The 40,550-nt window shown below is 51.2% G+C and carries 56 protein-coding genes, 1 tRNA gene and 1 pseudogene (1 of these 58 running past the window's edge); 51 read left to right on the forward strand and 7 right to left on the reverse strand.

Features of this window, described 5'->3' with window-relative positions; genetic code table 11:
- The 9 genes from CAFE_RS09280 to CAFE_RS09320 form a co-directional block, all read left to right on the forward strand.
- Nucleotides 1-400 carry the 3' portion of an EAL domain-containing protein gene (locus CAFE_RS09280; protein ID WP_156990458.1) on the forward strand. 455 nt of this gene lie to the left of the window's left edge, so 400 of the gene's 855 nt are visible here — the last part of the coding sequence; its start codon lies off the left edge, out of view; the stop codon is at nucleotides 398-400.
- Entirely contained in the window at nucleotides 382-624 is a 243-nt protein-coding gene (locus tag CAFE_RS09285; protein ID WP_156990459.1) for a hypothetical protein, read from the forward strand. The genes CAFE_RS09280 and CAFE_RS09285 overlap by 19 nt, the downstream gene beginning before the upstream one ends.
- A 2-nt stretch (nucleotides 625-626) precedes the next feature.
- On the forward strand, nucleotides 627-2,015 hold the full coding sequence (gene murD, locus CAFE_RS09290) for a UDP-N-acetylmuramoyl-L-alanine--D-glutamate ligase (protein ID WP_156990460.1): 1,389 nt from the start codon (nucleotides 627-629) through the stop codon (nucleotides 2,013-2,015).
- Nucleotides 2,016-2,041: 26 nt separating this feature from the next.
- Nucleotides 2,042-3,058, forward strand: coding sequence for a M20/M25/M40 family metallo-hydrolase (locus CAFE_RS09295; RefSeq protein WP_156990461.1), 1,017 nt, complete (start codon nucleotides 2,042-2,044; stop codon nucleotides 3,056-3,058).
- On the forward strand, nucleotides 3,058-4,089 hold the full coding sequence (locus tag CAFE_RS09300) for a M42 family metallopeptidase (RefSeq protein ID WP_156990462.1): 1,032 nt from the start codon (nucleotides 3,058-3,060) through the stop codon (nucleotides 4,087-4,089). The genes CAFE_RS09295 and CAFE_RS09300 overlap by 1 nt, the downstream gene beginning before the upstream one ends.
- On the forward strand, nucleotides 4,086-4,817 hold the full coding sequence (locus tag CAFE_RS09305) for a GNAT family N-acetyltransferase (protein ID WP_066645838.1): 732 nt from the start codon (nucleotides 4,086-4,088) through the stop codon (nucleotides 4,815-4,817). The genes CAFE_RS09300 and CAFE_RS09305 overlap by 4 nt, the downstream gene beginning before the upstream one ends.
- 9 nt (nucleotides 4,818-4,826) lie before the next feature.
- The gene (locus tag CAFE_RS09310; protein ID WP_156990463.1) at nucleotides 4,827-5,015 is read left to right on the forward strand and encodes a DUF6440 family protein; all 189 of its coding nucleotides are present in this window, start codon (nucleotides 4,827-4,829) and stop codon (nucleotides 5,013-5,015) included.
- Nucleotides 5,016-5,065: 50 nt separating this feature from the next.
- Nucleotides 5,066-6,334 carry a methionine gamma-lyase family protein gene (locus CAFE_RS09315; protein WP_156990464.1) on the forward strand — a complete coding sequence of 423 codons (1,269 nt, stop codon included), beginning with the start codon at nucleotides 5,066-5,068 and terminating at the stop codon, nucleotides 6,332-6,334.
- Between the two features lie 63 nt (nucleotides 6,335-6,397).
- Nucleotides 6,398-6,482 (forward strand) — tRNA-Leu (locus CAFE_RS09320).
- Here the strand turns inward: CAFE_RS09320 and CAFE_RS09325 are convergent.
- The 3 genes from CAFE_RS09325 to CAFE_RS09335 all read right to left on the reverse strand — a co-directional run bounded on the left by CAFE_RS09325 (nucleotide 6,461) and on the right by CAFE_RS09335 (nucleotide 8,958).
- A complete protein-coding gene (locus CAFE_RS09325; RefSeq protein ID WP_166525106.1) occupies nucleotides 6,461-7,975 on the reverse strand; it encodes a recombinase family protein in 1,515 nt (504 codons plus the stop codon). The genes CAFE_RS09320 and CAFE_RS09325 overlap by 22 nt on opposite strands.
- A 119-nt stretch (nucleotides 7,976-8,094) precedes the next feature.
- Nucleotides 8,095-8,529, reverse strand: a complete 435-nt coding sequence (locus tag CAFE_RS09330) for an ImmA/IrrE family metallo-endopeptidase (protein ID WP_156990466.1) — start codon at nucleotides 8,527-8,529, stop codon at nucleotides 8,095-8,097.
- The gene (locus CAFE_RS09335) at nucleotides 8,530-8,958 is read right to left on the reverse strand and encodes a helix-turn-helix domain-containing protein (protein ID WP_156990467.1); all 429 of its coding nucleotides are present in this window, start codon (nucleotides 8,956-8,958) and stop codon (nucleotides 8,530-8,532) included. It lies immediately after the preceding gene.
- A 214-nt stretch (nucleotides 8,959-9,172) separates the two neighbouring features.
- Between CAFE_RS09335 and CAFE_RS09340 the strand changes: the two genes are divergently transcribed.
- Nucleotides 9,173-9,343 carry a helix-turn-helix domain-containing protein gene (locus CAFE_RS09340; protein ID WP_156990468.1) on the forward strand — a complete coding sequence of 57 codons (171 nt, stop codon included), beginning with the start codon at nucleotides 9,173-9,175 and terminating at the stop codon, nucleotides 9,341-9,343.
- A gap of 217 nt (nucleotides 9,344-9,560) precedes the next feature.
- Here CAFE_RS09340 and CAFE_RS09345 read toward each other — a convergent pair whose 3' ends face one another.
- The gene (locus CAFE_RS09345) at nucleotides 9,561-9,749 is read right to left on the reverse strand and encodes a hypothetical protein (protein WP_156990469.1); all 189 of its coding nucleotides are present in this window, start codon (nucleotides 9,747-9,749) and stop codon (nucleotides 9,561-9,563) included.
- A 67-nt stretch (nucleotides 9,750-9,816) separates the two neighbouring features.
- Here CAFE_RS09345 and CAFE_RS20055 point away from each other — a divergent pair, with 67 nt between their 5' ends.
- Both CAFE_RS20055 and CAFE_RS09355 read left to right on the forward strand, forming a co-directional pair.
- Nucleotides 9,817-10,575, forward strand: coding sequence for an antA/AntB antirepressor family protein (locus CAFE_RS20055; protein ID WP_166525107.1), 759 nt, complete (start codon nucleotides 9,817-9,819; stop codon nucleotides 10,573-10,575).
- Between the two features lie 70 nt (nucleotides 10,576-10,645).
- Nucleotides 10,646-10,897: a hypothetical protein gene (locus tag CAFE_RS09355; protein ID WP_156990471.1), complete on the forward strand. Its 252-nt coding sequence runs from the start codon at nucleotides 10,646-10,648 to the stop codon at nucleotides 10,895-10,897.
- Here the strand turns inward: CAFE_RS09355 and CAFE_RS09360 are convergent.
- Nucleotides 10,894-11,040, reverse strand: coding sequence for a zinc ribbon-containing protein (locus CAFE_RS09360; RefSeq protein WP_413814426.1), 147 nt, complete (start codon nucleotides 11,038-11,040; stop codon nucleotides 10,894-10,896). The two genes, CAFE_RS09355 and CAFE_RS09360, sit on opposite strands and share 4 nt — an antisense overlap.
- Nucleotides 11,041-11,108: 68 nt before the next feature.
- Between CAFE_RS09360 and CAFE_RS09365 the strand changes: the two genes are divergently transcribed.
- The 21 genes from CAFE_RS09365 to CAFE_RS09460 all read left to right on the forward strand — a co-directional run bounded on the left by CAFE_RS09365 (nucleotide 11,109) and on the right by CAFE_RS09460 (nucleotide 24,308).
- A complete protein-coding gene (locus tag CAFE_RS09365; protein WP_156990473.1) occupies nucleotides 11,109-11,273 on the forward strand; it encodes a hypothetical protein in 165 nt (54 codons plus the stop codon).
- Nucleotides 11,273-11,473, forward strand: a complete 201-nt coding sequence (locus tag CAFE_RS09370; protein WP_156990474.1) for a hypothetical protein — start codon at nucleotides 11,273-11,275, stop codon at nucleotides 11,471-11,473. Before CAFE_RS09365 ends, CAFE_RS09370 begins: the two co-directional genes overlap by 1 nt.
- Nucleotides 11,473-11,877, forward strand: coding sequence for a hypothetical protein (locus CAFE_RS09375; RefSeq protein ID WP_156990475.1), 405 nt, complete (start codon nucleotides 11,473-11,475; stop codon nucleotides 11,875-11,877). Before CAFE_RS09370 ends, CAFE_RS09375 begins: the two co-directional genes overlap by 1 nt.
- Complete coding sequence (locus CAFE_RS09380; protein WP_156990476.1) at nucleotides 11,874-12,491, forward strand: DNA cytosine methyltransferase; 618 nt, start codon at nucleotides 11,874-11,876, stop codon at nucleotides 12,489-12,491. The genes CAFE_RS09375 and CAFE_RS09380 overlap by 4 nt, the downstream gene beginning before the upstream one ends.
- 397 nt (nucleotides 12,492-12,888) lie before the next feature.
- Nucleotides 12,889-13,122 (forward strand): hypothetical protein, encoded by a 234-nt coding sequence (locus CAFE_RS09385; RefSeq protein WP_156990477.1) that lies wholly within the window; start codon nucleotides 12,889-12,891, stop codon nucleotides 13,120-13,122.
- Entirely contained in the window at nucleotides 13,119-13,310 is a 192-nt protein-coding gene (locus tag CAFE_RS09390; protein ID WP_156990478.1) for a hypothetical protein, read from the forward strand. Before CAFE_RS09385 ends, CAFE_RS09390 begins: the two co-directional genes overlap by 4 nt.
- Entirely contained in the window at nucleotides 13,307-15,196 is a 1,890-nt protein-coding gene (locus CAFE_RS09395; protein WP_156990479.1) for an AAA family ATPase, read from the forward strand. Before CAFE_RS09390 ends, CAFE_RS09395 begins: the two co-directional genes overlap by 4 nt.
- Nucleotides 15,193-15,480, forward strand: a complete 288-nt coding sequence (locus CAFE_RS09400) for a hypothetical protein (RefSeq protein WP_156990480.1) — start codon at nucleotides 15,193-15,195, stop codon at nucleotides 15,478-15,480. Before CAFE_RS09395 ends, CAFE_RS09400 begins: the two co-directional genes overlap by 4 nt.
- The gene (locus CAFE_RS09405; RefSeq protein ID WP_156990481.1) at nucleotides 15,477-16,010 is read left to right on the forward strand and encodes an HD domain-containing protein; all 534 of its coding nucleotides are present in this window, start codon (nucleotides 15,477-15,479) and stop codon (nucleotides 16,008-16,010) included. Before CAFE_RS09400 ends, CAFE_RS09405 begins: the two co-directional genes overlap by 4 nt.
- 1 nt (nucleotide 16,011) lies before the next feature.
- Nucleotides 16,012-16,869, forward strand: coding sequence for a RecT family recombinase (locus CAFE_RS09410; RefSeq protein ID WP_166525108.1), 858 nt, complete (start codon nucleotides 16,012-16,014; stop codon nucleotides 16,867-16,869).
- Complete coding sequence (locus CAFE_RS09415; RefSeq protein WP_156990483.1) at nucleotides 16,866-17,582, forward strand: MBL fold metallo-hydrolase; 717 nt, start codon at nucleotides 16,866-16,868, stop codon at nucleotides 17,580-17,582. The genes CAFE_RS09410 and CAFE_RS09415 overlap by 4 nt, the downstream gene beginning before the upstream one ends.
- Nucleotides 17,572-18,891, forward strand: coding sequence for a DEAD/DEAH box helicase (locus CAFE_RS09420; RefSeq protein ID WP_156990484.1), 1,320 nt, complete (start codon nucleotides 17,572-17,574; stop codon nucleotides 18,889-18,891). The genes CAFE_RS09415 and CAFE_RS09420 overlap by 11 nt, the downstream gene beginning before the upstream one ends.
- Nucleotides 18,888-19,241, forward strand: coding sequence for a VRR-NUC domain-containing protein (locus CAFE_RS09425; protein ID WP_156990485.1), 354 nt, complete (start codon nucleotides 18,888-18,890; stop codon nucleotides 19,239-19,241). The genes CAFE_RS09420 and CAFE_RS09425 overlap by 4 nt, the downstream gene beginning before the upstream one ends.
- A gap of 14 nt (nucleotides 19,242-19,255) precedes the next feature.
- Nucleotides 19,256-19,792, forward strand: coding sequence for a DUF669 domain-containing protein (locus tag CAFE_RS09430; RefSeq protein ID WP_156990486.1), 537 nt, complete (start codon nucleotides 19,256-19,258; stop codon nucleotides 19,790-19,792).
- A gap of 18 nt (nucleotides 19,793-19,810) precedes the next feature.
- On the forward strand, nucleotides 19,811-22,132 hold the full coding sequence (locus CAFE_RS09435; RefSeq protein ID WP_156990487.1) for a phage/plasmid primase, P4 family: 2,322 nt from the start codon (nucleotides 19,811-19,813) through the stop codon (nucleotides 22,130-22,132).
- Between the two features lie 239 nt (nucleotides 22,133-22,371).
- On the forward strand, nucleotides 22,372-22,506 hold the full coding sequence (locus CAFE_RS20325) for a hypothetical protein (RefSeq protein WP_267901538.1): 135 nt from the start codon (nucleotides 22,372-22,374) through the stop codon (nucleotides 22,504-22,506).
- The gene (locus CAFE_RS09440) at nucleotides 22,496-23,122 is read left to right on the forward strand and encodes a hypothetical protein (RefSeq protein WP_156990488.1); all 627 of its coding nucleotides are present in this window, start codon (nucleotides 22,496-22,498) and stop codon (nucleotides 23,120-23,122) included. The genes CAFE_RS20325 and CAFE_RS09440 overlap by 11 nt, the downstream gene beginning before the upstream one ends.
- Nucleotides 23,119-23,349 (forward strand): hypothetical protein, encoded by a 231-nt coding sequence (locus tag CAFE_RS09445; protein WP_156990489.1) that lies wholly within the window; start codon nucleotides 23,119-23,121, stop codon nucleotides 23,347-23,349. The genes CAFE_RS09440 and CAFE_RS09445 overlap by 4 nt, the downstream gene beginning before the upstream one ends.
- A complete protein-coding gene (locus CAFE_RS09450; protein WP_156990490.1) occupies nucleotides 23,339-23,719 on the forward strand; it encodes a hypothetical protein in 381 nt (126 codons plus the stop codon). The genes CAFE_RS09445 and CAFE_RS09450 overlap by 11 nt, the downstream gene beginning before the upstream one ends.
- Nucleotides 23,716-23,931: a helix-turn-helix domain-containing protein gene (locus tag CAFE_RS09455; protein ID WP_156990491.1), complete on the forward strand. Its 216-nt coding sequence runs from the start codon at nucleotides 23,716-23,718 to the stop codon at nucleotides 23,929-23,931. The genes CAFE_RS09450 and CAFE_RS09455 overlap by 4 nt, the downstream gene beginning before the upstream one ends.
- Complete coding sequence (locus CAFE_RS09460; RefSeq protein WP_156990492.1) at nucleotides 23,928-24,308, forward strand: hypothetical protein; 381 nt, start codon at nucleotides 23,928-23,930, stop codon at nucleotides 24,306-24,308. Before CAFE_RS09455 ends, CAFE_RS09460 begins: the two co-directional genes overlap by 4 nt.
- A gap of 1,091 nt (nucleotides 24,309-25,399) precedes the next feature.
- On the opposite strand, the gene CAFE_RS09465 is transcribed toward CAFE_RS09460, so the two are convergent.
- A complete protein-coding gene (locus CAFE_RS09465) occupies nucleotides 25,400-25,582 on the reverse strand; it encodes a hypothetical protein (RefSeq protein WP_156990493.1) in 183 nt (60 codons plus the stop codon).
- 169 nt (nucleotides 25,583-25,751) lie between these two features.
- On the opposite strand from CAFE_RS09465, the gene CAFE_RS09470 reads away from it, so the two are divergent.
- The 14 genes from CAFE_RS09470 to CAFE_RS09535 all read left to right on the forward strand — a co-directional run bounded on the left by CAFE_RS09470 (nucleotide 25,752) and on the right by CAFE_RS09535 (nucleotide 34,514).
- Complete coding sequence (locus CAFE_RS09470; RefSeq protein ID WP_156990494.1) at nucleotides 25,752-26,063, forward strand: hypothetical protein; 312 nt, start codon at nucleotides 25,752-25,754, stop codon at nucleotides 26,061-26,063.
- A gap of 105 nt (nucleotides 26,064-26,168) precedes the next feature.
- Nucleotides 26,169-26,495 carry a P27 family phage terminase small subunit gene (locus tag CAFE_RS09475; RefSeq protein ID WP_330593913.1) on the forward strand — a complete coding sequence of 109 codons (327 nt, stop codon included), beginning with the start codon at nucleotides 26,169-26,171 and terminating at the stop codon, nucleotides 26,493-26,495.
- Nucleotides 26,482-28,140 carry a terminase large subunit domain-containing protein gene (locus tag CAFE_RS09480; protein WP_233452760.1) on the forward strand — a complete coding sequence of 553 codons (1,659 nt, stop codon included), beginning with the start codon at nucleotides 26,482-26,484 and terminating at the stop codon, nucleotides 28,138-28,140. The genes CAFE_RS09475 and CAFE_RS09480 overlap by 14 nt, the downstream gene beginning before the upstream one ends.
- Nucleotides 28,141-28,153: 13 nt before the next feature.
- Entirely contained in the window at nucleotides 28,154-29,338 is a 1,185-nt protein-coding gene (locus tag CAFE_RS09485) for a phage portal protein (RefSeq protein WP_156990495.1), read from the forward strand.
- A gap of 22 nt (nucleotides 29,339-29,360) precedes the next feature.
- Nucleotides 29,361-30,146, forward strand: coding sequence for a head maturation protease, ClpP-related (locus CAFE_RS09490; RefSeq protein ID WP_156990496.1), 786 nt, complete (start codon nucleotides 29,361-29,363; stop codon nucleotides 30,144-30,146).
- A gap of 4 nt (nucleotides 30,147-30,150) precedes the next feature.
- Nucleotides 30,151-31,359: a phage major capsid protein gene (locus tag CAFE_RS09495; protein ID WP_156990497.1), complete on the forward strand. Its 1,209-nt coding sequence runs from the start codon at nucleotides 30,151-30,153 to the stop codon at nucleotides 31,357-31,359.
- A 3-nt stretch (nucleotides 31,360-31,362) separates the two neighbouring features.
- On the forward strand, nucleotides 31,363-31,539 hold the full coding sequence (locus CAFE_RS09500; protein WP_156990498.1) for a hypothetical protein: 177 nt from the start codon (nucleotides 31,363-31,365) through the stop codon (nucleotides 31,537-31,539).
- 5 nt (nucleotides 31,540-31,544) lie between these two features.
- Nucleotides 31,545-31,856 carry a hypothetical protein gene (locus CAFE_RS09505; RefSeq protein ID WP_156990499.1) on the forward strand — a complete coding sequence of 104 codons (312 nt, stop codon included), beginning with the start codon at nucleotides 31,545-31,547 and terminating at the stop codon, nucleotides 31,854-31,856.
- Nucleotides 31,825-32,178, forward strand: a complete 354-nt coding sequence (locus tag CAFE_RS09510; RefSeq protein ID WP_156990500.1) for a phage head closure protein — start codon at nucleotides 31,825-31,827, stop codon at nucleotides 32,176-32,178. The genes CAFE_RS09505 and CAFE_RS09510 overlap by 32 nt, the downstream gene beginning before the upstream one ends.
- The gene (locus CAFE_RS09515; protein WP_156990501.1) at nucleotides 32,165-32,485 is read left to right on the forward strand and encodes a hypothetical protein; all 321 of its coding nucleotides are present in this window, start codon (nucleotides 32,165-32,167) and stop codon (nucleotides 32,483-32,485) included. Before CAFE_RS09510 ends, CAFE_RS09515 begins: the two co-directional genes overlap by 14 nt.
- Nucleotides 32,485-32,973: an HK97 gp10 family phage protein gene (locus CAFE_RS09520; protein WP_156990502.1), complete on the forward strand. Its 489-nt coding sequence runs from the start codon at nucleotides 32,485-32,487 to the stop codon at nucleotides 32,971-32,973. The genes CAFE_RS09515 and CAFE_RS09520 overlap by 1 nt, the downstream gene beginning before the upstream one ends.
- Before the next feature lie 10 nt (nucleotides 32,974-32,983).
- Nucleotides 32,984-33,889, forward strand: coding sequence for a major tail protein (locus tag CAFE_RS09525; protein ID WP_156990503.1), 906 nt, complete (start codon nucleotides 32,984-32,986; stop codon nucleotides 33,887-33,889).
- Nucleotides 33,890-33,966: 77 nt separating this feature from the next.
- Nucleotides 33,967-34,296 carry a phage tail assembly chaperone G gene (gene gpG / locus CAFE_RS09530; protein ID WP_156990504.1) on the forward strand — a complete coding sequence of 110 codons (330 nt, stop codon included), beginning with the start codon at nucleotides 33,967-33,969 and terminating at the stop codon, nucleotides 34,294-34,296.
- A gap of 41 nt (nucleotides 34,297-34,337) precedes the next feature.
- Nucleotides 34,338-34,514, forward strand: a complete 177-nt coding sequence (locus CAFE_RS09535; protein WP_156990505.1) for a Smr/MutS family protein — start codon at nucleotides 34,338-34,340, stop codon at nucleotides 34,512-34,514.
- On the opposite strand, the gene CAFE_RS09540 is transcribed toward CAFE_RS09535, so the two are convergent.
- Complete coding sequence (locus CAFE_RS09540) at nucleotides 34,511-35,017, reverse strand: hypothetical protein (RefSeq protein ID WP_156990506.1); 507 nt, start codon at nucleotides 35,015-35,017, stop codon at nucleotides 34,511-34,513. The genes CAFE_RS09535 and CAFE_RS09540 overlap by 4 nt on opposite strands.
- 100 nt (nucleotides 35,018-35,117) lie before the next feature.
- Between CAFE_RS09540 and CAFE_RS09545 the strand changes: the two genes are divergently transcribed.
- The 4 genes and pseudogenes from CAFE_RS09545 to CAFE_RS09560 all read left to right on the forward strand — a co-directional run.
- On the forward strand, nucleotides 35,118-38,264 hold the full coding sequence (locus CAFE_RS09545) for a phage tail tape measure protein (protein ID WP_156990507.1): 3,147 nt from the start codon (nucleotides 35,118-35,120) through the stop codon (nucleotides 38,262-38,264).
- Nucleotides 38,261-39,103, forward strand: coding sequence for a phage tail family protein (locus CAFE_RS09550; protein ID WP_156990508.1), 843 nt, complete (start codon nucleotides 38,261-38,263; stop codon nucleotides 39,101-39,103). The genes CAFE_RS09545 and CAFE_RS09550 overlap by 4 nt, the downstream gene beginning before the upstream one ends.
- 1 nt (nucleotide 39,104) lies before the next feature.
- Entirely contained in the window at nucleotides 39,105-40,136 is a 1,032-nt protein-coding gene (locus tag CAFE_RS09555) for a siphovirus ReqiPepy6 Gp37-like family protein (protein ID WP_156990509.1), read from the forward strand.
- Nucleotides 40,136-40,550 (forward strand): annotated as a pseudogene (locus CAFE_RS09560) (glycine-rich domain-containing protein); the annotation flags it as partial. The gene CAFE_RS09555 and the pseudogene CAFE_RS09560, both read left to right, overlap by 1 nt.

Below are 40,550 nucleotides of genomic sequence, written 5' to 3' on the forward strand. Positions count from 1 at the left end.
TGAAATCACGGAAAGCATCCTCATCAGCAACTACACGCTGATTGCCGAGAAGATCCGCGAGCTGAACCGCTCCGGCATCCAGTTTGCGCTGGACGATTTCGGCACCGGGTATTCCAATATTACAAACGTGATCGACCTGCCGTTCGACGTGGTCAAGATCGACAAGAGCCTGATCTGGGATTCGATGAAAAACCGTCGCTGCAATATCATGATTCGCGAACTGACCCGCACGTTCCGCAACATCAATCTCATCGTGACCGCGGAGGGCGTGGAGACCGAGGAGCACGACCGGTTTGCCCGCCAGTGCGGCTGCGACAAGATTCAGGGCTTCCGCTATGCGAAGCCGATGCCGGTCAGCCGCGCCGCGGATTATTTCGGCCGATGCGCCGTGTCTTACTGAAAATCAATGAAAAACGGGCCGTTCCTGTCACAGGGGACGGCTTTCTTTATGATTTGCGCCCGGGGCGGGGCGCTTCGGCAGCCCGATTCCCGAGGGCGGAACACGGCGGGAAAAAACCGGCGGGTTTTCCCCGCCGTCGCCCGTTTTCCCTTGATATTTCCAACATCGGCAAGTATAATAAGGACAATTACAAGACCCAATACACGGAAGAAGAGGAATCGTAAAAATGGATATTCAAAAATTTTATCAGATGATAAAGGGGAAGAGCGTCTCGTTCTGCGGCATCGGGGGCAGCAACCTTCCGCTGGCGGTTTCGTTCGCGAAAAAGGGCGCCGCCGTCACGGCGCGCGACAAGCGGCCGGAGGAAAAGCTGGGGGAATCCGCCGAACAGCTGAAAAGCGCGGGGGTGAAACTGCGGTGCGGCGAGGACTACCTCAAGAATCTTGACGAGGAAATTATTTTCCGCACGCCCGCGATGCGCTATACTCTTCCGGAGCTGGACGCGGCCCGCGCGCGGGGAGCGGTCGTTACCTCCGAAATGGAGATGTTTTTTGAAACCTGTCCGTGCAGGATTTTCGCCGTAACCGGCAGCGACGGCAAGACCACCACGACGACCGTGATTTCAAAAATTCTGGAAAGCGCCGGAAAAAAAGTTCACCTCGGCGGAAATATCGGCGAACCGCTGCTGCCCCGCGTGGAGCAGGTCGGCCCGGAGGACGCCGCGGTCGCGGAGCTTTCCAGCTTCCAGCTGATTTCGATGCGGCGCAGCCCGGATGTGGCGGTCGTAACGAACGTGACGCCGAACCATCTCGACGTGCACAAGGATATGCAGGAGTATATCGACGCCAAAAGGAACATCATTCTGCATCAGAATGCGTTCGGGCGCGCGGTTTTGAACGCGGACAATGAGGTGACCGCCTCTTTCGCGCGGGATGTGCGCGGGCAGTGCCTGCTGTTCAGCCGCAGGCATCCGGTGGAGCACGGCGCTTATATGGACAAAAACGGGCAGATTTATTTTGTCAACGGCCCGGACAAAACGCGTGTCATGCACGCTTCCGATATCCGCATTCCGGGAAAACATAACATTGAAAATTACCTGGCCGCGATCTGCGCCGTCTGGGGATACGCGAAAATTGACGAGATCGTCGGGGTCGCGAAAAGCTTTGCCGGCGTCGAACACCGCAACGAGCTGGTGCGGGAATTCGAGGGAGTGCAGTACTTTAACGATTCCATCGGCACGACGCCGAGCCGCACGATCAGCGGGGCGCTTTCGCTGTTCGACAAGCGCATTCTGCTCATCGCCGGAGGCTACGACAAGAATATTCCGTTCGACCCGCTGGGGCCCGTCATCGCGGACAAGGTCAAAACGCTGGTGCTCATCGGCCAGACGGCGGACAAGATCGAACAGTCGGTTGTCTCTTCGCCGAACTACAAACCGGAAAATCTGAAGATTTTCCACGCGCAGTCGCTGGAGGAAGCGGTGGACCTCTGCCGCAGGGAAGCCGTGAGCGGTGACGTCGTCTCCCTTTCCCCGGCCTGCGCCAGCTTCGGCATGTTCCCGAATTATGAAACGCGCGGCGAACGCTTCCGCGAAATTGTCAACGCGCTGAAATAGAAATGAAAAACCAGGAGGGAATTTTTTTGGAGGAATTGGAACAGCTTATCTTCCGCCTTTGTTCCGCCCCGGGCACCCCGGGCGGGGAGTCGCCCGCGGCCGAGGCCGCGGCGGCGGAGCTCTCCGGTCTGGCTAAGGTGCAAACGGACCGGATGGGAAATCTGACGGCGGAGTTTGGCAATCCGGATGCGCGGGAGCATGTCCTTCTCGACGCGCATCTGGATCAAATCGGACTGATCGTTACCGGAATCGACGAAAACGGTTTTTTGAAGATCGGACGCTGCGGCGGGACCGACGCGCGCGTGCTGCCCGGCGGGGCGGTCACGGTTTACGGCGCGGAAACGCTCTGCGGCGTCGTCTGCTGCACGCCCCCGCATTTACAGGAGGGCGGAGAGGACAAGGTCGAGCCGGTTGATAAAATGGCTGTGGACGTCGGTCTTTCGCACGACGAGGCGGAAAAGCTGGTGCGTCCCGGCGACCGCGTCCTGTTTCGCACGAATCCGAAGCGCCTGCTGGGGACGCGCGTCTCCGCGGCGGGGCTGGACAACCGCGCCGGCGTTGCGGTCTTCTGCCGCTGCGCGCAGATTTTGAAACAGGAAAAGCTGAACTGCAAAGTAACGGTTCTGTTCAGCGCGCAGGAGGAGACCGGAGGGGCGGGCGCGAAAACGGGGGCGTTCGCGGCGCGGCCGACGCAGGCCATCGCGGTCGACGTCAGCTTTGCCAAACAGCCGGGGGTTCCGGACGTGAACCTCGGTTCGCTCGGCGGCGGTCCGATGATCGGAATCGCGCCGGTGCTCAGCAGAAGCATGACGGACAGGCTGATCGGGCTTGCGGAAGAGAAAAAGATGCCGTGGACGCGTGAAATCATGGGCGGCGGAACCGGCACCAACTCCGACGAAATCGCGACGACGGGGTCCGGCGTGCCGACCGCGCTCATTTCGGTGCCGCTGCGGTACATGCACACCCCGGCGGAGGTCATCGACCTTAAAGACATTGAAAACACGGCGCAGCTGATCGCCGCGTATCTGCGGGAGGTGGGCTGATGGGCCGGTTTGAACTGCTTCGCGAGCTTTGCGGGGCGCACGGGATTTCCGGGCGCGAGGACGCGGTGAGGAAAATCATTTTACGGGAAATCGAACCCGTTGCCGATTCGGTGGAGCTGACGCCGCTCGGGAACATCATCGCGGTGAAAAAAGGATTAAAACGGCCGAAAACCAGCCTGATGCTCGACGCGCATATGGATGAGGTCGGGCTGATCGTCACGGATATCACGGACGGCGGACTGCTGAAATTTGCGTCCGTCGGCGGAATCGACCGCCGCGTCCTGCCGGGCAAGACCGTCTGGATTGAGGAAAAAATCCCGGGAGTGGTCGGCGCGAAGCCGATTCATCTTCTGGAAGAGGACGAAAAAGGGAAAAGCGTCCCGATGAAGGATTTGTATCTCGACATCGGCGCGGGCAGCCGCGCCGAAGCGCAACAATGCGTCCGCCCCGGCGACGCGGTTGTGTTTGACTCGGTGTTCGACCTGTCGCACGGCATGGTGAAAAGCAAGGCGCTGGACGACCGCGCCGGCTGCGCGCTGCTGATCGAGCTGATGAAGGACGGCCTCCCGTACGACACGACGTTTGTGTTTTCCGTTCAGGAGGAAGTGGGCCTGAACGGTGCGAAAACAGCCGCGTTCGCGGTGAACCCGCAGGCGGCCATTGCCGTGGAATGCACCACGGCGGCCGATGTGGCGGGAGTTGACCGCGAGAAAGACGTATGCCGCGTGGGCGAAGGCCCGGTGCTTTCGTTTATGGACCGGCGGACCGTGTACGACCGGGATTATTACAATCTGGCTTTTGAAGCGGCGAAAAGCGCGAAAATCAAGTGCCAGCCCAAGCGCGCCGTTGCCGGGGGCAACAACGCGGGCGCGATTTTTTCCTCGCGTTCCGGCGTCCGCACGGCCGCGGTCTCGCTGCCGTGCCGGTACCTGCATTCCCCGGTCGGGGTCATCTCTCAGGACGACTATGCCGAGGCGAAAAAGCTGCTTGCCGTTCTGGCTGAAAGGATCGCTGAAACAGACTCAGTATGATAAAACTCATAGAATCTAAAAATGACATCATCGCTTCGGAGGACAACCCGTTCGGCGTCAGAATCCGCTCGATGGCTCAGGTTTACGGCGCGGGGGAACCGTTCGCCCGGTTCTGGGTTCAGGACGGCGGCTCTTCGCTGGCAAAGCTGGACGACGCGGTTGTTTTGGAAAGCCGTGAAGCCGACTGGGAGGAGCTGGCCGGGTTTCTGCGCATGCTGGATGCAAAAACCGTCTCCTGCCCGGAAGAAGCCGCCGGGCATCTGGGGCTGCCCGTCTCCGGCCGCGGCGAAATCATGCGTCTGAGCGGTGCGGCGGAAAGTCCGTTCCACGCGGACGTGGAACAAAACCCCGGCCTGCGCGAAATCTACGCTCTGCTGTGCGAGGCGAAAAGCGAGACGTTTGTTCCTCCGGAATTCGAATCGTTTTACATGGATATGTCCTACCGGACGCGGCATGGGGCGGCGGTATCCGTCGGAATCCATACCGAAGGAAGGCTGGCGGCGTGCGCCCTGTGTTCCTCCATGACGGAGCGTGCCGCGGTCTTATCCGCCGTGGCCGTGCTGCCGGATGATCGCCGCAAAGGACTGGGACGCTGTGCGGTCGCCGCGCTGACGGCGCTGCTGAACCGCGAGGCGGTCTATCTCCTGCGGGCGGACGGCGAGAATGAAGAGTTTTACCGTTCCATGGGCTTTGTACCGGACGGCAGATGGGCTCAAATCCGGTTTTAGGAGGACAAAATGAAAGAGAAACGCTTTGAAGCGGTCTATTCTCAGGGAACGCTGGACGTTGTGAAAATACTTGTCGATACGGAAACCGGCGTGCAGTATCTGGCGATGCAGTCGGGTTACGCCGGCGGCCTGACGCCGCTTCCGGACCGCGAGGGGAAGCCGGTTCTGTCGTCCGCGGGCGGAGAGGGCGTTCGCTGACGGCCGAAAATACATAAGAATCCGTTTGAACAGGAATAGGAGTCGATCGTTTGTATCCTTTTTTTAAAATTGATCAGAAAATTCTGGACGCGGCGGAGCGCGCGGAAGACATGGTTCGCCCGCAGATGGAAGCCGTTGAAAAAAACACAGAGTATAATCAGCAGAGGATGCTGGCGGCGTTTATCAAAAACGGCGTGAGCGAAAGCCATTTTGCGGCTTCCACCGGATACGGCTACGGCGACCGGGGCCGCGACGCGCTTGACCGCGTGTTTGCGGACGCGATGGGGGCGGAGGACGCGCTGGTGCGGCACAACTTTGTCAGCGGAACCCATGCCCTGACGGTCGCTTTGTTCGGGGTTCTGCGCCCCGGCGACACCATGCTGAGCGTGACGGGAATTCCGTACGACACGCTCCGATCCGTGATTGGCCTGACGGGTAACGGAATTGGGTCGCTTAAAGAGTTCGGGATCCGCTATGAGCAGGTTGATATGACTCCTTCGGGAAAGCCGGACTACGATGAAATCGAGCGCCGGGTACAGCCGGGGCTGCGGATGGTCTATCTGCAGCGCTCGCGCGGGTACAGCCTGCGGCCGTCGCTTTTTGTGGAAGAGATCGAGAAAATCGCAAGGATGGTCAAGCGGAAGGCGCCGGACTGCATCGTGATGGTCGACAACTGCTACGGCGAATTTGTGCAGCGGACGGAGCCGGTTTCGCGCGGGGCGGACCTGATGGCGGGTTCGCTCATCAAGAATCCGGGCGGCGGCGTCGCGCCGACCGGCGGATACATCGCCGGGAAAAAGGGGCTTGTGGAAATGTGTGCCTATCGCCTGACGACGCCGGGCACGGGGCGTGAAATCGGCGCGACGCTGGGCAACAACCGCGAGTTGTTTATGGGTGCGTTTCACGCGCCGCACGTGACAGGGGAAGCGCTCAAGACGGCGGTATTCACCGCGGCGCTGTTCCGTCAGTTGGGGTACAAAGTTTCTCCGAATTATGATGAACCGCGCGCGGATATTATCCAGACGCTGCTGCTTGAAAACGAAACGGCGCTGGTGGCGTTTTGCCGGGGAGTGCAGAAAGGCGCGCCGGTCGACTCGTTTGTTGTGCCGGAGCCGTGGGATATGCCCGGTTACGACTGCAAGGTAATTATGGCCGCCGGCGCGTTTACGCTGGGGGCTTCGATCGAGCTTTCCGCCGACGCTCCGCTGCGCGAGCCCTATGCGGCGTGGATGCAGGGCGGTTTGAATTACCACAGCGGGCGCCTGGGGGCGATGCTGGCAGCCCAGTCGATGCTGGAGCAGGGCGTTTTAAAGGAATAGAGATTGCCAAAACGCCGAATCTCTGCTATAATACGATAGCCCGGTAAATGTGCCGGGCAGTATGCGGGTGTGGTGGAATTGGCAGACACGCAAGATTTAGGTTCTTGTGTCGCAAGATGTGCAGGTTCAAGTCCTGTCACCCGCACCATTTAAATCCGAAAGAGCTATTTTTTGCTCTTTATTCCCCAAATTATATAATATTTTTACGGTACCATCATCGTACACGTAAACGGCGGAAACAAATGAGTAAAGCAAAAATTTGTTTCCACTTTCGCTTTTTCTTGCCTTGGTAGCTATTTTACTGAGCCAAACGGATATTGCTTCTTTCGTGTATGTAGGCGATTGCATTGTTTCGGCCTCGAGCAGCTGACTGTTCAGCAGATCGGATTCGGCTTCCAATGCTTCCAGCTTTTCTTTCGTGGTAGAGGTGAAAATTCCAGCTTCTATGGCTTTAATAATATTGTCCTTGGCTGTCTGATTTTGCCCTATCTTTTCTTTGAGCCCGGTAATGAGCCGGGCGCTTTTTTGCCTTTCATCGTCCTGCTGCAATATCAAATCGACAAGCGATTCCCGAAATTCTTCTGACAGTATGTAATCAATAGTATAGTTAATAACGGCGGCTTCGATCGTTTCTTTTTTAACGTTCGACTTACTGCATGTCCTTAAACGCTTTTTGGTACTGCACTCATAATAGGAGTACTTTTCATGGCTTCCACTGCTCTGCCCTACCATTGCACCGCCGCATTCGCCGCAAAATATCTTTCCTGATAAAAGGTACTCTATCTTTGCTTTATAGCGGGCTTGAGTATGCTTATTTTTTTGCATTTTTTGTTGTACCGTATTCCACTCGTCCATTGAAACAATCGCGGGGATCCCATCGGGGATCCGAATCACCTTATCTTTTGGTTTGGAAGCGTGACTATTCCGCTTCCCATTTTCAGACGGTATTTTATTGTATGTAAAAATCCCAATGAAACGTTCATTCCTTAATAACTCGTGAATAGAATTTTTGCCGAAGCTTCTGCCTGATGCGGTCTTTCTCCCCTGCCGGTTCATCTCGTCTATTATTTCAGAAAAAGAGGATCCGGTAGCATACATATGAAATATCTGGCGGATCGTTTCAGCATTGTATTCGTCGATAGAATAGGTCTTGTCCGGATTTACCTTGTAGCCCAGTAGGGGGCGCCCTCCGGTATGCTTACATTGAAGTGCCACACCAATACGCCCCCTCGTCGTCTTTTCCATTAGATCGTAAATATAATACTCTGCCATTCCTTCGAGAACAGATTCCAGGATAATCCCTTCCGGACCGTCCGGTATATGCTCCATGGCGGAAACTACTTTTACGCCATTCTTTTTCAATTTTACTTTATTGAGCGCGCTCTCATTTCGATTCCGCGCGAACCGGTCAAGCTTCCACACAATTACCGTTTCAAATAATTCTTTTGCACTGTCCGAAAGCATCTGCTGGAACTGATCGCGATTGTCTGTCTTTCCCGACACACAATCGTCGCGGTAGATATGGATTATCCGATAATTATTATCCGCAGCGAATTTATTGCAATCTCTGATCTGGTCGTCTATGCTTGTCTCTTTTTGCGCGTCGCTCGAATACCGCGCATAAATAACAGCGTTTTTCATGAGCCCTCCTTGATTTAAGAGGGCTGAACAGTTATACTTAATATGTAAATCGTTCATGCTGTCAGCCCTGCTGATGGTGAGCCGCTCTTCCGGGTACCGACCGGATGGAGCGGCTATTTTTATTTGTGCATAATATCCAACCTGTATTCTACAAGATGCTCAGGCAGATTAAGACAGGCAGCTATCTCAGGAATCGAAAATTGAGCGTATTCTTCAATATCACTGTCAGAATATAAGAGGTCAATCGCAAAATAGTTCGCTTCTTTCTCGTATTTCCCAACTGGGAATAACGTATTAGCTCTGAGAAACGGGGTATTTGAATTCGGATGAAGAATACAATGGCCTAATTCATGCGCGCAGGTAAAACGCTGATCTTCTGAAGAAAAATCGCTATTAATGTGGATTATCTTTTGCTGATAAACCTTACTGTAATATCCTTTAATGCCGCCAAGAGGTAACTTTATGATATGTATGCTTTTACAGGCCGCTAATTCATAGGGATTTCTAGTATCATACTTTCTGCAAAGGGATTCCACAATCTGGTCGACGCGCATTCAATCACCCGGTTTTGTTCTATATTTTTTTGGTGTGTATTTTTGTTTGGCTATTCTTTTTCCCATTTCTAAATCTTTTCTTAGACTGGCAATTAGCAGTTCCTTCGTGACATCGTCTAAAGGTTCACCGTCGAACATCAACTCTCCTTGAGCACTTTCCAAATCACTTAGCGTTTGATCCAGCCGTCTAGAAATATCACGCTCGTCCTTCTCAGTAAGGGCGGGCGTTTTTTTTATGCCTGTTTTCCCGAGAAGATAATCAAGGGATACATCAAAATAATCGGCTATAATCTGAAGCTTTTCAGTCTTTGGGACACTGCGACCTCTTTTCCAATCACTCAAGGTAGTTTGTGAGATACCGGTATCTTTAGAAACTTTATAGGCTGTAATCCCGGCTTCTTTTAACAGACGTTCAAAAATCTCATACATTTTTAGGCACCTTTCACAAACCGGAAAATACTTCGCATTTGCTATTGACTTATAAAGAAAAGCGAAGTATAGTATGAGCATACAAAACAAACGCGAAGTAAAATAACGCATTTGGTATGCACTTCGGTTTTGCTATTTACTTTTGTTTCGCGACATAATAGTATCACAAAACCGAAGTAAACGCAAGTATTTTTTAATAGGAAGGAGGAATTTTATGCCCGAATACTACACCTGTGAGGAAATTGCAGCAAGGTATAAGGTCAAAACTCTCACCGTTTGGGACTGGATTCGAAAAAAGAAGCTACCGGCAATCAAAATCGGGCGTGATTATCGAATTCGACAGGAAGACATCGACGCATTTGAAAAAAGTCGGAAAACAGCATAAAGGCGGGTGAAATTCCAATGCAGGAGCATGTGAACGTAAAGGACGTTTCACCGGAAAAAATGCGCGAGTTTGCCCGGCTCATGTTTGAAGCGTTCAAAGAAGACATGGAGAAAGAGCGGATGGAGAAAACCGCATAGAAAGGAGCGAAAAGCGGGAATGAACAAGCAAGAAAAGACTTTGTTTACGATAAGCATGATTTTTTCATGTGCCGCCCTCGCTATTTCAGTATGGCGACTAATAATGCAATGACGGAAATGATTGTAGGCAGCCAAAAACGGAAACTCTCGGTTCTCTTTTGCCCTTCCTTATAAGATTCAAAATACTCAATTATTTTACCGGAATCAGATTCTTCCGCAAGCTGTCTTAAGATTTTTACATCTTTTTGTGTCATTTTTATGCTCGACATTTCAGTACCTCCCTTCTGCCACGATTTTACACCGGTGGGCAGGAACTTTCAAGAAAGGAAGCAACCTATGAACGATTTACAGATTTTCAACCACGACATCATTCCCGTGTACGTGACTGACGAGGGAAAGAAAGTCGTGGTCGGCAGAGAGCTTCACGAAAGGCTCAAAATCAAAACCGAGTATAAGGATTGGTTTCCCCGCATGTGCGAGTACGGATTTTCTGAGGGAGAGGACTATAGCTCATTTTTGAGCGATAGGTCTGACGGACTTCCGGGAAAGCCGAAAACCAACCACATTATGTCTCTCGACATGGCGAAGCACATTGCGATGATCCAGCGCACACCGGAGGGTAAAGCGATCCGGGATAAGCTCATTGAACTGGATACCAATATCGAAAATCTTTCCCCGGAGCTTCGGCTTCTTATTAAATTGGAGGTCGGCCAGAAGCAACAACAGCAAGCCCTGAAGGATACCAACGACCGGCTAGACCATATTGGCGACGTAATCGCCCTGGATACGCGCTCATGGCGTGAAGACGCCCGGAAGCTGATTGTCCGAATCGCTCAGAAGCAGGGCGGCAACGAATACCTCCGCGACGTACAGGCCGAAATTTACAAACTGGTCGATCAGCGCGGCGGCGTCAGCCTTGAAACCCGACTGACGAACAAACGAAACCGTATGGCCGGCGAGGGAGCGTGCAAGTCCAAGAGGGACAGGCTCAACAAAGTCGACATTATCGCCGACGACAAGAAGCTGATTGAAATTTACGTCGCTATCGTCAAGGAAATGGCGATTAAGTATGGGGTAGAGCAGAAATCCGCCTGATTCTCGGAGCCGGGCGTTGTGAAAAGAAGATTACATAATTATCCGCCGTTGGGCGGGAAGGAGGAAAAGCATGGTAACCGGTCATAAACGAGGCCACCTGATCCGGTTTATTGGGGGCCGATGGGTCTACGCCGACAGCGGCCGCTCCATTACAGAAGAACGCCCGTGCACCCGCTGCGGCAGGATGCCAACGCCGGAAGGATACGACGCCTGTCTCGGATATATTCCGGGAGCAACTTCTGCGTGCTGTGGACACGGGATCGAAAAGCCGTATGTCATAAAGGGGCCGGACAGCCATAAAGACCATCCGGCGGGAGATTAGCCTACCTTGCGGAACGTAGTGTTATTACACTTTGGGCACGGTGGAAGCGTGTCTGTGTTATCGTCCAAACGGACGATTTCGCCACATTTCGTGCATTGATAGGAGCCTTTTCCCGGCTTTTCACCTGTTGAGTATGTCATAATATCACTTCCCTTCCGACAATATTCTACGCCGGAAAGGGAAAATTTACAAGAATAGGAGGTACAAACTTATGCCGGATAAAAAACTGCTTGTCAGCAAATCCAGTGTGGATCTTCTCCGCGAAGCGCTCGCGGATGCCCGCGCCGACTGCGCGTCGGAGTACATTAACGGGTATGGCGACGGGATCGAGTACGCGCTGAAAATGCTTGGTCTAAAAAAGGAGGCAAAAAGCTGATGGGTAATCTGAATCCCGCCGCCGCGTCCCATCCCTGCATGTCATGCAAGCATGGTGGAATGTGGAAGGAAGCAGCGAACCCAGCCGGAAACTATTGCATGCACCCGGAAATCACAGCGCAAAAAGGGCTGGCGCTAGGGCGTTATCACAGCCTGAGAAGAATCCCGGCATGGTGCCCGGGTATGGAGGCGAAAAGCTGATGGAAGAACTGAAATCACAGGAGTCGGAAGCACTGGACATCATTGAATCCCTGATTGACGTAGCGGATATGAAATGCACAGGCCCTCTGTATGCCGACGACCCGCCGCGAAGCGGTATGTGCCGTATCCCGGAAGAGGACGCCGCAAAGCTCCGCCAGTATATAGCAGACCGCCGCGCCGCCCCGGAAAACAAGGCGCTGACGGTGGAACAGCTAAAGCATATGGGCGGGGAACCGGTGTGGGTAGAGAGTAAGGACGAAATTTGCACAAGCAGATACGGTATTGTGGCTGTGACTTTAGGCAACCTAGTAAATGTTACTTCACCCTCTTGCTTTTTCGAGTGGCGCCAGCAAGGGAAAACGTGGCTCGCCTACTCTCGCAAGCCGGAAGGGAGCGAAACGTGACTGACAATTCAGGCAAGATCATCCTCGATCTCTGCGGTGGCACAGGCGCTTGGTCGAAACCTTACCGGGACGCTGGGTACGATGTCAGGCTGGTGACACTACCAGACAACGATGTTCTTACATATGATCCGCCGGCTGACGTTTACGGAATCCTTGCAGCACCGCCGTGCACGGAATTCAGCGTTGCAAAGAATGGCAGCCGGAGAAAACGTGATCTCGCACTCGGTATGGAAACAGTACGGGCTTGTCAAGAAATTATCTGGAAGTGCCAAACACAGGGCAAGTTAACCTTTTGGGCTATGGAGAACCCGCGAGGGCTTTTGCGCCGCTTCATGGGAAAACCGGCAATGACATTTGACCCGTGGCAATATGGCGACGGATGGACAAAGAAAACGGATTTATGGGGATATTTCAATCCGCCGAAGCCCACTGTCACCGTGCAGCCGGAGGGCTTGACAAGACGATATGCCAACGACAAGAGTAACGCATTTTGCTGGACAACCTGCAACGACAGGGTGCCGGATTGGTACACCGGGCCGAAGTTGGACAGAGCTGGACGCAGGGCCATTACCCCGCCTGGATTCGCAAAGGCGTTTTACCGGGCAAACAAATGAAAGGATCTGATACATAATGCTTGGAATCCGTATTAACAGCCACATCGCTGACGTTTATTTTTGGCTGTGCCGCATGGACAACGACATCCCGAGTTATGAAGGGCTGAAAGAATTCGCGAGGGCGTGTCATCATGGATAGTTATTGCCGCGGCTGCGCTTTCCGTCAGCGGATTACCACCGTCAGAGACACAAACTGCGGATATGCCGTCATTACCGGAAAACTTCGAGGCTGTCCGGCCGGCGCCGGGTGCCCGCAAAGCTATGGTCGAGTACGGCGTAGCCACGCACGACCGGATCGTCCGGATACAAAAAAGCCGCCTGTGACGGCAATCACAGAGCGGCACGAACAAAAAACAACTGATACCGCTATTGTATAGCGAGAAATGGAGAATGTCAAATGAATCAGGAAAAAGATATCGATAAAATTGTCCTGCATTACACTGACGGAAGCACGAAAGAAGTCCGCAAGGGATTTATTGCAGGTATTACAGAAAATGAACTCGAGGAAACCAGCGAAGCAACTTTTTATATGGCTCATATCAGTGGAAAGGATTTAGCTACGGTTGTTTATGCTGTCATGCAGCTTGGAATAAAGCTTAATTTGTTCGGAGACTTGGAGGAATCAGAATGACCGACAAAGAAATCATTGCCCGCCAAGCAGCCGAAATCATTGAGCTGCGCGACAAGCTGGCCGAATCGGAGGAAGTCCGTAACCACTGGTTCCGCGAGGCTCAGAGGTCAATCCGGATACGCCGGATGGATCCCGTCGAAGAACATAATCTTTTCGTTGATTTATTAAGGCAGGGGGTAAAATTTTGAAGCTCTTATCTCTTTCAATAAAAAGTTTCCGAAGTATTGCCGCGGAATCCATCGACGCCCAAGGACATAATGTCAATATTTTTGGTCAAAACGGAGCCGGGAAAACAACCACAGAGGATGCCTTTTTATGGCTGCTGTTTGGCAAGGATTCCGCAGACCGCAAGGACTATGATCTGATTCCGCACAAGCCCGGTGAAACAGTGCCGGATACCGGCTGCGGCCGCGAACCGGTTGTCGAAGCAAAACTCGAATATTTCGGCAAGACCGTCACACTGAAAAAATCCTACATAGAAGAATGGCCGAAGCGCGGTGAGATGAAAGGTCAGTATGCCGGCAGCAAAGTTCATTATTTCGTCAATGATCTGGAAGTCAAGGCTGGGGAATACAATTCCGTCGTCAATGAACTGGTTGATCCTGATTTGTTCAAGCTGATCACCAACCCGCACTATTTTACTGAGACATTGAGCTGGCAGGAACGCCGCGCGACGCTTGTGAAGATCGCCGGAGAGTTGAATGTTGATCCGGGAAAAGAACTGCTTACGATGATGTGCGGTCGCGAGTTCGATAATTTTTTTGCCCTGGCAAAGCAGAACGCTAAAGCCACGCAGAAAGAGCTTGACGGTATGCCCTACGCAATCAGCGAAGCGCAGAGGCTAATTCCTGCTGAACTGCCGGTAATGCCCGATGTGGCCGTGCTCGAAAAGCAGCGCGCAGAGCTGGAAAATCAGATTCAGACGTTAAAAAACGACGATTCCGCGAACGCGGTCCGGCGGGAAATTGCTGAACTGGAAACGCAGATTGCAGAAGGCAGGCAGAAATATAACGCCGGTATCGAAGCTGAAAACAAAAAGATCCAGGACGGCATTAATTTGCTGAATTTTCAGCGCCGGGAAAAATCAGACCGATTGTCTGATGTGGAATATCAGATTAAATCTTTAGAGAAGAAAGTTTCTGATCTCTCCGATCGCAAGACTGAAAAGTTAGTTGAATACCACCGAATTAATGACAGCGTTTGGAAGGGCGATGAAACTTGCCCCACCTGCGGGCAGCCTTTACCTGCCGATCAGATTGAATCGGCCCGGACGGCGTTCAACACCAACCGCAGCAAAAAATTAGAAGTGGTTCTTGCCGAAGGTAAGGAAATGGCCGAAGAAATCAGTACCGGCAATGAAACGTTGGAAAAACTTCGTAAGGAATTCGCCACGCTGGATTCAGAAGTTACCGTCCTGACGGAGCGTATCGGAAAAGGCACCGGCATGCTAAAGCCTTGCGTCTATGAAACCCAGATCGAATATAAGCAACTTAGCGGGCGTCTGGTTGACCTGAAAAATCAGCTTGAAAAAGGGACGGACACCGGAAAAAACAGCAAACTGGACGCGCTGGCGGCTGAACTGGACGGTGTAAAGCAGCAGATTCAGGATTCCGAACGTATTGAAATTCTGATTAAGCAAATAGAGAACCAGAAAAAGCATGTCATAGAGCTGCAGGATAAGCAAAAACAAATTTCTTCCGACCTAGGCACCTGGGAAAAGGCCGTCGCTCTCTGTGAAGACCACGTCAAGAAGCAGGCCCGTGCGCTGGAAACCGCGGTCAATGGCAAATTCAAGATTGCCCGGTTCCGCATGTTCGCACCGCAGAAAAATGGCGAGGAAGCCGAATGTTGCGACGTGGTTTATCCGAACGGCTCGACAAATCTTTCCACAGGTGAGCGGCTGCAGACCGGCATCGATATTATTAACACGCTGTCGAAGTATTACGGCGTGGATGCTCCAATTTGGATTGACAACGCGGAAGGCGTAACGCTGCCGATTGAAACGGATGCACAAATTATTCGGCTGGCTGTGTCGCCGGACGATGAAAAGCTGAGAGTGGAGGTGCAGGAATGAAAAATTATTCGGTTTCGCTTGTCCAGATAGAAGACATGAAACACTGCGTTGGATTCGATCATCGGATGGTAAAGCGTGGAAAGTACAACGTCTGGCGCAACTATTTTACGACTGCCGATGATGATTCTGACTGGGACAATCTTGTTAAACAGAGGCTTGCCACAAAAGAAGATTTTCCCCATGGCTGCGGTGACAATCCAAAAGCTTATCAGGTTTCAAAAGACGGCCTTGATTTTCTCGGCAGAGTGTTAAGCATCAACATGATAGGAGATGGGACGGAATGAGCGCAAAAGACGATTTCATTAAAATCTACACGGAAAATATTCACCGCGACGGCGCCGACAAATTGCTGGAATGGCTGAAAAGCTCCGATTTCTTCACGGCTCCGGCAAGTGCGAAATACCACGGTAACCATGAGAGCGGACTTGTGGAACACTCTGTGAACGTTTATAACCGGTTGGCCTGCGAAAATCCCGAATGCCGCGCCATTTGTGGCCTGCTCCATGACATCTGCAAGGTCAATTTCTATACCGTTTCCTCACGCAACGTCAAAAACGAGGAAACCGGCCAGTGGGAAAAGCAGCCCTACTATTCGGTTGACGATAAGGTCCCTTACGGCCATGGTGAAAAGTCCGTTTACATCATCAGTGGATTTATGCGTCTGACCCGTGAAGAAGCATTTGCAATCCGGTTTCACATGGGCAACTATTCCGACCGCAATGTTCCACAGGCTTTCAGTCTGTTTCCTCTCGCGCTGATGCTGCACATTGCGGATCTGGAAGCCACATTTTTAGATGAAAAGGAAGATGAATAATATGTCTGAAAAACTCTCTAAAGTAGAAAACGCTACTATGGCAGTATCTACCAATGTCCGCGGATTTCTCGCCCATGGGTCTCTTCAGCTTCCGGCGAATTACTCCGTTGAAAACGCGCTGAAATCCGCGGCCCTTACGCTCCCCAGCGTGAAGAATTTCCAGAACTGCACACAGGACAGCATTAAATCTTCGCTGCTCTCCATGTGCGTTCAAGGTTTGAATCCTGACAAAAAGCAATGCTATTTTATCGCTTATGGGGAAACACTTGCCCTGCAGCGTTCGTACCTCGGTGACATTGCGGTTGCGAAACAGGTTGACCCGAGCATTGAAGAAATTTATTCCGCCGCCGTCTATGAGGGTGATAAGTTCGATTACGAAATCAAGCGGGGCAAGATTGTGGAGGTCCACCATTCGCAGAAATTGGAAAACAAGAAGAATCCCATTACCGCGGCTTACGCTACCGTCGTGCACCGCGACGGCTCGGAGATTTCTACCGTAATGACCATTGACCAAATCAAACAGGCGTGGAAGCAGTCTACTTCCCACCCGTTCGATGATAAAGGAAATCTGAAGCCTGACAGCGTTCATGCGAAATTTCCGGAAGAAATGGCAAAAAAGACAGTTGTCCACAAGGCTTGCAAGCCAATCATCGGATCTTCCAGCGACGCATCTTTGTTCGGCCGGTATGCCCGCCAGTGCGCGGACTCCGCGGATGCCGCAGAAGTTGACGAGGAAGTTTCCGAAAATGCGAACCGCGAATTTGTAGATACCTCAGCGAATGAAGTACCGGAAAATGTTGATCCGGAAACTGGGGAAGTAATCGAACCGACACCGCAGAAAGAAGCTGAACCGTTTTGAATATCAAAATAATCGGTTCCGGCAGCTCCGGAAACTGTTATCGGATTGACGACGGGCAGACCGCGCTTTTAATTGAATGCGGCCTGCCAGTCAAAAAAATAAAATCCGGGTGTGACTATGATCTTTCCGCAATATCCGGTTGCATCGTCACCCACGAGCATAAAGACCACTCGCTCGCGGTAAATGACCTAATGAAAGCCGGAGTCGACGTTTACATGACCAATGGAACGGCACAGGCATGTAATGCGGAAACGTACCGACTAAAGCTGTGGAACCGGGATGGCATAGACCGCATTAAAAAACCGTTTTATCATTTCGAGCGCATAGGAACACTCACCGTTAAACCTTATATGTCCCACCACGACGCCGCCGAGCCGGTTTTCTATCTGATCGAGAGTACGGCGACGCGGGAGAGGTTGCTTTTTGTAACAGATTCCTATTACATCGACTATAGTTTCGGTAGTCTGACCCACATCATGGTTGAAGCAAATTTTTGCGCTGATTCTCTGGCTGATTCTGAAAACGATCCGCGTCGGAGTCGGCTGCGCCGGTCCCATATGAGTATCGAAAACTGTATCGGCCTGTTAAAAGCAAACGACCTATCGCATGTCCGTGAAATCTGGCTGATTCATCTGTCCAGTAACAACGGCGACGCGGAGGATTTCAAACACCGAGTACAGAAAGCGACGGGGCGCCCGACTTATGTCGCATGAACTCAGGCCGTATCAGTGCGACTTAATCGACGCGACCCGGCAGGCGTACAGAGAGGGGTTCCGAGCCCCTTGTATCGTCCTTCCGTGCGGTGGGGGAAAATCGGTTATCGTCGCGGAAATGGCACGACAGACGACCGCCAAGGACAACAGAGTGCTATTCCTTGTCCATCGGCAGGAACTTTGCCAGCAAATCCGCGATACGTTCCACTGGTGGGGCGTCAACATGGACCTGTGTCGGATCGGGATGGTCCAGACGATCTGCCGGCGCGTCAGCAAAATCCATCCTCCGGCACTTATTATCACAGACGAAAATCATCATTCACTGGCCCGCTCCTATCAAAAAATCTATGAAGCATTTCCGGACGCGCGGCGCGTTGGAGTTACCGCAACGCCGGTCAGGCTTAACGGCGGCGGTCTGGGAGATGTCAACGACAAGCTGGTAATCGGTGTCAGCACAAAATGGTTGATTGAAAATGGTTATCTGGCGCCTTACGAATATTACGCGCCGACTGTCGCGGATCTGACCGGGCTCCATGTTCAGCGCGGCGAATATGTCACTGAAGAAGTAGTAAAAAAGCTCAACCAGTCCGCTATTTACGGTGATGTAATCAATTATTATCGACAGCTTTCCGACGGCAAACAGGCAATCTGCTATTGTGCATCCATTGAACACAGTCAGAATATGGCGGAACAATTCAACGCGGCCGGGATCACGGCGGCACACATCGACGGGGAAACGCCGAAAGCAGATCGAGAGAGGATAATTGCATCCTTCAGGGATGGAACTATAAGTATACTTTGCAATGTTGATCTCATAAGTGAAGGTTTCGACGTTCCGGACTGCAACACTGCAATCCTGTTGCGGCCTACAAAATCTCTGACGCTGTATATTCAGCAGTCCATGCGCTGCATGCGGTATAAGCCGGGAAAACGAGCTGTCATTATCGACCATGTGGGAAATTACGCCAGGTTCGGGCTGCCGGATATGGATCGGCAATGGGACTTGACTCCGAAAAAGCCGGGCAAAAAAAGAGAGATTTCAGAGTTTAAAATCCGGCAATGTCCTAAATGCTTTTATACCCATGAATACGCGCCCGAGTGCCCTCACTGCGGATTTGTTTATCCGGTCAAGGCCAGAACACTTGACGAGATTAAAACGGCTCATTTAGAGCAGATAAAGGGCATTGTGCTGGACTATACAACGCCAGAGGAATGCGGCACCATGGAAGAATTACAGGCATATGCGAAGAAGCAGGGATATAAACCAGGGTGGGCCTGGTACCAGGCGAAGAGGAGGGGGATCGTTTGACAGAGAGCGACATTCAGAATCAGATCCGCGTGGCGTTATCTCCACATGGTATTGTCTTCCGGACAAACTCCGGTGACTTTTGGCAAGGCGAACAAGTCTATTCTAAGGAATTCAAGCAGCCGGTTTTAATTCATTTGCGCCGTATCTGTGGCCTGCCGAAAGGTTTTTCCGATCTTCTCTTTTGCGGATTCGACGGTCAAGCAGGGTTTATTGAAGTCAAAAAGCCAGGCGGTCACATACGCAAAGAACAGACCGATTTTTTAAATCTGATGCGGTCCTACGGATACATGTCGGGTATCGCACGAAGCCCTGAAGATGCGCTTTTAATTGTGCAACATAAATTCATATAACAGGAGGCTACATTATGGCATACAGTGTAAATTACAGCGAAGCAGCAGAAGGCTCTGATCTGATTCCCGAAGGAGAATATGAGTGCATTATCAAATACGCCGGGGAAGATGCAACAAAAGGCGGAACCGTCTATATGGGCATTACTCTGGTTGTAAGGAACGACGTGGATCAGCCGTGTAAAAATAAATATATCTGGCATCGTATCTGGCAGAAAAAAGAACCGTCACCCGCCGATCTTGCCTGCAGCGGATATTCCAGCAAACAAATCAATGCCGTTTCCAAATCAGCAAAGCTGCCAAACGGAAAATCTTATGAGTCTCTTTCTGACTGGGCTGACGAATTGAAAAACAAGTGCGTTCTGGTAACTGTGGAACATGAAGAATACAAAGGACAAACAAATGCCAGGGTAAAGTGGGTTAATGAATCGCAGTGCCCGGATTGCAGGCATAAGTGGAAGGGCGCCGAGGATGTTACGCCGGAGCAAACACCTGTGCAGCAAAGCGAAGGAACCTATGAAACTGTAAAATCTGACGACGATCTGCCATTTTAATTTCAGGAGCTGATTTTTTTGTTCGAATACATACCGCAGGAAATTCGTTCCGTCAACAATTGGTGCTGCTGGCAAGCAGTGCCGGATCCCGGAAAGCCGGGCAAAATAAAAAAAGTACCCATCAACGCAAAAACCGGCGGGCAGGCGCAGTCTAATAATTCGGATACCTGGTGCGGCTTTGACGATGCCGTGGCGGCCTCTGTAAATTTTTCAGGAATAGGTTTTATGTTTTCGGGATCCGGGTATTTCGGCGTTGATATCGACGGTGTAGAGGGCGCGATTGAAGATTATCGACACGGTGAAACAGATAATATCATAGGTGAATTCATTTACGGGTTACAGTCCTATGCGGAGTATTCGCAAAGTGGCCGCGGCATTCATATTATTTGCCGCGGTAAACTCCCGCCTGCTGGTCGACGTCGTAAAAATGTAGAAATGTATGAATCCGGCCGGTTTTTCATTATGACCGGAAACTGTGCTTCCGAATTTGCTGAGATTGCCGACTGCACGGAACGGATCAAACCGCTCCATGAAAAATATATCGGCGGCGGGACGGAGCCATCGACAGGAATAGAGACTCCGGCACCGTTAAACCTTTCCGAATCAGAAATTATTCGTCTTATCGAAGATTCCAAACAGGGCGATACCTTCCGGGCATTGTACGCCGGAAAATGGGATAGTTTTTATACCTCACAGTCAGAAGCCGATCTCGGATTTTGCAACATGCTTGCCTTCTGGTGCCGCTGCGACGAGCAGCTCATGGACAAAATTTTCCGTTCCTCCGGCCTAATGCGAGACAAATGGGACCGAAAGCAATCCGGTACTACATATGGAAAAATCACTCTGCAAAAGGCCGTCAAGGACTGCACTAAAGTGTATGAACCAAAGTCGGAATATCATATCGTCATCGGGCAGCCTGCCGCGAAACCAGAAAAAAAGAAGCTCTATTCTTTCGATGATACCGGCAACGCGGAACGCCTTGTGGATACTTTTGGCGACCGTATCCGGTACAGTTATGTCAACAAATCATGGCTTTACTATGACGGTCGCAAGTGGTGTTTCGATGTTACAGGCGCAATTCACCGCATGGCCGACGAGATCGTGGAGCAGATGCGAAACGACATGGACTATTACGTCCAAAATGCGCCAGAAAACTGGGGCGACACCGAAACTGTAGAGAAAAATTATATGAAACATTTAAAGCAATCAAGATCGAACCGCTCTAAAAGCTCGATGATTACTGAAGCTCAGCATCATGTTCCGATTACGCCGGATCAGCTTGACACTCACAAATCTCTGCTATGCACTCCAAACGGGATTATTAATTTAAAAACAGGAGAATTGCAGGCACATGACCGCGAAAAATTCATCACTAAAATAACGAACTGCGAATATACGGATAAAATCGATCATCCGCTGTGGGATTCGTTTCTTGACAGCACGTTCGGCGGGGATCAGGAGTTAATCCGGTATATTCAAAAAGCTGTCGGCTATTCTCTGACCGGATCGACTCAGGAGCAATGCGCGTTCTTTTGCTACGGAACCGGACGAAATGGGAAGTCAACTTTTCTCGAAACGATCAGCGACGCGATCGGGGATTATGCAACAAATATCCAGCCTGAAACAATTATGGTCAAACCTGGAGCAACCGGTCCGACGAGCGATATTGCGCGGCTGAAAGGCGCACGGTTTGTCAACTCTGCAGAGCCGAATGAGGGGGTACGCTTGAATGAGGGCCTTGTGAAGCAGCTTACCGGAGGCGATAAGGTAACCGCGTCCAGAAAATACGAAAACGAGTTTGAGTTTTATCCGGAGTTTAAGCTCTGGATGTCCACAAATCACAAGCCGGTGATCCGCGGAACCGACGTCGGAATCTGGCGCCGTATCTGCCTGATTCCGTTCACTGTCTGTATTCCGGAGGACCGTGTCGACAAAAATTTAAAATATAAGCTGCATCAGGAGCTCCCCGGTATCCTGAAATGGGCCGTCGATGGCTGTTTGCTGTGGCAGAGAGAGGGCTTGGAGCAGCCGCAGGCAGTAAAACAGGCAACGGCTGAATACCGGTCTGAAATGGACGTTATCAGTGCATTCATGGATGCGTGCTGCGAAATTAATGACGGATGGGAAAAAGTGCGTGCAAAAGATGTTTTTCAAGCCTATGCAAAGTGGGCCAGAGAGAACAACGAATACGAAATGAAATCGACGAAGTTTGGAATTGAAATGGCAAAACGGTTTTCAAAGGGGCATGACCGTGACGGCGTGTTTTATCGCGGATTTTCTGTTAATGAAGAATACTTGCCTTATCAAGTGAAATTTGGGGGCAATGTGACAAGTCTGTGATAAGAAATACGGGCTTTCCTAGAACCTTATATATATACTTCTTTAATTCCTATATAAAGGTATAGGAAAAACCCAACAGGTAGTCACATACCCATCACGCAACCGTCGAATTTACACGCGATAAAAACGCGGTTCCTGCCGAAGCAAGAACCGCGATGTGAAAAAGAAGAGCGCATAAGGCATATTCGAAAAAAATGATCTAAAATCCGGGGTGGAACAGAAAAAAGGAGGAAAAAGTGATGGACAAGATTATCATGTGGGCGTTGATTTTAGGCGCCATATACGGATTCATATTGTTGGTATTTAATACTATTGCGGATGGAATCAAATTTATCGATTACATCAAGAGCAGGAGGCATAAAGATGGACGCTAAATATCTTGCAGAGATCAAGGCACGGGAGCAGGCGGCAACGCCGGGGCCGTGGGTATCAATATTTGACCTCAAAGACTTTACCGTTTACGACATGAGCGGAGAAAAAGGCGTAATTATTGCAAAGTTGAGAAATTCAAAGTACAAATATAAACAGCCTGATGCCGACTTTATCGCCCACGCACGCACCGATATGCCGGAACTGATTGCCGAAGTGGAACGGCTGACGGACCAGCACAAATGCGACGTGCATAATCTCTCGGCTATGAAGACGACGCTCGATCAACAGGCAAAAAACTGTGAAAAGCTGATTAAAAGTTACAAAGAGTCAAATTTAGAGCAAGCAACTGAAAATTACGAGTTGGAGAAAGAAAACGCTGCGCTGAAGGCCGCAAAAGACGAAATTAACCGGTACAATATCGATTGTACAAAGCAGTGTGACAAGTTGCTCGTTGAGAGCGCCACGCTGAAAAAGGCGTTGGAACTAGTGGAAAAAGATAAAGCGTTTCCGGGTGGCACTGCTGACGGAACATTATGCAAAAAAATCATGCAAGAAGAAATTACAAAATACATCAATCAGGCCCAGCAGACGCACGAAACGCAGGAGGCGGAGAAATGATTTATGAGTGCATAAAATCATTCGAACTTGATAAATACGACGATAACGGGTTTTCCACTGACGAAATTATGGAGATTGAAAAAGGCTCCTTGTGGGAACTCAATGACGATGGCGGAAACATTATCGGAGCCGAACACCATCTTGACAATCTTGGCGGAAGCTCATGGGTTGAGATTGATAGCGACTATCTCCGAAAATATTTTAAGGAGGCCAACCATGCCGGCTGAAATGACGCCGCTCGAAGCGGCGGAAATCATGGAAGAATCCGCTCGGCAAGCAAAGTGTATGATTGACGCACCGACGACCTTTTTCAGCGCCGCATCGCAATCGGCCGGAGTGGAACGCGTGAAAAAATGCGAGATGGCTTATTCGCTTGCCGCCTCCTACCTTCGCGCCGTCGCTGCAGGAGAGCTTAGGCCGGTGATACATGGGAGGTGGATCTACAAGGATTGCAACGGCGTACAGACCGAAAATCATGGTCTTGTAGCTTATGCCGAGTGCAGTAACTGCGGGCACGAAATCTGCAACATAGATCAAGAGGCCGCACATTGCCCTTCCTGCGGCGCGCTGATGGGTGGAAAGGGTGATTCCACATGACTTTTCCCGACCGTCTTAAATCTCTCCGAGTGGAACGAGGCTTATCGCAGGGACAGCTTGCCAAGGAAGTCGGAGTCAGTAAAAATCTGATTTGCGGCTATGAATCCGGCCGGCACGACCCGACTTCATTCAATCTATGCTGTCTGGCCGACGCGCTGCATGTCTCAATGGATTATCTTTACGGAAGGACCGATAGGAGGGATGTTGATTGACGCGAGAACAGCTTGAGAACTATCACGACATCATTGTCCGCTTGAAAGACCTGAAAACGACAATCGTCACAGACTCGGTAAAAGGTTCGTTGGACGAGTATCCATACATAAACCACTCAGTTACGCTACACGGGGTCCGTAGAGACGAGAAAGCACGGCAAGAGGTGAAATTACTCGAACAGGAAAAAAATGCCATAGACGGCTTTATAGACGGCATTACGGACGTGAGAGCAAAAACGCTGCTGGATATGCATTACCGGAAGGGATGGAGCTGGTGCAAAGTAGCGCATGAAACAGGGTATAGCATGGAGGCGAATAAAAAATATTTGAAAAGATTTTGGAAGTGTCCCCCTTTGTCCCCTAATGTCCCTGTATAATTAAAAATGAAGAGTTGTAAGAGCATTTACAAGGAAACATTTATCCATATCTCTCCTTCTTAAAACTCGCCTCCCGGTGGCGGGATCAGTAGCCGGGACTCCTCCTTGAATAGCGCCGTCCGGATTGCTACGGGCGGCGCAGATATGTCAGCGGGCGCGGCAATAGCTGGGGCCTTCCGGGTCGGAACAGGGCACTGACACCAGCTACGTAACATGATGGTCCTAACTCACGCCCGGGGAGCCGGGCAAATCAAATATTCCAAGGCTGTCCGTGCGTGTGCGGGCGGCCTTTTGTATTCATATTTGTTTTGGGCATGCTTATTACGAGGTGAGTTTATGCTGAAAAGAACGTTTTCATATTCCTTTGAAATGATACGAATTTACTTGTTCCACTTCTGGCACTGGTTCAACAATCGACATCTTCCTACGTATCGGCCAGCTAACGATTTCACCCGATGCCGTCGATGTGGACGGGACATTCATGATTTCACTGTACCGGATGAAGTCTGGAATAGAGTCGCAAAATCCACAGACTGTTTCTGTTATGATTGTTTTTGTGACCTATATGAACGCAGAACAGGGCAGAGCTGGAGGATGACATAAAAAGAGACCGGCCTCTACTGCTATAGAAGCCGGTCCTTAAAGTGTTAGCCGTTACCTGATTGGAAGCAATGGTCGCACTTCTCGTATCCTTTTGGCGGAGTATCATGCAGATTTTCGTTAGTATACTTTACGTTGCATGTACTGGGTACAGGATACTTGTGGACTTTGTCATTCTTGACAAAATATTTCATATTATCGCCTCCTTTGACAGTATTATAGCACAGTCATATACCGAATAAAATATATTTTTAAAGAATTTATAAATTTTAGCCGGACGCCCATTGTGGCGTCCATTTTTATACCAAAAGTGAGGTGACCGGCAGTGTGCAGTCCAGAGTGTGTTTGGAACAATTATAGGAGAACCGGAGCCTGGGTCTGTACGCTGCCGAGGTGCCTACGCCGGGAGGCGCCGCGTAGTGGAGAAGTGGTCCGCCCAGCAAAAGGACATAGTTCGCACCGAAGTGCAGGGCAAAGTAATCATCCTTCTATCAGGGGGAACGCTCCGACAGCTTAGACGGCTTATCACCTCTGGCAACGTCCATGAATTCTATGTGTCCTCCGAGTGGAGGCACCTGCGGGCGGAAGTCCTGAGAGAACAGAAGAATGAATGTCAGGAGCACCGAAAGCGCGGGGCCTACGCCAAAGCGAACCATGTGCATCATGTAAATCATCTTCGGAATCATCCTGAATTGGCATTGAGTAAGTGGTATCTGGATAAGCACGGAGTGCCGCAACGCAACCTAATCGCCGTATGCAAAGGTTGTCACGAAACAGTATGTCACCCGGAAAGGCTTAGGCATAGCAAGCCGGAGCCGTGGCCGGAAGATTGGAGTTGAGAGTATGAGATACACATGCATCAAAAAGAAATATCCGCAGTTCTCTAAGGACTGCAAAGGATGCTCGGAATACAATCCTTGTGTAAAGGGTGGCAAGTATTGCTTTGTTGGTGCTATGGAAAATGAGCGCATGATGCCTGATTCCGTTGCCCCACTTATGCAAGATGCTGCCGCACCGGTCATGGTAAAGCATGATTACCACGACGTAAAGATTGCGGATGACACGACTGTTACCATTGATCTCGAAGAGTTGAAAGAAAATATGAGAAAACAGATTTATGGTAGCGCGTTTGATATTTTTCGGAGCGCAACCTGACACCCCCCCGGTCAAAATAAAACGCGTTTTAATTTCGGGGGTTGTTACTCGTTTGGGTTCAAGACATTTTATATTTCCATCGCGCACATATGGGAGGTGATTGGTGTGCCAAAAAAAACGAAACAAAAAATATTGCGGGACGAAATTCAGCAGGATCTCCTCGACCAGCTTGAGCGCAATGGAACGGTAGGCGCCTATTACACTGACATGATTACCGATTACATGAAGCTGTGGGACACAAAAAACCGCCTGATAGCCGATATCGAAGCGCGCGGCGTCACCGTGGAGAGCGTTACTCAGGCCGGGATCAATATCAAGCGCAATGATTCCGTCGGGGATCTCCTGAAAACTAATGCGCAGATGTTGAAGCTGCTGGACAGCCTCGGGATCCGTCCCGCGCAGACGGACGGTGGCGGGGATGTTGAAATGTAAGTACATCGACGATTACATGTCGGCGGTCCGCAACGGGAAAGTAAAGGCGCCCAAAGAAATCCGTCAGGCGATGGATTACATTGAGCGAAAGCTTTCCCCGCCGGCCGATGTGTTTATCGACACCGCGAAGATTGACAAAGCCGTTGAACTGATCGAACGATATTTTGAAATAAAGCTCCTGCCGTGGGAGCTTTTTGTTTTGTCCCTTGTCCATTGCTATTACCGCCAGACCGATACCGTAGTGTTCAATGAGTTCTTCATCATGATGGGGCGTGGAAACGGCAAGAACGGGTTTATTTCTGGATTAGCATGGTATCTCACGACAAAGTATCACGGCGTAAACGGGTACAACGTCGATATTATCGCAAACAGCGAAGATCAAGCGAAAACATCGTTTGAAGATATTTACTCCATGCTGGAAAGCACCTGGACAAAATCCAAACGATTTTTTTATAAGTCCAAAGTTGAGATTACAAATTTACAGACAAAATCCTATATCAAATACAACACGTCGAATGCCCGCACAAAAGACGGTAAGCGCTCGGCGTGTTTGATTTTTGATGAAGAGCATGAGTACGAAAATTCCAAAAGCATCGGCGTGTTTCAGTCCGGGTTTGGCAAACGGAAACACAGCCGGATATTCAAAATCACAACAAACGGCTATGTCCGCGACGGTGTACTTGATGACGATCTCCGCTTGGCGCACGATGTTTTGAGTGGCGACATAACCGAGCTTGGGCTTTGCCCCCTGATTTACAAGATGGATTCGGATGAGGAAGTCAGCCATCCGGAGCTGTGGGAAAAGGCAAATCCTTCTCTTCCATACTTCCCCGAGCTGAAAAAAGAAATGGATTCCGAGTACATCAAAATGAAGTACGACCGGCAGACATTTCTTGATTTTTACACAAAGCGCATGAACCTCCCTCGCAGCGGAGAAGAAACGCCGATCACGGCAGAGGAAAACATCGCCGCGACGAATCAGCCAATTCCAGACCTGACCGGGCGTTCCTGCACGGCGGGGCTTGACTATGCGGCGATCAATGACTTTGCCAGTGCGAACCTCCATTTTAAGGAAGGTGAAAAACGGTATGACATCAATCACTCGTGGCTCTGCCTACAGTCCGCCGATCTGAACCGGCTGAAAATACCGTGGAAAGATTGGGCGGCTCGCGGCTGGCTTACGCTGGTGGATGAAAAGGAAATCAATCCGGACATCCTTGCCGAGTGGATCGCGAAACAAGCGCAGAAGTACAATATCAAAAAACTGGCGCTCGATAACAACAAATATGCCGTTGTGGCTCGGGCGCTCCGCGATGTTGGGTTTGACGCAAAGACCTATAAAAATCTGGTTTGCGTTCGACCGAATGACATTATGCGGACAATCCCGGTTATTGACAGCGTGTTTATCAATCAGAATTTTGCATGGGGGGATTACCCGCCGCTCCGCTGGGCCGCTCGGAATACAAAGCGGGAAGAGCGCGGGCGGGCCGAAGGAACCAGCACGGGAAATTTTTACTATGCGAAGATTGAGGCAAAGTCCAGAAAGACAGACCCGTGGATGGCATTGGTCCACTCAATGACGGTTGAAAGCGAACTGGATGAAGTTACAAGCTCCTATGATGACATGCCTGTAATTACCCTGTAAAGAAGGTGAGAAATTGGGATTAATATCTTGGCTGCAAGAAAAGCTCGGCGGTCAGGCGGTACCGGTCAGCGGTGAGGGCCTTGCAGAGGACATCGACGAATATTATCAAGCCTATGCGGATGTGTATTACCGGGAGCTTGCCTTCTGGTCCACGGTCAACACCGTTGCAAACGCCGTCAGCAAGTGCGAATTCAAGACTTACTCCGGCGGAGTTGAAAAGAAAGGCGCAGAGTATTATCTCTGGAACGTGGAGCCGAACAAGAATCAGAATTCAAGCGGATTTATCCATAAATGGATTGCGCAACTCTATCGGCACAACGAATGCCTGATTATTGAGCAGAACGGGCAACTGCTTGTGGCGGACAGTTTCATCCGAACGCCGTATGCGCTCTACGACGATCTTTTTGCCCAGGTAACCGTCGGGGATTTCACTTTCGGCAAGACCTTTTCACAGTCTGATGTGCTGTATTGGCAGCTTTCCGAAAAAGATATGCGGAAGGTCACGGCGGCGCTATATGCGAGCTATTCAAAATTGCTTGCATACAGTATGAAAGCCTATCAGAAGTCGCGCGGGACGAAGGGAATTTTCAATTATGAGACATTGCCGGTCGCGGGGTCGGAGCAAAGAAAAGCCTTTGATGATCTGCTGACAAATAAATTCAAAACGTTTATGAGCGCTGGCGATGCTATTCTTCCCCTCGGCACAGGGCAGTCCTATACCGACATCGGAAGCAAAACCTATTCCTCCGAAAGTACCCGTGATATTCGGGCAATGGTGGATGATATTTCAGACTTCACGGCGAAAGCGTTTGGTGTTCCCCCGGCTCTGCTCCACGGCGACGTGCAGGGCGTGAATGAGGTTACGGACCAGCTTCTGACGTTTTGCATTGATCCTCTGACTTGTATGTTGGAGGAAGAGATTAATCGAAAGCGCTATGGCAAGTCTGAATTTTTGAAGCGAAACTACTTGCAGATTGACACAAAATCGATTAAGCACATCGACCTTTTGAGCGTGTCAACCTCCATTGACAAATTGATTTCTTCCGGTGCATACAGCATCAACGACATCCGGAAACTGTGTAACGATGAGCCGATTGATGCTGATTGGGCGAACCGACACATGATTACAAAAAATTATACCGTTGCCGATCTGATGGCAACTATGGAGGGAAACGATGAAACAGCTGAGAAAGAATGATTCCGAGAGAGGGGGTGATTAGTTGAAAAAGTATTATTCGATGGAAACCAGCGGGCGCACGGCTGATCTCTATATTTTCGGGGACATCGCGGATGCTGTTGATACCGGTATCGACGAAGCATGGGGGCTTGATCTCGGAGAGACGTCCAGCCTGTCCATCGTGAAGGACATTCAAGCGCTCGACGTCGATACGATTAATGTCCATATCAACAGCATGGGCGGTTACACCAACGAGGGCATAGCGATCTTTAACACCCTCAAAAACAGCAAGGCAAAGGTCAACACAATCGTGGACGGATTCGCCTGCTCCGCCGCGTCCGTTATATTTATGGCGGGGGATAACCGGATCATGAACAGCGCATCAATCCTTATGATCCATAATGCATGGATGGAAGGCATAGCCGGGAACGGCGCGCAGGTTCGCGGGATTGCCGATGAGCTCGACAAGATTTCACAGGCCGCCGGGAATGCCTATATGGAGCGGGTAAACATCGCCCGCGAGGAATTGGACACCCTGCTTGACGGTGAAAACCATGAGGGCACATGGATCTTGCCGGAGGACGCATTGAAGATGGGTTTTGCGACAGAGATTTCCAGCGCCGCCGAAAGCAGCGCTGCAAGCCAAAGCGCCATGCGGGTGATGGTTCATAAATTTACGGCAAAGCCGAAAGCCGCTATGCAATCTCCGGCTGACGTTGAAAAACTGGCGTCCGCCGTTGTGGAAAAGCTCATGGCAAAAATCCCGGAACCCCCGAAAGAAAACAATCCCATGAAATTTTTGAGCGCCCTTACGGGCGGAAAGGACTGATAACATGAAAAATCTTGATACTCTCAACGAAAAGAAGGCCGAAATCCTCCAGCGTATGAGTGAGGCGGTAAAGTCCAACGACACCGAGGCGTTTGCACAGGCGTGGTCTGATCTTGCCAACAACATCCAGGACGAGGTGATGAAGGATGCGCAGGAACTGATCCGGCAGAACGATACGACCGTCCTCGCACAGCGCGGCGTACGGCAGCTCACCAGCGAGGAAACCAAATACTGGCAGGGCGCCATCGACGCGATTCGCAGCGACATGACCGGCGGACACGCGAAATCTGCCGTTACCCTGATTGATGAAACGCTTCCGAAAACCACGATCAATGCGGTTTTCGATGATCTGACCGCCAATCACCCGCTTCTGGACGCAATCAATTTCCAGAACACCAGCGCCTTGACGGAAATTCTGATTTCCACGACTTCCGGCGTGGCCGGGTGGAGCGAGCTGACCGCGACGATCACGGATGAACTGTCCGGCGCGTTTGCGGTGATCAATCTCGACAAGAAAAAGCTGTCTGCATTTATCCCGGTCGCCAACGCGATGCTTGATCTCGGCCCGACATGGCTTGACCAGTATGTCCGTACCCTGCTTTCCGAAGCGCTCGCGGTCGCCTTGGAAGCCGGTATTGTGGACGGCGACGGCAGCGGAAAGCCCCTCGGAATGACCCGCGCACTGACCGGCGCTACTGATGGCGTTTACCCGCGCAAGGCTGCAACCGCGATCACTGCACTGGATCCCGCAACCTACGGGACTATCCTTAACACGCTTTCGCAGGGGCCGAACAACAAGCGCCGCGCAATTGCCTCTGTCCTGCTGATCGTGAATCCTGCGGACTACTTTACGAAGGTATTCCCCGCCACTACTCCCCGCACCACGGACGGTGGTTTCAATTCCGGCGTGTTCCCGTTTCCGACCACGGTCATTCAGTCGGCGGCGGTACCGGAAGGCCATGCGGTGATGGGCCTTGGGCCTAAGTATTTCATGGGCCTCGGAACAGGTAAGGCCGGGAAGCTTGAATATTCCGACGAGTACAAGTTCCTCGAGGATCAGCGCGTTTACCGTATCAAGCTGTACGGGAATGGCAGGGCGCTGGATGAAAACGCTTTTGTTTACCTCGACATTTCCGGTCTGGTGCCCTATGTCCAGCAGGTTAAGGTGACGAACGCATCTGACTTCCCAGGTGGAACCGAGGGAGGGGTATAATCGATGGTTGTAAAAGCATTGAAATCCTATCTTGATAAAGTAGCGAAAGCGGTTGTACCTGCCGGGGCGCTGCTCGATATGGACGAGGGCCGGGCGAAGGAGCTTAATTCCGCGCCCGGTGCTCCGTATGTGGAGGCTTTCTCCGGCGAAGCGAAGTCCACCGCCGCAAAGAAAAGGTGAGCTGAATGGCACTCCCTGATGGGCTGCTCGACGCGGTCAAAAACAATCTGGATATAACGTGGGATGACCCGGGCGGCGACACAAAGCTGTCCGGGATTATTATGCGCGGAATTAAGTACCTCGACACCTCTGCAGGGATGGCGCTGGATTACACCGCCGAGGATAAACCGCGCGAATTGCTGATGGAATATTGCCGATACGCCCGCAGCAACGCTCTCGATGAATTCCAGACTAATTATCTGCACGAACTTCTGACGCTACAAATTCAAGCGGAGGTGGGGGCCTATGATCCGGAAGAAAGCACAGACGTACAATGACGGCACCTTGAAAATATATTCCGTCGGAAATGTCTCCGCTCCCGGCGACATGCCGAAAGACGGCCTGACGCTGAAAGAAACACTCCGCTATCACGAACGCACGGTTGGGAACCAGCGTTATTACGTGGCGATGCAGGCCGGGGCAAAAGTTGACGCCGTGCTCCGCTGCCCTCTCCGCCGGGATGTCTCGGCGCAGGACGTAGCGATTCCGAACGACGGCAAACAGTACCGGATTACGCGGGTGCAGTATCCGGAAGACGCGGAACCGCCGTCGATGGACCTCACGCTGGAAAGGGTGACGCAGAATTATGAACTCGCTTGATACGCTGAAAGCCGCCCTTCTCTCCGTCGCCGATAACGTCGGGCATTATAAAGCCCACAAAAAAACGGATCAGTACATCGTGTGGGCTGAGGACGGAGGCGGGGGCGGTTATGCCGACAATCGGCACACAACCGATACGCTGACCGGCACGGTCGATTATTTCACAAAATCCGAGTATGACCCGAACGTGAAAGCAATCGGCGCCGCGCTGGATGCTGCGGGGATAGCGCACCGGCTGAATTCGGTGCAGTATGAAGACGATACGGGGTACATCCATTATGAGTGGGTCTGGACGGTGATTTGCTGATGGCGCGTTATGCATTTAAGGCCGGGGACGAGTGGGCGGTGAAGCTGTCCAGACTTGCCGCAGGGCAGGACAAAGTCGCCGGGAAAGCAATCTATGCCGGCGCAAAGATCGTGGCGGATAAAATCAAAAGTAATATTGAGTCGCTACCGGAAGAGAAATTCCGGTATCTGCGCGACGGAGATCAATTTGACGGAGTTACAAAAGAGCAGAAGCAGGACCTCGCGGAAAGCTTCGGCGTTGCCCGCGTCGATACCGACAGAAACGGCGACTACAACACAAAGCTCGGCTTTGACGGATACGGCAAGCACCCGACGGAGAAATATCCGCAGGGGCTTCCGAATCAGCTTCTTGCCCGTGCGGTTGAGAGCGGTTCCTCCGTCCGCCGGAAGCAACCGTTTGTACGCACGGCGGTAAGGTCAACAAAAAAGACCGCGCAGGCAGAGATGGCCCGCGTGATCGATGAAGAAACAGAAAAAATCATGAAATGAGGTGTACTGCATGGAGAAAAAATACGGCGAGTTTGTCGGTGTGGATGAAGTCCATGCCGCAATCGTAAAGGAGGACAGCGAAGCTGCATATCGGGCGGAGACACCGGAGTATTTAGCACCGGCCGCCGAAGTTTCGTCTGAGGTCAGTACAAACAATAAGACAACGTACTACGACAATGTTCCCGGTTTTAATTACAACACCGAGGGCGTGACTACTATTACGTTAACACTGTCCGGTGTGCCTGCCAAAATGGCCGCAAAATATCTCGGCAAGCATTATGACGAGTCCACGGGGCGAGTCCTCGATACCGGATTACTCAACCCGCCGGATACCGCGCTGTCTTTCCGGTTTAATAAGGGTGCGGATGATTATCGCTACTACCAATATCTCAAAGGCAATTTCACAGGCGGAACGGAAGATGCCGAAAGTAAATCTGATGATGTATCCGAGCATACTTACGAGATGACTTATACAGCTATTGTCACCACGCATAAATGGCCGATAGATAACAAGAAAAAGGGCATCAAGCGCATTTTCGGTGATACTGACGACGCCGCGTTTACTGCTGATGATAGCTGGTTTGAACAGGTCCAAACGCCGGATACAGCGCCTAAACCCGCTGAATTGCAAATGACAGATAGCATCCCGGCCGATAACGCGACCGGCGTTGCAGCTGACAGCGATATCACGCTGACGATGAATAACCCGATTTCGAGCATCACGGCGACGCTGCTGGATGCGAACCTTGCGTCGGTGAATATTACGGCGTCACTGGATCCGACGAAGAAAATTATTACCATTCATCCGGCTGCAGTTCTTACAGCGGCTACGGCCTATTCGCTGGTGGCCGGGGAGATCAAAGACGTATATGGGCATAGTATCAAAAACACGGTCATTACTTTCACAACAGCATAACAATAGGCCCCTTCGGGGGCCAAATACGATTCAAAGCGCGCGTGAACGCGGAGAATAATTAAACGGAGGTATTACATATGAAAACTCTTACGCTGAAGCTTGGGGAAAAGATTTATACAACAGGTCGTATTACGGCATGGCAGTCCCGCGAAGCAATGGCCGTCGAAAAGGATACTCTTGCTGTCGCAAGGAAAGGCAAAGAGCTGGATAAAAATGATCTTTCCAGCGTTGAACAGATGCTGCAGCAGTTTGAAGATGCGAGTATCCGTAAGGCAAACCTGATCTGTGACGTGTACGGCAATAAGTTTACGGTTGACGAGTTGGAAAAGAGTCTATCCAATGAAGAAATTGAACGCTGCCTGGTCGACATTGTAAACGGCATTTCCGGGGTTGTCGAAAAAAACTGAAAAGGGGCGCGCAAAGCGCCCCGATGGAGGAAGACCCGGAAATGGTTATCATCGGCCTGTATCGGAAGCTGGCTGAAAACTATTTCTGGAACCCGAAGGACCTTGACGAAGCAAACCTTGAAACCCTGTTTGACTTTATTGGTTGGGAAGACCCGAACGTGAGAATCATTCACGGAAAAACATACCGCAGAGCACAAGGCGTGCCAAAGTGGCTTTAAAGATATTGCGAGACAGGTCGTTTAGGTATCCGTTCCTTTAAAGCCCGGAGAAATTTATCCCATCGTGCTGATCGCCCTACAATTTCAAGAACAATGGCTTTTACTTCGTCGTCAATCCCATGAGGATGATAATTAATGACCAAATAGTTACTGACGATTGCTTTTTTCTTATCACCAATACCAGATGCTCCACCAACAAGAGCGCCTAATGGCCCTAGAACTAATCCACCGATTACAGCACGGCCTGCAACGTTTTTACTTTCTGCAATTATTTTTGCAGATGATGTAAAATCAGCGGCTGTAATTTGGCAGTAAGGCAAATAAGCGGGCTCCACAGCCTTTTGATGTGGCACAAAAGCAATTTGCCTTTCACTGTCATTCAAGACAGCGTCCATAAAGAATACTGCTTTATTGCCTTGTGAAAATAAATCTATGCCTGAATAGTAAATAAAGGTACATATTGGATTTCCGCTTTTGTCTTTTTTTACAGGAAATAATTCCACGGTTACCCCTCCTTTTAAAGGAATCATATCACAGGAGAATTAAAGAATCAACAGCAACCGGAGGACGACTGCTGTTTTTTATTGTAAGGAAGTGAAATATATGGCCTATGATATCGGTCCTCGTATTGGTATCGAGGGAGAAGCTGAATTTCGCAAACAAATTCAGAATTTAATTTCGCAGCAAAAAACTCTCGCATCTGAAATGCAGGCGGTTACTTCTGCTTTTGACAAAAACGACAGCAGTGAAGAAAAAGCCGCTGCACGGGCGAAAGTGCTTACTCAGCAGATTGAAGTGCAAAAGCAAAAGCTCGACTCTCTTAAGCAAGGGCTTGCCGCCGCAACGGAAAAATATGGAGAAAATGATAAGGTCACTCTCGGCTGGAAGCAGTCCGTAAATAAAGCCACGACAGAACTAAATAACATGCAGCGTGAACTGTCAGAAAGCACGTCGGAATCCGCAAAGCTCAAAGCCGAACAAGAAAAGCTTGCAAAGCAGGTGTCGGACACTAGCGACAAACTGCAAAAATCATCCGATGCAATGGGAAGTGTGAATAAGGTCGCGCTTGCGGGGGCCGCCGCTATTGGCGGGATCGCCGTTGTTGCTGGAAAAACGGGAGCTGACTTTGAAGCACAAATGAGCCGTGTCAAAGCTATCTCCGGAGCAACCGGGCAAGAGTTTGACGATTTGAATAAACAAGCTGTGCAGCTCGGCGCAGACACGGCATATTCAGCGACAGAAGCGGCGCAAGGCATGGAGAACCTTGCAAGCGCAGGTTTTAGTACGTCTGAAATAATGGAAGCTATGCCTGGTATGCTTGACCTTGCCGCTTCGTCCGGGGAAGACCTTGCTGCCTCTTCTGATATCGCCGCTTCTACCCTGCGCGGATTTGGCCTTGCGGCATCGGACGCCGGGCATGTCGCGGACGTGCTGGCAAAGAACGCGGCGCAGACCAACGCCGCCGTCGCGGATACCGGCGACGCCATGAAATACATTGCGCCTGTTGCGCAAAACGCTGGGTGGTCCTTGGAATCTGTCACAGCGGCAATAGGCGAAATGGCCGATGCCGGGATCAAGGGTGAGCAGGCTGGTACTACCTTGCGCGGCGCGCTGACTAACCTCATGAACCCGTCAAAAGAACAGGCGGCGGCCATGAAGGAGATCGGATTCAGCGCATATGATGCAAATGGTAAAATGAAGTCCCTTTCCGAAATCATCAAAGAGCTCGGGGAAAAAACGAGTGGATTAACGAACGAGCAGAAAGATAATACCATAGCGACCATCATGGGTACCAATTCCCTGTCCGGAATGCAGGTACTGTTAAAAGATGGAAGTAAAAATCTTGACACGCTAACGTCATCTTTAAAAAATTCTGACGGCGCTGCCGATGAAATGGCGAAAACCATGCAGGGTAACCTTAAAGGTGCGGTAGAGCAGTTAGGCGGTGCGGCGGAATCGGCGGGGATTGCGTTTTATGAAAAGTTTGCTGGAAGTGCTACCGACGCTGTTTCCGGGCTTGCGGATAAGGTCGCGGAGCTGGCAAAGAATCTCGCAAGCGGAGCGTTGGATCAAAAGCTGAGTGCTATTGCAACGGCGGCCGCGGCAATGGCAGCGGCTGTAGCCGCGATGAATATCGTGCTGATAGTGAAAGACATAGCTAACTTTGTAAATGCGGCAAAGGGCGGAAAGGTCGCGATGGATGCATATACCGCCGCCACGAAAGCGGGCACAATCGCGCAAGCGGCCTTTAATGCTGTGCAAGACGCAAGTTTAATCGGTATTATCGTTACGGCTATAGCAGCTCTTGCTGCTGGTATAATCGTTCTCTGGAACACGAATGAGGGTTTCCGAGATGCAGTTATTTTGATATGGAACAAAATTCAGGATATTTTGCAACCCATTATTGATTCTCTTGGCAATTTTTTTACAACAACATTGCCGAATGCCATAGATACCGTAAAATATGGTTTTAGCTCATTTGGGGACGAATTGACGGAATTAAAAGATGGGGTTATCAGTGGCATAATGACGGCGTTTGACTCATTTAAAACAACGATTGAAAATAACAGTACTGCTATCAAAACCGCCGCTGCAATTCTCGGAACAGTTTTCGGACCAGCCCTGATAAAATCTGGCGCTCAAGCTTTGATAGCGGGCGGGCAGATTGCCGCGAACTTTACGGCAAATATTATTCAAACGGGTACCGAAGCCGTCATAAACGGTGCAAAGGTTACGGCAAGCTTTATTGGCTCTATGATTCAAGGCGGAGCTGAGGCAGTTACAAATGGTGCGAAAATTGCAACGAGTTTTATAGCATCGATGGCCGAAGCCGGCGCATCGGCAGTTGTAAACGGTGCAAAAGTGATTGGCAGCTTTGTGGCATCTATGGTTCAAACAGCGACGCAGGCTGTGCTTACTGGTGCCGCAATTACGGGAAGCCTAATTTCCGCTGTCGTTTCATATGCGGCGCAGGGGTGGACAGCAGTAACAAGCATCGCGGCACAAACCGCTGCGTTGGTGGCCCAAAAATTAGCTATGGGAGCGGCAGTTATCGCAACAAACGCCGTGGCTGCGGCTCAGTGGCTTTTAAATGCCGCCATGAATGCAAACCCGATTGGAATATTGATTCTTGCAATTGGAGCGCTTGTAGCTGCGTTCGTAACCTTGTGGAATAAGAGCGCCGCTTTTCGGGATTTTTGGAATGACATGTGGCAAAACATTCAGGAAGGATTTAAAGGCTTTATCAACGGTATTATTGCCGGACTAAACGGTCTGATCGACGGCCTGAACGCAGTGATCGGAGCGCTCAATAAAATTCATGTCGATATTCCTGACTGGGTGCCGAAGTTCGGCGGTGAATCTTTTGGAGTCAGTATTCCGAAGGCGTCGCATATCCCGTATCTTGAGCAAGGCGGCGTCCTCAAAAAAGGACAGACCGGATACCTTGAGGGCAACGGCGCGGAAGCCGTGGTCCCTCTGGAAAAAAACACGGAGTGGATTTCAAAGGTTGCGGCGGAAATGGTGTCTGTACTGCAAAGCTCAATCGACCAATTAACAAAATCCAGTCAGTTAAGCGCATCATTAGCGGCAAGCGGCGCATACTCCGTTCCAGCGCTATCCGAGAATGCCGGGAACATTAATTATACGGCGATCTATAACAGTCCGGCAGCTCCGACCCCTGCCGACGTCAACCGGATCAATCGGCAGAACGCGCAGAGGATCGCGCTGATCGCACGGAGGAACAGATGAAAATTATATGCGAAAACGCCAGAGGAGAGCAGATACCCTTCGGGTGGTTCCCGCCGCTATGGATCAACAGCATAACGGGGCTTGGCGCAGATTACGATGTGACTACGAGTAAAAATTCCGGGCAGGATGGGGAGAATTATACCGGAGCCACGGCATCAAAGCGGAATATCGTCCTTACTCTGGACGTGAGGAAAGCGGATTACGTCAAACAGCGGGACCGCCTGTACTCTTTTTTTCAACCGCGCAGCGAAGGCACGTTGTATTTCTACGATGATCCGATTGTCCGTAAAATCGCGTACTATGTGGAAAGTATTGAGCCGTCCGGCGAAGATATTTTAAAAAGCATAGTTATCTCTTTTATTTGTCCCGACCCGAAATTTTATGCCTTGTCCGACAATCTCACCGAGCTCGCTACATGGGAGGGCCTGATTGAGTGGCCGCTGGAGATCATCGCGCCGTTTGAGGTCACCCGCAAAGTTAACAGCTTAATCGGCAACGTCGTCAATCCCTCCGCCGTCCCGATGGGCTTGACCGTTACGTTCCGCGCGTCCGGCACCGTCGTAAATCCATCGCTGTACGACGTCAACCGACAGCTGCTGATGCAGGTCAACACGACGATGCACGCCGGGGACCAGATCGTCATTACCACCGGCGACGGCAACAAGCGGGTAAAGCTGATTTTCGGCGGCGTAACCACCAACATCAACAACCTGATGGCCTATCCCCCGCACTGGCTGCAAGCCCAGCAGGGCGACAACCTGTATCGGTACAACGCGGATGAGGGCATTGACAATCTGTCCGTAAGCATCGTGTCAACAGAGGCTTTCTGGGGGGCGTGATATGGATCTTTACATTTTAGACCCGGACATAAATCTGCAAGGCGTGATCGACGGGTACAGCTCCCTGCGCTGGCGCCGGCGGTTTTTTGAGCCGGGCGAGGTAGAGTTGCACTGTAAGGCATCGCCTGAAAACCTCACTCTGCTCCGACCGGAAAACATTATCCACAGGCTTGACCGCAAAGAGGCCGCCATCATCGAGGGCGTGAGCGTGGAGGGCGAAGAAATCACCGCAACCGGACGGATGGGGTCGTCAATGCTGGACCGGCGCGTAATCACGCCGACAATCAATTTCAGCGGCACCGCCGAGGCGGCCATGCGGAAAATCGTCACCGAAAACCGCCCTCCGTCGAATCTGGCGCTTGGGTCCGCCGCGGGCCTGGCGCCGACCGCAACGTTCCAGGCGACCGGGAAAAACGTCCTGACAACCTGCACGGCGCTGGCCCGCTCCGCTCCGCTGGGGTTCCGCTGCCGGTTGGACGTGCCGGGGAAACGCTGGGTTTTTGAGGTTTACGACGGCACGGACCGCAGCGTGACGCAGCACGACCGGCCGTATGTGCTGTTTTCGGATGAGTTCCGAAACATCGTGAACCCGAAATATGAAATCAATACCACAGGCGCGGCGAACTATGCGTATGTGGCCGGGCAGGATTCCGGCGAAAACCGGGTAATCGTCACGGTCGACCAGACGGGCGGCGCACCTCTCCTCGAGCTCTGGGTGGACGCCCGCGACTTGCAACAGGCTGAGGGGCAGAGCCTCGACGACTACAAGGCGCAGCTTACCCAGCGCGGCGTCGAAAAACTGGCCGAAACCGCGCGCGTGGAGAATTTCAGCGCCGACGCGGTCGACACGGCGAATTTTGCCTACCTGACCGACTGGGAACTCGGGGACATCGTATCGTTTGAAAAATGGGGAATCCGCCTTGACCAGCGGATTACAGAGGTCGAGGAGGTCGACGAGGGCGGCGTGATGACAATCACCCCGGTATGCGGAAATCCGCTGCCGGAAGCATTGGATTTAGGGAGTGATACTTAATGGCAGAAAATAGTGGATTTTTTGCATCGGTCGGCGGCGACCGGAAGTACGACATGAGTTTTTTGGCGCGCTGGATTGCGTCGATTATCTCAAACGGCGTCTACGACGGAGAGCTGGCCGTGACGGCGGGGGACGGTATGGCCGTCACGCTCCCCGCCGGCCGCGCATGGATTAACGGCTATCACTATCGCAACGACGGCCCGTTGACTTTGACTGTGGACAATGCCGACGGCGTGCTACACCGCAAAGACACGGTTGTCCTACGCTGGGACGTCAACGCGCGGAGCATCACGGCGCAGGTCTTGACGGGGACATTTTCAAGCAGCCCGATTGCGCCGCAGATTACGCGCAGCGCGGAGCAGTACGACCTTAAACTTGCTGAGATAAGCATCCCCGCTGGCGCCACGGCAATCA

Origin of the sequence: Caproicibacter fermentans (assembly GCF_009746625.1) — a bacterium.
Taxonomy (GTDB): Bacteria; Bacillota; Clostridia; order Oscillospirales; family Acutalibacteraceae; genus Caproicibacter; species Caproicibacter fermentans.

Coding starts and splice junctions, on each gene's coding strand:
- CAFE_RS09285 (WP_156990459.1), top strand. CDS start 382: ATGCGCCGTGTCTTACTGAAAATCAATGAAAAACGGGCCGTTCCTGTC.
- murD (WP_156990460.1), top strand. CDS start 627: ATGGATATTCAAAAATTTTATCAGATGATAAAGGGGAAGAGCGTCTCG.
- CAFE_RS09300 (WP_156990462.1), top strand. CDS start 3,058: ATGGGCCGGTTTGAACTGCTTCGCGAGCTTTGCGGGGCGCACGGGATT.
- CAFE_RS09305 (WP_066645838.1), top strand. CDS start 4,086: ATGATAAAACTCATAGAATCTAAAAATGACATCATCGCTTCGGAGGAC.
- CAFE_RS09310 (WP_156990463.1), top strand. CDS start 4,827: ATGAAAGAGAAACGCTTTGAAGCGGTCTATTCTCAGGGAACGCTGGAC.
- CAFE_RS09325 (WP_166525106.1), bottom strand. CDS start 7,975: ATGAAAAACGCTGTTATTTATGCGCGGTATTCGAGCGACGCGCAAAAA.
- CAFE_RS09330 (WP_156990466.1), bottom strand. CDS start 8,529: ATGCGCGTCGACCAGATTGTGGAATCCCTTTGCAGAAAGTATGATACT.
- CAFE_RS09335 (WP_156990467.1), bottom strand. CDS start 8,958: ATGTATGAGATTTTTGAACGTCTGTTAAAAGAAGCCGGGATTACAGCC.
- CAFE_RS09340 (WP_156990468.1), top strand. CDS start 9,173: ATGCCCGAATACTACACCTGTGAGGAAATTGCAGCAAGGTATAAGGTC.
- CAFE_RS09345 (WP_156990469.1), bottom strand. CDS start 9,749: ATGTCGAGCATAAAAATGACACAAAAAGATGTAAAAATCTTAAGACAG.
- CAFE_RS20055 (WP_166525107.1), top strand. CDS start 9,817: ATGAACGATTTACAGATTTTCAACCACGACATCATTCCCGTGTACGTG.
- CAFE_RS09355 (WP_156990471.1), top strand. CDS start 10,646: ATGGTAACCGGTCATAAACGAGGCCACCTGATCCGGTTTATTGGGGGC.
- CAFE_RS09365 (WP_156990473.1), top strand. CDS start 11,109: ATGCCGGATAAAAAACTGCTTGTCAGCAAATCCAGTGTGGATCTTCTC.
- CAFE_RS09370 (WP_156990474.1), top strand. CDS start 11,273: ATGGGTAATCTGAATCCCGCCGCCGCGTCCCATCCCTGCATGTCATGC.
- CAFE_RS09375 (WP_156990475.1), top strand. CDS start 11,473: ATGGAAGAACTGAAATCACAGGAGTCGGAAGCACTGGACATCATTGAA.
- CAFE_RS09385 (WP_156990477.1), top strand. CDS start 12,889: ATGAATCAGGAAAAAGATATCGATAAAATTGTCCTGCATTACACTGAC.
- CAFE_RS09390 (WP_156990478.1), top strand. CDS start 13,119: ATGACCGACAAAGAAATCATTGCCCGCCAAGCAGCCGAAATCATTGAG.
- CAFE_RS09400 (WP_156990480.1), top strand. CDS start 15,193: ATGAAAAATTATTCGGTTTCGCTTGTCCAGATAGAAGACATGAAACAC.
- CAFE_RS09405 (WP_156990481.1), top strand. CDS start 15,477: ATGAGCGCAAAAGACGATTTCATTAAAATCTACACGGAAAATATTCAC.
- CAFE_RS09410 (WP_166525108.1), top strand. CDS start 16,012: ATGTCTGAAAAACTCTCTAAAGTAGAAAACGCTACTATGGCAGTATCT.
- CAFE_RS09420 (WP_156990484.1), top strand. CDS start 17,572: ATGTCGCATGAACTCAGGCCGTATCAGTGCGACTTAATCGACGCGACC.
- CAFE_RS09430 (WP_156990486.1), top strand. CDS start 19,256: ATGGCATACAGTGTAAATTACAGCGAAGCAGCAGAAGGCTCTGATCTG.
- CAFE_RS20325 (WP_267901538.1), top strand. CDS start 22,372: ATGGACAAGATTATCATGTGGGCGTTGATTTTAGGCGCCATATACGGA.
- CAFE_RS09440 (WP_156990488.1), top strand. CDS start 22,496: ATGGACGCTAAATATCTTGCAGAGATCAAGGCACGGGAGCAGGCGGCA.
- CAFE_RS09445 (WP_156990489.1), top strand. CDS start 23,119: ATGATTTATGAGTGCATAAAATCATTCGAACTTGATAAATACGACGAT.
- CAFE_RS09450 (WP_156990490.1), top strand. CDS start 23,339: ATGCCGGCTGAAATGACGCCGCTCGAAGCGGCGGAAATCATGGAAGAA.
- CAFE_RS09455 (WP_156990491.1), top strand. CDS start 23,716: ATGACTTTTCCCGACCGTCTTAAATCTCTCCGAGTGGAACGAGGCTTA.
- CAFE_RS09465 (WP_156990493.1), bottom strand. CDS start 25,582: ATGATTTACATGATGCACATGGTTCGCTTTGGCGTAGGCCCCGCGCTT.
- CAFE_RS09470 (WP_156990494.1), top strand. CDS start 25,752: ATGAGATACACATGCATCAAAAAGAAATATCCGCAGTTCTCTAAGGAC.
- CAFE_RS09480 (WP_233452760.1), top strand. CDS start 26,482: ATGTTGAAATGTAAGTACATCGACGATTACATGTCGGCGGTCCGCAAC.
- CAFE_RS09495 (WP_156990497.1), top strand. CDS start 30,151: ATGAAAAATCTTGATACTCTCAACGAAAAGAAGGCCGAAATCCTCCAG.
- CAFE_RS09500 (WP_156990498.1), top strand. CDS start 31,363: ATGGTTGTAAAAGCATTGAAATCCTATCTTGATAAAGTAGCGAAAGCG.
- CAFE_RS09505 (WP_156990499.1), top strand. CDS start 31,545: ATGGCACTCCCTGATGGGCTGCTCGACGCGGTCAAAAACAATCTGGAT.
- CAFE_RS09510 (WP_156990500.1), top strand. CDS start 31,825: ATGATCCGGAAGAAAGCACAGACGTACAATGACGGCACCTTGAAAATA.
- CAFE_RS09515 (WP_156990501.1), top strand. CDS start 32,165: ATGAACTCGCTTGATACGCTGAAAGCCGCCCTTCTCTCCGTCGCCGAT.
- CAFE_RS09520 (WP_156990502.1), top strand. CDS start 32,485: ATGGCGCGTTATGCATTTAAGGCCGGGGACGAGTGGGCGGTGAAGCTG.
- CAFE_RS09525 (WP_156990503.1), top strand. CDS start 32,984: ATGGAGAAAAAATACGGCGAGTTTGTCGGTGTGGATGAAGTCCATGCC.
- gpG (WP_156990504.1), top strand. CDS start 33,967: ATGAAAACTCTTACGCTGAAGCTTGGGGAAAAGATTTATACAACAGGT.
- CAFE_RS09535 (WP_156990505.1), top strand. CDS start 34,338: ATGGTTATCATCGGCCTGTATCGGAAGCTGGCTGAAAACTATTTCTGG.
- CAFE_RS09545 (WP_156990507.1), top strand. CDS start 35,118: ATGGCCTATGATATCGGTCCTCGTATTGGTATCGAGGGAGAAGCTGAA.
- CAFE_RS09550 (WP_156990508.1), top strand. CDS start 38,261: ATGAAAATTATATGCGAAAACGCCAGAGGAGAGCAGATACCCTTCGGG.
- CAFE_RS09555 (WP_156990509.1), top strand. CDS start 39,105: ATGGATCTTTACATTTTAGACCCGGACATAAATCTGCAAGGCGTGATC.